A 41533-nucleotide genomic window follows, 5' to 3' on the forward strand; every position below is an offset into this window, starting at 1 on the left:
GAAACTACCCTCCACCAAGGCCGGGGTATTGGCGCCCCCCACCGCCGGCGCCGTGAACTGCAGGCTGCCGGTGGTGGCCGTGGCCAGGCTTTCCCCGGCCACAAAACCTGTCACGCTGCCGCTGAGTTGCCCCACCAACTGCCCGACCAGGCGCTGCGCGGGCGTGGCCACATAGGTCAGCGTGGCGGGGGTGACGACGCCGGTCAGCGCCGGCAGCGCCAGGGTGTAGTTGCCCGCATCGGCACCACCGAGCGTCAGCCCCGAGAGTTGCACCGGCTTGGCCTGACCCACACCCGCCGCATTGCTGCCGCCAAACTGCGCCTGCAGCGTGCCCGCCAGGGCGACCTGATCCCCCGCCACCGGGCTGATGCTGGGCGTGCCGCTCAGCGGGGCGGTGGCGCTGCCGTCGTAGACCTTGCTGCCGACCTGGACGCCCGCCAGGTTCAGCACCCGCGGCGTGATGTCCGCGCTCAGACTGCCGCTCAGCGTGAAGCTGTAGTTGGCGGCATCGGTGCCACCGAAGCTGAGCCCTGAGACCGTCACCGGCTTGGCCGTGCCCACCTGCTTGTTGTTGAAGCGCGCATCGAGGGCACCGGCCAGATTGACCTGATCACCCGCCAGGATGGACAGCACCGGCGTGCCTCCCAGCGCGGCGACATCGCTGCCGTCGTACACCTTGCTTTGCGCCTGCAGGCCGCTCACCGTGGCCGGCCGCGGCGTGATGTCGGCTTTCAGCACTCCCACCGCCACCGGCATGTAGTTGCCGGCATCCGCCCCCGTCAGCGCCAGGCCCTGCAGGGTGACGGTCTTGCCGGTGCCGGCGTGCTTGTCGACGAAGCTGGCCGTAAGGCTGGGCGCGACGCCCACCTCATCGCCCGCGTTGGCCTGGAACGTCGGCGTGCCGGTCAGCTGCGCGTTGACCGTGCCGTCGTAGACCTTGTTGCCAGCCACCAGGCCGGCAATGTTCAGCGGAGCGGGGGTGATGGATGCCGTCAGCGCCGACTCGGGCTTGAGCACGTAATTGCCGGCATCGGCGCCGCTCAGGCTCAGGCCTGTCAGCACCACCGGCTTGTTCGTGCCGACATGGCGGGTATCGAAGCTGGCGCTGGGGCTGCCGCTGACGACGACGCTGTCGCCCGCCAAGGGTGCGGCGACGGCGGTGCCGCTCAGCTGCGCCAGCGTGGTGCCGTCGTAGACCTTGTTCAGCGCCGTGAGTCCGCTCAGCACCAGGGTCGCGGGGGTGATGTCACCGCTCAGCATCAGGCTGCCGGCAAAGCTGTAGTTGCCGGCATCCGGGCCGCTCAGGCTCAGGCCGCTGACTTTCACGGGCTTGCCGGTGCCCACCTGCTTGGTGTCGTAGCTTGCCAGTGGCGTGCCGCTCAGAGTCACGGAGTCGCCGCCCAGCACGGTGGGTACGGCCGTGCCGCCCAGCGTGGCCGTGGTGTTGCCGTCGTAGACCTTGGGTTCGACGATCAGCCCGCCGACCGCCAACGGGGCAGGCGTGATATTGGCGCTGAGGCTGCCGCTGAAGTTCAGCACGTAGTTGCCACCGTCCGCCCCGCCGAAGCTCAGGCCGGACAGAGAAACCGGCTTGGCCGTGCCCACATGACGGTCGCTGAATTCGCCCGTCGGGTTGACCAGGCTGACGCTGTCACCCGGCAGCACGGTGTATGAGGCGGTGCCGACCAGGCCCGCCACGGTGCTGCCGTCGTACACCTTGTCTTGCGCGCTAAGGCCGGAAACCAGCACTGCCAGAGGAGCAATGTTGGCCGTCAGGCCGCTCGCGCCCACGCTATAGCCATAGATGGGACGACCGGACCCGTCCACTGCCGTGAAGGCATCGGAGGAGGTCAAGTCCAGCGGTTTGTCCGTGCCGACGTTCTTGTCGCGGAACACGGCCGTGACGCCCGGCTTGAGCGTCAGCGTGTCCCCCGCAAGCCCCGAGGCCCCCAGGCCGGAGACCGAGGCGGCCGTGGTGCCGTCGTAGACCTTGTCCAGTGCCGTGCCGGTGATGGCGGCGTAGACCGGGCTGCTGAAATGGAAGCCATTGCCCTTGCCGGCAATGAAGGTGGTGTCATACCCCGTTGTGCCGTAGGCCTTGTAGTTGGGGTTGAGTCCGCCGGGGTTGAACTGGTTCTGGCCCGCCGTGAAGGTGGCGCTGTCCAGCGGGTGCTGGCCGACCACGGTCCATTGGCTGATGTTGCCGCCGAACAGCCCCGAACCCGACTGGTTGTCGATGCGCGACGCGCCCACGCTCCCGTCCTGACCGATCAACACCGCCGCCACTGGGCTGCTGTAGGCCGTGATCAGGCTGGAGCTCTGGAAGACTTGCGAATCGGCTTGCAGGCGCATCAGGCCGCCGCCGATCAGCCAGCTGTTGCTCAGATTGAGGCTGGGGCCCTTGATGGAGAAGTTGCGCGGACTGGGCGCGAGGTCATCCTGATTGATCTGCGATCCGCTGATCTGGATCGCACCCTGCAGGGCCTCGATCGAGAGCAGGCCCGTCATGCTGGCGTCGAGTGCCTGGTAGGGCGTGCTGGCGGCCGCACCCGTGATCTGCACGGCGGCCGCGCTGCTGGAGTCGGTGCTGCCCGTCACACGCAGGCTACCCACCTGGCTGCTGGTCAGCACCGTGCCTCCACTGGATGCATCGATGAGCACCCCGATCGCACCGCTGCCCCGGCCGGTGCCTTGCACATCCAAGGTGCCGCTGGCCAGGTAGCCATCGTGGTTCACATGTACCTGCGAGCCGTTGCGGATCTGCACCCCATGCGTCGAACCCTCGCCGCGCAAAACCGCGCTCTCCTCCGACAGGATGGACGTGCCGCCCTCCACCAGAATGCCCCTGCCCGTGCTGGCCTTGCCATCGATGGTGAGGCGGCGCTGCGACAGATCGCTGCCCGTGATCTCAACGCCCGACATGCCGGCGGTATTGGTGGCGCGCAGGATCAGGTCGCCCCCCAAGTTGAAATCCGCGCCGTTCAGGTGAATGCCTGGCAGGCTCGCGCTGCCCGGTGCCGGCGCGCCGGAATAGCCGCCCATGGTGACATTGCCACTCGTGCTGATGTTCAAGCCAGAGGCCAGTACGCTGCCTGTACCGGAGCGTCCGGCCTGCACATCGAGCGAAAGATTGGTTCCAAGCGCATTGATGGTGCTGCCAGAAAAGCTGACATCGCCATCGGCAATCAGCGTGAGCGTGAGCGAGCCGACCACGCTCAGCAACGAAAGGTCGCCCGACCAGGTGATGTGCCCGGCCTCGCTGCCCGCGCCGCTGGTGGTCACAGTGACGTTCTGGCCGCCCGCCAAGGCAGCCTCCAGCGTAGAAATGGCCACGAAGGAGCCACTGGCCGTGGGCGCCACCAGCACCGGTGCCGTGCCGGTCACGCTGACATTGGTGTCCGAACCGACGCCGATGCTGACGTTATAGGGATCGATCAGCCAGGTGCCCGCCGCGCCGCGCGCGGCATCCACCCGCATCGACGCCGGCCGTGCATCCAGCCAACCGCCCGAGGTCTCCACCAGGCCTCCGGCGCCGCCATGTGCACCGCCGCGGGCCGAAAAATGTCCGTAGGCGCGCGTCGCCTCGTCGCTCCACAGCACCACCGTGCCGCCCTGCCCCTGCTGCAGCGCGTCGGCGCGCGCCGTGGCCTCGCTGCCGAAAAAGACGGCGCGGGCATTGGGCACCCGGGCGTCCTTGCCCTGCAGACCACCGCCGACCAGGATCTCGCCGCCACCGGTCGCGCCCGAGGCATCGATCTGCGCCTGACCGTCGACCACCACTTCACGGCCCAGCAGCTGGATCTGCCCGCCAGAGCCCTGCGTGCCCCGTGCGCTCACCTCGCCCAACTGGGTGAGGCGGCCACTGCCGGCTTGCAGCAGCACCTCGCCGCCGCGGGCGCCGTCGGCGTGCACCTGGCCCTGCTGGCGCACGGCGGCCGCATGCACATCGATGCGGCCGTCCTCGGCCTGCAGCCATCCGCTGTTCAGCACCTCGCCGGCTTCGGCCAGCAGGCGCACGCGCACATGGGGTGTGGCGGTGTCCACCAGCTCAATTTGCCGGCCCGCCGCCAACACGGCCTGGCCCTGCGGTGCGGACACTTGCCCCTCGTTGCGGACGTCGGCGGCCAGCAGCACCACTTGGCCCCCCTGGGCGCCGCGCAGCTCACCCTGGTTGACGATGCTGCCGCCGGGCAGGCCAGCGTCCTGCTCGAAGCGCAGGCGGCCGCTCAGCCAGTCCTGGTCGGACAGGTTCAAGGTGGACGCGACCAGGCTGGCCACATCCACGCGCGCCTGGGCGCCAAACAGGATGCCGTTGGGGTTCAGCAGCCAGACTTGGCCATTGCTGGTCAGGCTGCCCAGGATCTGCGAGGGATCCTGCCCGACGACGCGGTTGAGCACCTTGCTGGCCGCATTGGCCTGCTGGAAGTGCACGCCGTAGCCGGTGCCGATGCCGAATTGGTTCCAGTTCAGGATCGCGTTCGGCGAATTGGTCACCGTCATCTGCTGGCCCTGGGTGCTGACCTGGGCCTGGCCGCGCACCACCTGCAGCCCGCTGGGCAGCACCTGGCTCACGGCGGCCAGGGGCAGGCTGAGCAGGGCACTGGCGGCCAAGGCCTGGGCGAGCGGGCGCAGCAGGAAGGCGCGCGACTTGGAAGTGTTCGAAGTCTTCATCGTGATCTCCCCGGGCTCAGTCGAGCCCGTAGCTGGCAGACAGGTGCAGGCGCACATCGCCGCTTTCGGTCAGGGTGCCGGCGCGGCCGGCGCGGGCCAGGTCCATATGCAGGCGCCAGGGGCCGTCGCTGTAACGCAGGCCCAAGCCGACTGCGTGCAGGTCGCAGCTCGCCTGCCCTTGGCGGCATTCGCCGCCGGTCTCGTTCCAGACCTTGCCCCAGTCGGCGAACAGCAGGCCACGCAGCTGGGCGTCGGGCCGACTGGCCAGGGCCCAGGGGGCCGGGCTCCATTCCACGCTGGCCAAGAGGCCGCGGTCGCCGGTGATCTCGCGTTCGCGGTAGCCACGCACGGCATTGGCACCCGCCAGGCCGAACTGCTCGCCCGGCACCAGGGCGTCACGCGTCCACTGCAGGCTCATGCGGGCCGTCAGCGAGGCCTGCTTGCCGCCGCCCTGCTGCAGGTGGCCGCCCAGGCGCAGCGCGGTGTAGCGGTAGCGCGCGCCTTCACGCACGGCCTCGAAGTTCGCAGCCTTCGCATAGCGCCCGCCCAGGCCGAGGTTGTGCGAGAGCCCCACATTGGCACCGAACATCACGCTGCGGCCGCCCTGGATGCTGTAGTCGAGCGTGAGCGGCTGCACGGTGACCGATTCCCCCGGCGCCCCGCAAGCGCCCTCGGGCAGGCCTTCGATGGTGCAGCGGTTTCGGTACTCGCGCTGATCGATGCCGGCGCGCAGGCGTTGGTCCCACTCGCCCTGGCGCAGCAGCAACTGGGTCAGTTGCGCCCCCAGCACATTGCCGCGGCCATTGAACTGCAGGGCGCCGGCGGCGGTGGGGGTGCTGCCACCGTCCACGTTCGAGCGCACGGCATACAGATCGATGCGGCGTGCCGACTCCGGCAGCGGCGCCATGTAGTTCAGCGAAAGGATCGAGACGCGACTGGGTTCTTCCACCGAGGTCTGCCAGTTCACGCTGGCCTGATGACCCCGCCCGCCCACGTCGGCGTGGCGCAGGCCGGCGCTGATGCGGGTGCGGCCGGTCTGCTTGGTGCCGGTGTTGTCGAGCGCGAACTGCGGGCGCAGCACCGGGCCTTCGGTGACGATGACACGGGCGTCCACGGCACCGACCTTCTGGCCCGGCTCCAGCGTGACCGCGAGCTTGCGCGCCGGGTTCTGGTTCGCCAGCTCGACCTGGCGGTTGATCTCGGCGATGCGCGGCGTCTTGTCCTCCTGCAGGGAAGGCACGGCGCGTCGCACGGACTCGGCACTGAATTGCTGCGTGCCGATGACGCTGATCAGGGCCATCTTGCCCTCGAGCACGCGCACCTCGGCGACACCATCCGGCCCCGGCTGGAACACGCTGACCAGCACCGCGCCGTAGCCCGCCTCGCGGTAGAGCGCCTGCAGGGCCAGCGCAGCGGTGCGCAGCTCCTGGTTGTTGCGCGGCCCCAGGTAGCGCGCCAGCACGGCTTGCAGGCGCGCGCTATCGACGAGGCTGTTGCCACTGACCTTGAAGGACTGGATGGCGGTGGGTGTGGCGGAAATTGCGGCCCCTGCCGCTGGTGCGCTCTGCGCCGCCGCCCCAACGCTGGCCGCCAGCAGCGCCACGGCCAGCCAGCGGGAGGTGGGAGTCAAGCTCGTCATGCCCATGGTGTCTCGCTCTGAGTCGGGGCCGGATCCACCGCGCGCTTCCTCGGCACGCGACGCTGGCGGGCCTCCCACGCCAGGCTCCCGGGGAGCTTAGCGTCCGGGGCCGGCGGCGAGTATGGCCGTGAGCAATTTCACACAAGGGCAAGCCCGGGGCCTTGCCCCGCAGCTCGGGGGGCGATCAGAGCCCTTCGAAGGCCTGTGCCAGGTCGGCGATCAAGACTTCAGGCTCTTCGAGCCCAATGGCCAGGCGCAGCACGGTCTCTTCGCTGCGGTTCACGCTGCGCAGCTGCGTCAGGTCGTAGGGCACGGCCAGGCTGACCGGCCCGCCCCAGCTCCAGGCCAGACGGAACAGCCGCAGCGCATCCACCGCCGCCTCGATGCGCGCGCCCGGCGTGCCGGGCTGGAAGCGCAGGGTCAGCAGGCCGGCGGCCGCGCGGCACAGCTGCTTCCAGTGCGCATGGCCCGGCGAGCCGGGCAGCGCCGGGTGCAGCACCTGCGCCACGGCCGGGTGCTGCTGCGCCCAGGCCGCCACCTGGCGGGCGGCGGCGTCCTGGGCGGCGTAGCGCAGCGGCAGGCTGGCCAGGCCGCGCAGCACGAGCTCCACGTCGTTGGCACCCACGCCCAGGCCGCTGCGGCCATGCGTGGCGGCCAGGCGCTCGAACAGGGCGCGGGCGCGCGTGGCCACGGAGCCCATCAGAACGTCCCCGCCGCCGCTCGGGTACTTGGTGAGCGCGTGGATGGTCAGGTCCACCCCGAGCGCAAAGGCGTCGAAGGCCAGGCCCGCACCCCAGGTGTTGTCCAGCGCAATCACCGCCTGCGGCGCGCCCGCACGCACGGCAGCGATCAGCCCGAGCAGATCGGGAAATTCCAGCGTGATCGAGCCCGGCGCCTCCAGCCACACCAGGCGCGTGGCCGGCGTCAGCTTGGCCGCCAGGTCGGCCGGGTCCAGCGGGTCGTACACCGCGTGGGCAACGCCCCAGGCGGCGAGCTCGTGGCGCGCGCTGTTGCGGCTGGGGCCGTAGACGTTGTCCGGGATCAGCAGCTGGTCGCCGCTCTTGAGCAGGCTGTGGTTGACCAGGTTCAGCGCCGCCAGGCCGCTGGGCGCCAGCAGCACATGTTCCGCGCCCTCCAGCGTGGCCAGCCGCGCTTCCAGCGCGAAGGTGCTGGGCGTGCCGTGCAGGCCGTAGGTGTAGGCGTCGCGGTCGGCCCAGCGCACACGCTTGAGCGCGGCGACGTTCTCAAAAAAGATCGAACTGCCCTTGTGCACCGCCACGGCGGGCGAGGCGAAGCCGGCCGGCGGCTGATAGGCGTGGTGGATCAGCTCGGCGGCAGGCTGGCGTTCGCTCATCAGATGGGCATCGCAACGAGGTCGTGGCCCTCGGCGGCCACCACGCGAGCGCGGGTGAACTCGCCCACCTTGAGCTGCTTGCTGGCTTTCTCAGGCGGCAGCAGGCGCACGGTGCCGTCGATCTCCGGGGCATCGGCGTACGAGCGCCCCACCCCGCCCTTGCGGCCCAGCGCCGGCGCGCTGTCGATCAGCACCTGCAGGGTCTGACCGACGCGGCGCTGCAGACGCTCCACTGAGACCTGCTCGGCCACCGCCATGAAGCGCGCGCGGCGCTCCTCGCGCAGGGCGTCCGGCAGCTGGTTCGGCAGTTCGTTGGCGCTGGCACCGTCCACCGGCGAGTAGGCGAAGCAGCCGGCACGGTCGATGCCGGCTTCGCGCACGAAATTCAGCAGGTGCTCGAACTCCTCCTCGGTCTCGCCCGGGAAGCCGGCGATGAAGGTGGAGCGCACCACCAGGTCCGGGCAGGCCTCGCGCCAGCGCAGCAGGCGCTCGAGGTTCTTCTCGCCGCTGGCCGGGCGCTTCATGCGCTTGAGCATGTCGGGGTGGGAATGCTGGAAAGGCACGTCCAGATAAGGCAGCACCAGGCCCTCGTTCATCAGCGGCAGCAGCTCGTCCACATGCGGGTAGGGGTAGACGTAGTGCAGGCGCACCCAGGCGCCATAAGGCTTGGCCAGTTCGCCCAGTTCGCGCACCAGGTCCAGCATGCGGGTCTTGACGGGCTTGCCGTCAAAGAAGCCGGTGCGGTACTTGGTGTCCACACCGTAGGCGCTGGTGTCCTGGCTGACGACCAGCAATTCCTTCAGCCCGCCCTCGAACAGGGCCTTGGCTTCCTTGAGCACGTCGCCGACCGGGCGGCTGACCAGATCGCCGCGCATGCTGGGGATGATGCAGAAGCTGCAGCGGTGGTTGCAGCCCTCGCTGATCTTCAGATAGGCGTAGTGCTTGGGCGTGAGCTTGATACCGGCGGCGGGCACCAGATCCATGAAGGGGTCGTGCGGCTTAGGCAGGTGCTGGTGCACCGCGTCCATCACCTCCTGGGTGGCGTGCGGCCCCGTCACGGCCAGTACCTTGGGGTGGATCTGCTGCACGAGGTTGGCGCCATCGGCCGCCTGCTTCGCGCCCAGGCAGCCGGTGACGATGACCTTGCCGTTCTCGGCCAGGGCCTCGCCGATGGTGTCCAGGCTCTCCTTCACCGCGTCGTCAATGAAGCCGCAGGTGTTGACGATCACAAGGTCGGCACCGGCAAAGGTCTTGCTGGTCTCGTAGCCCTCGGCGCTCAGCTGGGTCAGGATCAATTCGCTGTCCGTCAGCGCCTTGGGGCAGCCGAGCGAAACAAAACCCACCTTGGGGGTGGCGGCAACTTCAGTCGTCATCACTTCGTCTTTCCAAATCCGGGCATGCCGGGGAACAAGGCCCCCTTGGCCATTTGTTCCTGCATCTGCACGAACAGGTTCTTGCTTTGCTCGATGTAGTTGCCCATCAGGCCCTGCATCATGGGCGCTTGGCCCTGCATGAACTGGGCCCAGGCCTCGGGGGTGGCGCCCAGCCCGCCGCTGTGCTCGGCAAAGCGGGCCTGCAGCTCGGTGAAGGTCTGCAGATTGCGCGCCAGATAGTCCTGCAACACGCCCTGCATGGCCTGGCCGTAGAAGCGGATGATCTGCTGCAGCATCGGGGTGGAGAACATCGGCACGCCGCCGGTTTCCTCTTCCAAGATGATCTGCAGCAGGATGGCTCGGGTCAGGTCTTCGCCGGTCTTGGCGTCGCGCACCTCGAAGTCCTCGCCGCCCAGCACCATGGCCTTGACGTCCTGCAGGGTCACATAGGCGCTGGTCTGGGTGTCGTAGAGCCGGCGGTTGGGGTACTTCTTGAGGATGCGCGGCCCGCCCGCACCGGAGCCTTGCGGCGCGGTGTCGTCGGGGGCGGCCGCTCGGCGCCTTGTGGCCATGGGGGATTCCCGGGGTGCAGAAAGGGGCGAATTTTAGGAGGGGCCGGGGACATCCCCTGAACTTCTGCACGGCCCGGCGAATCGGCGTACAAAGCCCGCTTTTCCGCCACCCCACAGGCCCGACATGACCTCCTTGACCCTCAACGGCCAAGCCCAGCGCTGCACGGCCGACCCCAACACGCCCCTGCTCTGGGTGCTGCGCGACGAACTCGGCCTGACCGGCACCAAATTCGGCTGCGGCATGGCGCAATGCGGCGCCTGCACCGTGCACCTGAACGGCAATGCCGTGCGCAGCTGCGTGATGCCGCTGGCCAGCGCCGCCGGCGCACAGCTGAACACCATCGAAGGCCTGGCCAACGACCCGGTAGGCCGCGCGGTCATGGACGCCTGGGTCGAGACCGATGTCGCCCAGTGCGGCTACTGCCAGAGCGGCCAGGTGATGAGTGCCGTGGCCCTGCTCAAGTCCACCAAGAAGCCGAGCGACGCGCAGATCGACGCCGCCATGGCCGGCAATCTTTGCCGCTGTGGCGCCTACATGCGCATCCGCGCCGCCGTCCATGCGGCCGCCGCCAAGCTGGCCTGAAGGGGAACCCACCATGCTGATGGACCGCATCGCCCTGCCCGCCGCCACGCCCTCGCGTCGGCGCTTCCTCACGCTCACGGTCGGTGGCCTCACCGGCCTGGCCCTGGCGCCCGGCCTCGCACCCAGCTTGGCCATGGCCCAAGCCGGTGCGCCCAAGCCCAAGCCTGGCCAAGGCCCCACCGAGCAGCCCCCCGCCTTCGTGCACATCGCACCGGACGGCAAGACCACCATCCTGTGCAACCGCATGGACATGGGCCAGGGCATCGAGACCGCGCTGGCCATGATCTGCGCCGAGGAGCTGGACGCCGACTGGGCCCAGGTCCACACCGGCTTCGGCGATCAGAAGCCCCATTACGTCGACCCGGCCATGGGCATGCACCTGACCGGCGGCTCCAACTCCATCAAGAACAGCTACGCCCAGTACCGCGAGCTGGGTGCCCGCGCCCGCGTCATGCTGTTGGCGGCTGCGGCCCAGCAGTGGCAGCAGCCGGTGGCCAGCCTGCGCACGGAAGCCGGCCGCGTCATCGGCAACGGCCGCAGCGCCGGCTATGGCGAGCTGTTCGCCGCCGCCATGCAGCAGCCGGTGCCCGAGGCCGTGACGCTGAAGGACCCGAAGGACTTCCGTCTGATCGGCAAACCCACCGGGCTCAAGGTTTCCCGCGCCAAGAGCAGCGGTGCGCAGACCTATGGCATGGACATCCGCCTGCCGGGCATGAAGACCGCCGTCATCCAGCGCCCGCCGGTGTTCAACGGCAAGGTGGCCGGCTTCGACCCCGCCCCCGCCCTGGCCGTGCCCGGCGTGCACGCCGTCTTCAAGGTGGCGCTGGACCGCGGTGGCGAAGGCGTGGCCGTGGTGGCCGATGGCTACTGGCCGGCCCAACAAGGCCGCCAAGCGCTGAAGATCGACTGGAACCTCGCCGGCCTGGAGCGCCCCGACACCGAGCGCATGCGCAAGGACTATTTGGCCCTGGCGCAGCGCGAAGGCAATCTGGTACCCGACTCGCACTTCCGCAAGGAGCTGCCGCCGGCCGACAAGTCCGCCAAGCGCATCGTGGCGGAGTTCGTCTTCCCTTACCTGAACCACGCGCAGATGGAGCCCCTGGCCTGCACGGTGGATCTGCAGCCCGAGGCCTGCCAGCTCTACTACGCCTCGCAGATGCCTGGGGTGGATGCCGGTGCGGTGGCCAAGCTCACCGGCCTGCCCTATGACAAGGTGCAGATCCACGTGCAGATGGCCGGCGGCGGCTTTGGTCGCCGCGCCACCCCCACCGCCGAGTTCGTGCGCGAGGCCGTGGCCTTGGCCCAGGGCCTGGCGGCGGCCGGGCAACGCGCGCCGGTGAAGGTGGTGTGGAGCCGTGAGGACGACATGAAGGCCGGCTACTACCGCCCCTTCACCGTGCACCGCGCCGAGATCGGCTTCGACGCGCAGGGCCAGGTGCAGGCCTGGCACCACCGCATCGTCAGCCAGAGCATCGTCAGCGGCTCGCCCTTCGAGCCCTTCATGGTCAAGGACGGCGTGGACGCCACCACGCCCGAGGGCATGGGCGAGCCCTACCAGGTGCCGATGCGGCTCTCGGTGCACCACCCCAAGCAGAACGTGCCGGTGCTGTGGTGGCGCTCGGTCGGCTCCACCCACACGGCTTACGTGATGGAGACCCTGATCGACGAGATCGCCATGGCCACCAAGCAAGACCCGGTGGCCTACCGGCTGAAGATGATGGCGCCGGAGGCCAAGCGCACGCGCGCGGCGCTGGAGCTGGCGGTGGAAAAGAGCGGGTATGGCAAGCGCAAGCTGCCCGCCGGCCAGGCCTGGGGCGTGGCCGTGCACGCCAGCTTCAACTCGGTGGTGGCCTATGTGGTCGTGGCCTCACTCGAAGGCAAGGGCAAGAACCGCCGCCCGCGCCTGCACGAGGTGCACGCCGGCGTGCACTGCAACCTCTGTGTGAACCCGCGCACCGTGGAAGCGCAGGTGCAGGGCGCGGCGCTGATGGCCCTGGGCACCACCATGCCTACGCACCGCATCACGCTGAAGGAGGGCGTGGTCGAGCAGAGCAACTTCCATGAAGTGGCGATGCCGCGCATCACCGACACCCCGAAGGTGCTGGCCGTGCACATCGTCCCCTCGCAGGAAGCGCCCACCGGCATGGGCGAGCCCGGCCTGCCGCCGCTGGCTCCCGCTTTGGCCAATGCGGTAGCGCGCCTCACCGGGCAACGCCAACGCGAGCTGCCCTTCCGCTTCGCTTGACTCAGGTTGCCGGGGCTTCGGCCCCGGCCTTCAAGGGAACCGGTAGTGATCGCGATTCAGCACCGCCGCGATCGCCGTCACTTCCTCGGGGAAGAGACTGAGGTTCAACTCGGTATTGCAGTTCTCCACCATGCCGCGCAGCAGGCCGGGGCCGTTGATGCGGCCCTTGGGGCGGTAGATGGCCGAGCCGTCGCCGCCCATCTTGCGCGCATGGCACTCGGCGCAGCGGTGCTCCTTGATCAAGCGCTCGCCGAGCCCCAGGTCGGCATCGCGAAACAGCTCGGCCGCGGGCGGTGTCTGGGCCAGCGCCGCCCCGGCCAGCAGCAGCGCGGCGAGCGGGATCCAGGCCTTCCAAGTCTTGTTCATCGTGCGCTCCGGTTCAGGCCTTGGCCAAGGCCAGCAGTTCCAGCACATCTTCCTCGAACATCTCGCCAGGCACCACCGCGTGCACCGCGCCGCGGCGGTCGATCGCCACCGTCAGGGGCATCACCGCGCGCGGGCTGAACAGCGGGCGCAGGCTCGGGCCCTGCATCGTCACCGGGAAGCTGTACCCCGCATTGGCCAGGTAGCTGCGCACCACCGCCGGTTCGCGGTCCAGCGCCGCACCCAGCACCTGCAGGCGCAGGCCCTGGCTGGCGCGGTGGAGCTTTTCCACATGCTGGTTATGGCGCCGGCAAAACGGGCAGTGGGTGGCAAAGAACACCAGCACCGCTGCGCGATCCTGCCAATGCGCGGGCGCCAGGCTGCCGCCGTCCAGCAGCTCGATCTGCGGCCAATCGCGCCCGGCGCCCTGCCCTGCCAGGGCGGAGGTACTGAGGGCCTGTAGCAGCAGCAGGCGGCGCGTCTTGTCCATCGATCTGAATATAAGTCTGAACGAATGCATAAGCAGATGGCGAAGCTCCGCTTGTGAGCCCGCGGCCTGCGGTGTAGAACCCGCCCGCCCCCACCTTCTCCAAGGACGCACGATGCAGCTCTTCCCCACGCTCGGCCTGGCGCTGGCCTTGGCCCTGAGCCACGGCCTGGCACAAGCCCAGGGCTTCGACCCGCAATTGCAGGGCCGCAGCCTGGCCGCCACCTGTGCCAACTGCCATGGCACGCATGGCCAGGCGCGCGGCGACATGAAACCCCTGGCCGGCATGCCAGCCGAGAAGATGCTCGCGGCACTGGCCGACTTCAAGAGCGGCGCCCAGCCCGCCACCGTGATGCACCAGATTGCCAAGGGCTACACCGAGGAGCAGCTCAAGCTCGTTGCCGCCTATTTCGCTGCCCAGCCGGCGCGCCGCTGAAGGGGAACGTTGCCATGAAGCATTTGCATCCCTCGCGCCGCCAGCTGCTGGCGGGTGCCGCCGCCCTGCCCCTGCTGAACCTGACTGGCTGCGCCAGCGCACCATCCGGCCCCTCGCTGGGCCGCGTCGTCGTCATCGGCGGCGGCTTTGGCGGCGCCACCGCAGCGCGCTACCTGCGTCTGTGGGGCGGCAACATCGACGTCACCCTGGTCGAGCGCAACCCGGCATTCGTTTCCTGCCCGATTTCAAACCTGGTGCTGGGTGGCTTCAAGCAGATGGCCGACATCACCCAGGGCTACGAAGGCCTGCGCCAGGCCGGCGTGAAGGTGCTGCAGGGCGAGGCCCAGACGATTGACGCCGCGGCGCGCAAGGTGCGCCTGGCCGATGGCCGCGAACTGCCCTACGACCGCCTGGTGGTTTCGCCCGGCATCGATTTCATGCTCGATCAGGTCGGCGGCCTGGCCGCCGCGCTGGACAAGGGCGAGATCCAGCACGCCTGGAAGGCCGGGCCGCAAACGCTGGCGTTGCGCCGCCAGCTCGAGCTGATGCCCGAGGGCGGCGTGTTCGCCATCTCCATCCCCAAAGCGCCCTACCGCTGCCCGCCCGGCCCCTACGAGCGCGCCTGCGTGGTGGCGGCCTATCTGAAGCAGCACAAGCCGCGCGCCAAAGTGCTGGTTCTGGACGCCAACCCCGAGGTGCAGTCCAAGAAGGCCCTGTTCGAGAAGGCCTTCAAGGACTACTACGGCGGCATCCTGGAATACCGCCCGAACGCCGAGCTCAAGGAGGTCAGCGGCACGCTGGCCAAGCTGGAGTTCGAAGACGTGAAGGCCGATGTGCTGAACGTGATCCCGCCCCAGCGCGCCGGCGACATCGCGCGCCAGGCCGGGCTGATCACCGTCAACCAGCGCTGGTGCGGCGTGAACTGGCTGACGATGGAGTCGCTCGCCGTGCCGGGCGTGCATGTGCTGGGCGACTCGGTGATGCCGGGGCCGCTGATGCCGAAGTCCGGCCACATGGCCAACCAACATGCCAAGCTGGCAGCGGCGGCCATCATCCAGTTGCTCAAGGGCGAGCCGGTGAACCCCAGCCCGGTGGTGATGAACACCTGCTACAGCTTCGTGAGCGCCAAGGAGGCCATCCATGTGGCCACCGTGCACCAGTACGACGCGGCCGAGAAGATCGTCAAGACCGTGCCCGGCTCGGGCGGGGTGTCGGCGGCCATCAACCAGATAGAGGGACGCTATGCGCTGGGTTGGGCGCAGAACATCTGGGCGGACGCGCTGAACCTGCCGTGATGCCCACCAGCTCGCGCAGCAGCGGCAGCGGCCGCAGCAGCCGATAGAGCACGGCGCAGGCCAGCGCCGTCAGCCCGATCAGGGCCAGGCCCTCCAGCAGCGGGGGCCAGGCCAGCGGTTTCAGCCACTGGCTGAAGACCACGATCAGGCTCTGGTGCAGCACATAGGCGCAGAGCACACCCTGGCTGGCGGCACGCAGCCAGGGCTTGTTCTCGCGGAACACCCGCTGAGCCCAGCCACAGGCGGCCAGGATGGCCCACCAGGCCATCAGCCTCCAGAGCCCACGCATCAGCGCACGCAGCGCGGCGGGCGGCTCCACCGTCTCATAGGCCTGAAAGTAGACGATCAACAAAGCCCAGGCCGCCAGCGCCAGCCCGAGGCTGAGCGCGCGATACCGCAGCGCGGCCTGCCACAGCCCCGGCCAGATCGAGCGGCTGCCCCAGCCCAGTGCGAACAGGTAGCCGTACTGGGCGTGGTTGTAGAAGTCCGTCCACAGATCGTGCGAACTCGGGAACAGCGGCATCAGCCACTGCCGCGCCAGCACCAGGGGCAAGGCCGGCAGCAGCAGCCAGGCCCAGTCCGGCCAAACCGCCCGGGTCACCGTCTCTGGTCGACGCCAGGCCAGCATCAACGCAGCGAACAGCGCGTACACCCAGAGGTAGGGCAGGAACCACAGATGGTTCCAGGTCGGCACATCCATGCAGTCCTGGCCCCGGCAGTAGCGCCCGCCGCGCAGATAGGCGGCCCAGAAGTCCAGATAGCCGCCATCGCCGGGCAGCAGCTGCGGGGCCTTGGTCAGCACCTCAAAGTAAGCCTGCGGCGTGACGATCACGGCCATGCCGAACAGCAGCGGCAGCAGCAGGCGACGGCTGCGTTCGCGCATGAAGCCCCAGCCCCCGCGCCGCTGCCACAGCCCCTGGCAGGCCGCACCGGCGACCAGGAACAGCAGGCCCAGGCGCCAGGGGCTGCTCAACAGCATCAAGGGTTCGATCGTGGGCCCGGCCAGCGCGCTCTTCACATGCCAGTCCCAACTCACGTAGTACATGCCCACGTGGTACGGAATGAGCAGCGCAAAGGCGGCCAGACGCAGGCCATCCAGGAAGGGCAGTCGGGATTCGGAGTGCATGCCGACAGCTTCGCGGCCCGCCACGGCGGCGGCCATGCCGCTGGGGCGAACCGCAACGACGCCGGGGCGAAGTGCCTGCGACAAGCAGATGAAAGGCGAATCCCTCTCGGGGTGGCGGCAGGCTGGGGCAGTGCATCCACCGGGGGGGGCGGTACAGGCCGTACCGAAATTTCCCGACAGGTGCGCGAGCCGGTGCATGCAACGCAAACGAAAAGCCCCTGACTCCGCGAGAAATCAGGGGCTTTGAATTGGTAGGCGCGATTGGACTCGAACCAACGACCCCCACCATGTCAAGGTGGTGCTCTAACCAGCTGAGCTACGCGCCTGGGGTCTGTCTTGAAGGGGCGCCGAATTACTTCAGCGCTGCACCACAAGAGCCCACGACTATACACGAGATTTTTTGAAGCCGTCAACGTCTGCGCGCACTACGCACGCCGGGCACCTGGGCCACCGAGCGCAGCATCTGCGAGAGCGACTCGGCACCCGCGATCTCCACGGTGAAGGCCATCCACTGCGTGTCCGGGCGGCTGCCTCGCTGGCTCTGCGTCTGCGCATGGCTGACGCGCAGGCGCAGCTTGGCGAAGACTTCGAGCACGTCGCGCATCACGCCCGGGCGGTCCTGGGCTTCGACGACCAGGTCGACCGGATAGAGCTTGCCCTGGGTCTGGCCCCAAGTGACGTCGATCTCGCGCTCGGGGGTGCGGCGCAGGCTGTCGAGCAGATTGCCGCAGTCGGCCCGGTGAATGGCCACGCCCTTGCCGCGCGTCACGAAACCGCGGATCGCATCCGGCGGGGCCGGGCGGCAGCAGCGCGCCAGATTGGTCAGCAGCGAGTCCACACCCACCACCAGCACGCCGCCTCGCGGGGCCTGTGCGGCCGGGCGCACATGGTGGCGCGCGGCCAGCGCGTCCTCGTCTTCGGCCGCCGTGGGCTCGGCCGGGCGCAGCAGCTGCTCGATGGGCTTGAGCGAGAACTCGTCCTTGCCCACCACTTCGAAGAGCTGCTCGGCACTCTTGAAGCCCAGGCGCGCGGCCAGCTCGTCGTGTTTGATGGCCGTCTTGCCCTCGCGGGCGAGCAGCTTTTCCACCAGCTCGCGCCCGCGCGCCACGGTCTCCTCGGTCTGCAGGGCGTTGAACCAAGCGCGCACCTTGGCCTTGGAGCGCGGCGAGGCCAGAAAACCCAGTTCGGGGTTGAGCCAGTCCAGCGAGGGGCCGCGCTCCTTGCCGCCCATGACTTCGACCGTCTGGCCGCTGTGCAGCTTGGTGTTCAGCGGCACCAGCTGACCATCGACTTTGGCGCCGCGGATGCGGTGGCCCAGCTCGGTGTGCAGGTGGTAGGCGAAGTCGATCGGCGTGGCGCCCGTACACAGCTCCACCACCGCGGCCTGCGGCGTGAACACGAAGATGCGCGCCTCCTCGCCCTCGCTGCTGGGCGCGTGCTCGGCGAGGTCGCGCTCCCAGGCCAGCAGCTGACGCAGCACGGCCTTGCGGGCCTCGCGCACGGTGGCCTCCTGGTCGCCCGCGCTGGCCTGGCCACCGTAGCCCTTGGTGCCGGCTTCCTTGTAAGCCCAGTGCGCGGCCACGCCATGCTCGGCGTGCTCGTGCATGGCCTGGGTGCGGATCTGCACCTCCATGGTCTGGCCATCGGGCGCACGCAACACCGTGTGCAGGCTCTGATAGCCATTCGGCTTGGGGCGCGCGATGTAGTCGTCGAACTCACCCTCGACCGGCTCGTAGACCTCGTGCAGGCGCGCGAGCACGGCGTAGCAGTCGTCCACGCTGTCGACGATGACGCGCAGAGCGCGCAGGTCGAATACGCGGTCGAGCGTGAGGCCCTTGCCCTGCATCTTTTTCCAGATGCTGTAGAGGTGCTTGGGGCGCCCCTGCACCTCGCCCGACACCCCCAGGCGCTGAAGCTCCGCACTGAGCTGGGCACGCGCCTGGTGCACGCGCAGCTCGCGCTCCAGGCGCTTTTCGTGCAGGGCACGGGCCAGGCCGTGGTACTGCTCGGGCTCCAGGAAGCGGAAAGCCAGGTCCTCCAGCTCCCACTTGATCTGCCAGATGCCCAGCCGGTTGGCGAGCGGCGCAAAGACCTGGCGGGCTTCCAAGGCCACTTCCACCGGGCAGGGCTTGCGCACCTGCGCGAACCAGCGCAAGGTCTGCAGGCGCGAGGCCAGGCGCAGCAGCACCACGCGCAGATCCTTGCTGAAGGCGAGCAGCATCTTGCGCACGCGTTCCAGCTGCTGGGCGACGGCCTCGGCGTCCTCCAGGCGCGCGGCACGCGCGGCGCGCTGGATGCGCACCAGCTTGCGCGTGTGGTCCACCAGATCGGCAAAACTTTCGCCGAAAGCCTTGGCCGTGACCTCGACCGGATCCGACAGGTGTTCCGCGGCGTAGACCAGATAGGCCGCGGCCTGCACCCCGGGCGAGGCCCCGATGCCGGCCAGGATGGCGGCGACACCGTCGGCATGACCGAGCTGGTCCTCGCCGCTGTCGAGCACGCGCGCGGCCAGCAAGGGCTCGGCGAAGGCACGGGCGCGCGTCAGCACGTCCGGCGCAGCGGCGCTGCGGGCGGGGCTGGGCAGGCGCTCGGGCAGGCCGGGAGGTTCGGCGGGCGGGGCCTCGTCCAGCAGCAGCTGGACGATGGCCGCGCGTTGCGGGTCGGCGGGCGCGGTCTTCATGCGGCGCGCAGGAACTCGATCACGGGGTTCAGATGGCTGTCACGGTCCAGCATCGGCGCGTGGCCCACCTCGGGCAGCTCCAGCACCTGGGCGCGCGGGCCGCAATCGGCCATGCGCTGCGCCGTCTGCGGGCTCAGCAGATCGCTCTCGGCACCGCGCAGCAGCAGCACCGGCAGCTGCAGGCTCTCGTAGGCGGCCCAGAGGAAGAGCTCCGACTCGGCAATGGCCTCCGGCGTCAAGCTGCGAAAGGCCAGGCCGATGCCCGGGTCGTAGTGCAGACGCAGGCCTTGCGGCGTTGGTTTGAACATCGGGCGCGACAGCGCCTCCCAGGCGCCGGGCGGGAACTGCCCGAAGCCGGCCGAGATGCTGCGCAGATAGGCCACGCCCTCCTCGAAGCTGGCGAAGTGCATGCGCTGGCCCACATAGGTGCCGATGCGCTGCAGCGACTCCGCTTCCAGCGTGGGGCCGACATCGTTCAGCACCAGACGCCGCAGCGGGTTGCCCGGCACGGCCGCCAGCACCAGCCCGATCAGGCCGCCCATCGAGGTGCCGACCCAGTCCACCGAGCCGGCGTCCAGGCGCGCCAGCAGGGCCACCATGTCGGACACGTACTGCGGCAGGCCGTAATGTTCGGGCTCGGGCAGCCAGTCGGATTCACCCCGCCCCACCACATCCGGGCAGACCACGCGGTATTCGCCGCTCAGGCGCTGCGCCAGGGTGTCGAAATCGCGCCCCTGGCGCGTCAGGCCGTGGGCGCAGACGAGCACCCGAGGATTGGTCGCGTCACCCCATTCCCAATAGGCCAGGCGGTGCAGGCCGCCGGGGTTCATGGCTTGGTAGTGACACAGGCGCGGGGGGCTCATTGGCTATCCTTGGATCCGGAAACGATCCTAAGGGAACTGCAATGTTGAACGGCAAGACCGCCCTGGTGACGGGCTCGACCAGCGGCATCGGACTGGGTATCGCACTGAGCCTGGCACGCCAGGGCGCCAACGTCATGCTCAATGGCTTTGGCGACGTGGAGGGCGCCCGCGCCCAGTTCGAGGGCCTTGAGGTCGAGGTGGACTACCACGGCGCCGACATGGCGCATGCTGAGGAGGTGGTGGATCTGGTACGTGCCACCGAGGCGCGCTTCGGGGGCTGCGACATCCTGGTCAACAACGCCGGCATCCAGCATGTCGCGCCGATCCAGGACTTCCCGCCCGAGCGCTGGGACGCCATCCTCGCCATCAACCTCAGCTCGGCCTTCCACAGCCTGCGCGCCGCCCTGCCCGGCATGCTGGCGCGCAACTGGGGCCGCGTGATCAACATCGCCTCGGTGCACGGCCAGGTGGCCTCGGTCAACAAGAGCGCCTACGTGGCCGCCAAGCATGGCCTGATCGGCCTGACCAAGACCGCAGCGCTGGAAACCGCCACCACCGGCATCACCGTCAATGCCATCTGCCCCGGCTGGGTGCTGACGCCGCTGGTGCAGAAGCAGGTGGATGCCCGGGCGCTGGCCGACGGCGTGGACAACGCCGAGGCCACGCGCCGGCTGCTCGGCGAGAAGCAACCCTCGCTGACCTTCACCACACCCGAGCAGCTGGGCGCGCTGGCGGTGTTCCTGTGCAGCGAGGCCGCCGCCAATGTGCGCGGCCAGGCCTGGGGCATGGACGGCGGCTGGACGGCGCAGTAAGCACGGTCATCGCCCCGCGTCTGCGGGGGTTTGGGTGAGACTTTGTAACAAGTGCGACAAGGCGTGCGAACCGTCGCCCGAATTTGTAACAAAGCGGGCGGGTGGCGGCCAGAATGGCCGCTCGGCCCGCTTCAAGACCGCGGCGCCTGACAGGAGCTGCCCACCATGACCCACGCCCACAACGCCCGTACGCAACGCATTGCCGTTGTCGACGACGACGCCCGCATCCGCGACCTGCTGCGCCGCTACCTGAGTCAGGAAGGATTCGAAGTGCACCCGGCCGAGGACGGCATGGCGCTGAACCGCCTGATGGCGCGCGAGAGCCTGGACCTGATCGTGCTGGACCTGATGATGCCGGGCGAGGATGGCCTGTCGATCTGCCGCCGCCTGCGCGGCGCCGGCAACACCACGCCCATCGTCATGCTCACCGCCAAGGGCGAGGACGTGGACCGCATCGTTGGCCTGGAAGTCGGTGCCGACGATTACCTGGCCAAACCCTTCAACCCGCGCGAGCTGCTGGCGCGCATCAACGCCGTGCTGCGCCGCGCCCCGGCCCCCGAGGCGCCTGGCGCCCCGGCTCGCGACCCCGAGACCGTGGCCTTCGGCCCTTACCGCTTTGATATCGCCCAGCGCCGCCTCACGCGCGATGGCGAGGAACTCTCGCTCACCACCGGCGAATTCGCGATGCTCAAGGCCCTGGTGCGCCACCCGCGCATGCCGCTGAGCCGCGAGCGCCTGGCCCAGCTGACCCGCGGGCGCGACTTCGAGCCCTATGACCGCAGCCTGGACGTGCAGGTCTCGCGCCTGCGCAAGATGATCGAGCCCGATCTGGCCAACCCGCGCTACATCCAGACCGTCTGGGGCCTGGGCTATGTGTTCGTGCCGGACGGCGACGAAGGCAAGGGCGACAAGCCGGCCGCCAAGCCCGCGGCCGCGCAGGCGGCCTCCTCGGGCGCCTGAAGCCTGTGCCGCGGCGCGTCCTCGGCCTCAACCTCTTCTGGCGCACCTTCGCCTGGCTGGCCCTGCTGCTGGCCGGCGCGGGGCTGACCTGGCAGGCGGCCTTCCGCGCCCTCGAAGCCGAACCGCGTGCGCTGCAAGCCGCACAGCAGCTCGGCGATCTGGTGCTGCTGTCGCGCGCGGCGCTCAGCGATGTCGAGCCGATCCAGCGCCTGGTCATCATCAAGTCCATCGAACGCGACGCCACCATCAAGGTCCAGGTGGCCGAACTGCGCGACGAGTGGAAGGCCTACGAGCACACCCCCTTCGCGCGCCAGGTGGCGCAGGCGCTGATCCAGCGCCTGGGGCCCGACACCTTCGTGGCCGAGAGCGTCAACGGGCAGTCCGGGCTGTGGGTGCGCTTCATGGCCGGGCGCGACGCCTTCTGGCTGCGCGCGGCCCATGAGCCCAGCGCCAGCCTGCCCACGCCGCGCGCCTGGTGGCTGCTGATCGTCGTGGCCGCCACGCTGCTGGGCTCGGCCATCATTGCCGGGCTCATCAACCGGCCGCTGCGGGCGCTCTCGGTCGCCGCCGGGCGCATCCGCGAAGGCGAGTACGACTCGCGCCTGGACGAGCACACGCTGACCAGCGAGATCCGCGAGGTCAACCGCGGCTTCAACCGCATGGCACGCGTGCTGGCCAAGCTGGACCAGGACCGCTCGGTGATGCTGGCCGGCATCTCGCACGACCTGCGCACCCCGCTGGCGCGCCTGCGCCTGGAGGTGGAGATGAGCGTGCACGACCCTGCCGCCCAGCTGGCAATGGCGCAGGACATCGACCAGCTCGACGCCGTCATCGGCAAGTTCATGGACTACGCCCGCCCGGGTGAGGTGAGTCAGCAGATCCTGCTGCTCGCCGACGTGCTGGAACGCGAGACGCAAAGCTTCCGCGACCCCAACCAGATCCGCTTCCGCCTGCGCGTGCCGCCCAATCTGCGCATCAAGGGCGACCGCACCGAGGTCTCGCGCGTGTTCCAGAACCTGTTCGAGAACGCGCGCCGCTACGGCCACCAGCCCGACCAGGCCGCGCTGGTCGACATCCTGGCGCAGATCCAGGGCAATGAGGTGCTCGTGACCCTGCGCGACCACGGCCCCGGCGTGCCGCAGACCGTGCTGAGCGAGCTCACCAAGCCCTTCTACCGCGCCAACAGCGCGCGCACGGCCGCCAGCGGTTCCGGCCTGGGGCTGGCCATCGTCGAGAAATCGCTGTCGCGCATGGGCGCGCACCTGGAAATCGTCAATGCCCAAGATGGCGGGCTGATCACCCGCATCCGCTTCCAGCGCGCCGATTAGGGCTTCAGTGCCCTCAGGCCTTCAATATCAGGCAGACCGCGCGCGCCTCGATCGCCCGCCCCTCGCCCACCGGCCCCATCTTCTCGGCCGTCTTGGCCTTGACGTTGACGGCCTCCGGCGCCAGCTCCAGCGCCGCGGCCAGGCGGCCGCGCATGGCGTCGATGTGTGGGGCCAGCTTGGGCGCCTGAGCGACCACGGTGCTGTCCACATTGCCAAGTTGCCAACCCTCAGCGCGCACGCGGCGGGCCGCCTCGGCCAGCAGGCGCAGCGAATCGGCACCCTTGAAGCGCAGGTCGGTGTCGGGGAAATGGCGGCCGATGTCGCCCAGGCCGGCCGCGCCCAACAGGGCATCGGTGATGGCATGAGCCAGGGCGTCGGCATCCGAGTGGCCGAGCAGGCCATGGCTGTGCGGGATCAGCACGCCGCCCAGGATCAGCGGCCGGCCGGTGACGAGCTGGTGCACATCCCAGCCCTCGCCTATGCGAATGTTCATGCCTGTCGGCTCCTCAGGATCAGCTCGGCCAGCGCGAAGTCCTCGGGCAGGGTGAGCTTGAAGTTGTCCAGCGGCGCGCGCACCAGGCGCGGCGCCAGGCCCAGCTGCTCGATGGCGCTGGCCTCGTCGGTCACGGTCTCACCCGCGGCATCGAGAGCACGCGCCAGCAGGCCCAGGCGAAACATCTGCGGCGTCTGCGCGGCCCAGAGCTCGCGGCGGTCCTGCGTGTGCTGCACGCGGCTTTGCGAGTCGGCGCGCTTCAGGGTGTCGGCCACTGGCTGCGCCAGCAGGCCACCCACCGCATCCGCGCGGCAGGCTTCGATCAGGCCCTGCACCCACTCCGGCCGCAGCAGGCAGCGGGCGGCATCGTGCACCAGCACCCAGTCCTGCTCGCCGGCCCCTCGCTCGCGCAGGGCCTGCAGGCCGGCGCGCACAGACGCCGCGCGCGTGGCGCCGCCGCAGCGCGCGCTCCAGCCGGCGAAGCCCGGCACGGCCGCCGCAAAGCGTGCGTCATCGGGGGCCAGCACCACCAGGGTCTGCGCCAGCTCGGGCACGGCGGCCAGGGCCGCCAGCGTGTGGGCGATCAGGCTGCGGCCGGCCAGCTCCACGTACTGCTTGGGGATGGGCTGGCCCGCCCGGCTGCCGCTGCCCGCCGCCGGCACCAGGGCATAGAAGCGTTCGCTCATAGGTGCCCCTACAGCAGCACGATGTCGTAGTGCTCGGTCTGGTTGCCGGGCTCGGCGGTCAGCGAGATCGGCCGGCCGATGAAGTCCGACAGGCCGGCCAGGTGCTGGCTCTCTTCGTCCAGCAGCATCTCCACCACGGCGGCATTGGCCACCACGCGGAACTCCCGGGCCGAGAACTGGCGGGCCTCGCGCAGGATCTCGCGCAGGATCTCGTAGCAGACCGTGCGCGCGGTCTTGACCTGGCCGCGGCCTTCGCAGGTCGGGCAGGGTTCGCACAGCATGCGGGCGAGCGATTCGCGCGTGCGCTTGCGTGTCAGCTCCAGCAGGCCCAGTTGCGTGAAGCCGCCGACGGCCACCTTGGTCTTGTCCTTGGCCAGGTGCTTGCGCAGCTCGGCCAGTACGGCCTGGCGGTGTTCCTCGCGACCCATGTCGATGAAATCGACGATGACGATGCCACCCAGATTGCGCAGGCGCAGTTGCCGCGCGATGGCGCCGGCCGCTTCCAGATTGGTCTTGAAGATGGTCTCATCGAAGTTCTTCGCCCCGACGAAGGCACCGGTGTTGACGTCGATCGTGGTCATGGCCTCGGTCTGGTCGAACACCAGATAGCCGCCACTCTTCAAGTCGACACGGCGTGAGAGCGCGCGCTGCACCTCGACGTCGATATTGCTGAGGTCGAAGATCGGACGCTCGCCCGCGTAGTGCTCCAGCTTGACCACCGAGCCGGGCATGTACTGCTGACCAAAGGCCTGCAGGGCCTCGAACTGCAGGCGGCTGTCGATGCGGACCTTGGCGGTGCGGTCGCTGCAAAGGTCGCGCAGCACGCGCTGCACCAGGTTCAGGTCTTCGTGCAGCAGGCTGCCGGGCGGCAGCGTGAGCGCACGCTCGCGGATGGTGTTCCAGGTCTTGCGCAGGTACTCGATGTCGGCCGCGAGCTCCTCGTCGCTGGCCTCCTCGGCATTGGTGCGCAGGATGAAGCCGCCGCCCCCGCCGCTGTCGCGCGTGCCCACCAGGGCCAGCATGCGCTCGCGCAGGGCCTCGCGCACCTCAGGCGAGCCGATCTTCTGGCTGATGCCGATGTGCTCGTCCTGCGGCAGGTGCACCAGCATGCGCCCGGCGATCGAGACCTGGCTGGACAGGCGCGCGCCCTTGGTGCCGATCGGGTCCTTGATGACCTGCACCATAAGGGCCTGGCCCTCGAACAGCAGGCGCTCGATCGGCGTGGGCTGCTCGCCGCGCGGCGCCGCCGTGTGCAGATCGGCCACATGCAGGAAGGCGGCGCGTTCCAGGCCGATGTCGATGAAGGCCGACTGCATGCCCGGCAGCACGCGCGCCACCTTGCCCTGGTAGATGTTGCCCACCAGGCCACGCTCCAGCGTGCGCTCGATGTGCAGTTCCTGCACCGCGCCGTTTTCCACCACGGCCACGCGGGTCTCCTGCGGAGACCAATTGATCAAGATGTCTTCCATCACGTCGGGTGCCGGGGGCACCCCCTCGTTGAAGGGTTCACGCAAGCAGTGCTGCTTGCGTCAAACCTCCAGCCCGGCCTCGCGCAGCAATTGCGCGGTCTCGAACAAGGGCAGACCCATGATGCCGGAATAGCTGCCCTCGATGTGTTCGATCCAGCCGGCAATCTGGCTCTGAATCGCATAGGCACCGGCCTTGCCCATGGGCTCGCCGCTGGCCACATAGCGTTGCAGCACGCGCGGCGGCACGGCGGCAAAGCGCACATGCGACACGCTGACGCGCTGTGCCTGCTGCAACACCCCGCCCACCTCCCAGCCCAGGCTCACCGCCGTCAGCACGCGGTGCGTGTGGCCACTCAGGCGCGTGAGCATGTGCAGCGCCTCGGCAGCATCGGCCGGCTTGCCCAGGATGTCGCGACCCAGGGCCACGGTGGTGTCGGAGCACAGCACCGGGCGCACCGGCAGGCCGCGCCGTTCCCGGCGCGCCAGCGCGGCTGCCAGCTTGTTGGCCGTGACACGGCGCACGTAATCGTCCGGCAACTCGCCGTGCAGCTGCAGCTCCAGCGCCTCGGCGTCCTCGTCGGTGTCGGCCAGCAGCAACTCATGGACCTGGCCGAGCTGATCGAGCAGCTGGCGCCGGCGCGGGCTCTGCGAGGCCAGGTAGATCAGGTTCGCGCTCATTGCAGATGCCGGGCCTCGATGCGCTCGATGCTGCCATCCTTGTGCATGGCCTCCAGCGCCAGGCGCAGGCGTTCGGCCAGGGCCTCTTTGTCGGGCAGCTTGCTGGCGCGGGAAAGCACCAGGAAGGTCGGACGGTCGGGCACCAGGGGCGTGGGCAAGGGGCGCACCGAATCGGCGTAGCCGAGTTGGCGCGCCAAATAGCGGGTCACGACGGTCTGGCCCGAGATCGCATCGACCCGACCCAGCATCAGCATGTGCAGGCCCTGCTCGGCCCCAGCCGTCTCGTGCAGCTGGATGCGCTCGGCGGCAACTTCGGCATCGAACTCCGGGCTGATGAAGAAGCCTCGCACCTTGCCGATGCGCTTGCCGTGCAGGCTGGCCAGGCCGTCAAATTCCATCTTGCTGTCGCGCGTGACGAAGAGCGAATAGGTGCTGTTGTGCATCACGCCAGTGAAGAGTGCGAACCCTTCGCGCTCGGCACTGCGCAGCAGCGCCATGCCGCCATCCACGGTGCCCGCCCGCACCGATTCGACCACCCGCTTGAAGGGCACCAGCTCGATCTGGAACTGCACCCCAGTGCGGCGGCCCAGCTCGTGCAGGATGTCGACGTCGATACCGACCGGCTCGGTGCCGCGCAGCGAGGAATAGGGTGGAAAGGCGAAATCGCCCAGCACCTTGAGCTGCACCTGCGCCAGCGCGCCCAGCGCGAGCCAGGGGCCCAGCAGCAGGCCCAGCAGCAGCGAACGCAGATGACGCACCGCCTACTCCCGGTGATAGGGGTGACCGGCCGTTATCGACCAGGCGCGGTACAGCCCCTCGACGAGCAGCACGCGCGCCAGCGCATGCGGCAGGGTCAGGTCAGAGAGGCGCAGGCGTTCGTCGGCCGCGGCACGCAGTTCGGGGTCCAGGCCGTCAGGCCCACCCATGTACAGCACCACGTCGCGGCCATCGAGCTTCCAGCGCTCCAGGCGCTCGGCCAGTTGCAGGCTGCTGAGGCGCTCACCGCGCTCGTCCAGCACCACGCGGCGGGCGCCGCGCGGCGTGGCTTCCTGCAGGCGCTGGGCTTCGGCGGCCATCATTTGCGCGGCCGTCTTGCCGGTGCTGCGGGCCTCGGCCTTCACGGTCTTGAGCTGCAGCGGCAGATCAGGCGGAAAGCGCTTGACGAAGTCGGCGGTGGCCTCGTCGGCCCAGGCAGGCAGGCGCTGCCCGACCGCCAACAACAGGAGCTGCACTTAGCGGGCGGCCTTCTTGACCGCTGGCTTCTTGACCGCCGCCTTCTTGGCCGGAGCGGCCGGCTTCGCCGCTGCAACCTTGCGGGCCGGTGCGGCCTTCTTCGGCGCGGCGGCCGGCTTGGCGGCCGCGGGCCTGGGCGCGGCGGCCTTCTTGGCGGGGGCCGCCTTCTTGGCCGGTGCGGACTTGACCGCAGCCGCCCTCTTGGCCGGTGCCGCCTTCTTGGCCGGTGCCGCCTTCTTGGCCGCCACGGGCTTGCTGGCGGCCGTCTTGCGGGCCGGCGCGGCGGCGCCCTGAGCCGGTGCCGCGGCCTTTCTCGGCGCGGGCTTGCGGGCCGGTGCCTTGCGCGGCGCCGCCTTCTTGGCAGCGGCCTCCGCCGCAGCGGCGGCCTTTTCCTTGCGCGTCTTGGGCAGGGCCACGGGTTCGTTCTTCAGCGCCTCGGCCGCGCTGCCGGAACGGCGCGAGGGCGCGCTGGCCTTGCGCTTGGGGGCCGCTTTTTTGGCGGGCGCGCTGTCTTCGCTGGCCTTGGGCAGGCTCTTGGCCGCACCCAGCTTCATGTTGACCGGCTTCTCGCCCCAGATCTCTTCGAGGTGGTAGTAGTCGCGGATCTGCGGCTGCATCACATGCACCACGGCCGCGCCGCAGTCCACGATGATCCATTCGCCGTTTTCCTCGCCTTCGGTGCGCATGACGTCGAAACCGGCGCCCTTGACGGCTTCACGCACGCTGCTGGCCAGGGCCTTGGTTTGCCGGTTGCTGCTGCCGCTGGCCACGACGACGCGCTCGAACAGCGGCGACAGGTGCTCGGTGTTGAAGACCTGGATGTTCTGTGCCTTGACGTCTTCGAGACCGTCGACGATGGCCCGCTGCAGCTTGCGAATGTCCATGGGTGTTGCGGCTTCAGGCGCCGTAGAGATGGTGATGGGCAATATAGCCGGCCACATCCGGGCCGACCATGGGGGAGATGTCCGCCCCGCGCGCGCAGTCGGCGCGCAAGGCGGTGGCGCTGATGCGGTCGGCCGGCAGGGCCAGCTGCACGCTGCGGTGCGCAGGGAGCGCCGGATCCGGGTGCGGCAGCTGGCCCGCACGGCCGGCCACGGCCAGGGTGCAGCGCTGCAGCAGCTCGGGCCAGCGCTTCCAGCTGCTGAACTTTTCGTACTGGTCCTGACCGATGACCAGGAACCACTCGGCACCGGGATGCTGCGCCTGCAAGTGCTCCAGGGTGGCGATGCTGGTGCTCGGCTCGGCGCGCTCGGCCTCCCAGGCCGACACCTGCACACGCGGCAGGTCCTGCAGCAGCAGGCGGGTCATGGTCAGGCGGTGCTCGGCCGGTGCGAGTGCGCTGCCGGCCTTCTGCCAGGGCTGGCCGGCGGGCATCACGATCAGCTCGTCCAGTGCCAGCTGTTCGATGGCCAGCTGCGCGAGCGCGCGGTGCGCGCGGTGCGGGGGGTTGAAGCTGCCGCCGAACAGCCCGAACTTCATAACCACAGGGCGGTGGGCTTCGCGTTCAGCCAGTCGCGCGGCGGCAGGAAGTCGCTGTACAGGCGCGCCTCCGGCGTGCCGGCCTCGGGCTCCCACTGGTAGCGCCAGTTCGCCACCGGCGGCATGGAAAGCAGGATGGACTCGGTGCGGCCGCCGGACTGCAGCCCAAACAGGGTGCCGCGGTCCCACACCAGGTTGAACTCGACGTAACGGCCGCGCCGGTAGGCCTGGAAGTCGCGCTGGCGCTGCTCGTAGGCATAGCCCTGGCGGCGCTCAACGATCGGGGCGTAGGCCTGCAGGAAGGCGTCGCCGACGCGCTGCATCAGCGCGAAGCCGGCGTCGAAGCCGCCCTCTTCGAAGTCGTCGTAGAAGATGCCGCCGATGCCACGCGCCTCGTTGCGGTGCTTGAGGAAGAAATACTCGTCGCAGGCCGGCTTGAAGCGGGCATACAGCTCGGGGCCGACGGCCTCTTGGCAGACGCGGTGGAAGTGCTGGGCGTCGCGCTCGAAGCCGTAGTAGGGCGTCAGGTCCATGCCGCCGCCGAACCAGCTCGCCGCCTGGCCCTGCTCGGGCTGGGCCGTCAGCATGCGCACGTTCAGGTGCACGGTGGGCACGAAGGGGTTGTGCGGGTGGATCACCAGGCTCACGCCCAGGGCCTCGAAGGGCGCGCCGGCCAGGTGCGGCCGCGCCGCCGTGGCCGAGGGCGGCAGCACGCGGCCCTTCACGTGGCTGAACAGCACCGCCGCGCGCTCGAACACCGGCCCGCCTTCGAGCATGCGCGACAGGCCGTCGCCCTCCAGCCGGCCGCCGGGCTCGCGCTGCCAGGGGTCGGCCGCGAAGGGCGTGCCATCCAGGGCTTCGAGGCCGCTGACGATGCGCTGCTGCAGATCCAGCAGGTAGCTGCGGACCAGGAGGGTGCTGGGGCTCATGATTTCAGTCGGATGGGGCTGGCGAGTTCGGGCTTGAAGCCCTTTTTGTCGCCCAGCACGGCCTGGAAGGCGGAGAAGTCGCGCTCCACCTCACCGCTGGGGAGCAGGAAGGTGGTGATGCCGAAGGTCTTGCTGGGGACGTCGAAGTAGGCCAGGCCCACCGGCAGCTGCGCCTGGACAGCCACCTGATAGGCGCCGCTGCGCCAACCCGGCACGTAGGAGCGCGTGCCCTCAGGGGCCACGGCGAGCCAGAAGTACTCGTCCCGCGCCTTGGCCGCCTGCACCTGCGCCACGGTGGCACCCACCAGACCCTTGGGGTTCTTGCGGTCCACCGGGATGCCGCCGATCCAGCGCGCCCAGGCGCCGATGAGCGGGATCTTGAACAGGCTGTCCTTGCCCCAGTAGCGCACCGGCACCCCGAGCGCCCACTTGACCAGCACGCCGACGATGAAGTCCCAGTTCGAGGTGTGCGGATAGACGAGCACCACGCCCTGCCGGGCCGGAAAGCCCTCAAACAGCACCCGCCAGCCGAACAGGCCCAGCAGGCCGCGCGCCAGCGCGCTGCCGCGCGGCTTCAGGTCCGGGCGCGGCGGCAGGCTGGGGAGCGGGGCATGCAGGCTCACTTGCGTGAAATCGCCCGGTGGCCGATGTCCTTGCGGTACTGCACACCGTCGAAACGGATGGGCTCCAGCAGCTCATAGGCCCGCTGCTGCGCCACGCGCACCGACTCACCCAGCGCCGTGGCGCACAGCACCCGGCCACCGTTGCTGACGAGCTGGCCCTTGTCGTTCGCCGCCGTGCCGGCGTGGAAGACCATCGCGTCGTCCTGGTCGTCAGGCAGACCGCTGATGACGTCGCCCTTGCGCGGGTTCATCGGGTAGCCATGGGCGGCCAGCACCACGCCCAGCGCGGCGCGGCGGTCCCAAGCCAGCTCCTGCTCCATCAAGCGACCGTCGGTGGCAGCGTAGAGCAGCTCGAACAGATCGCTTTTCAGGCGCATCAGGATCGGCTGGGTCTCGGGGTCGCCCAGGCGGGCGTTGAACTCGATCGTGTAGGGGCGGCCCTCGGCGTCGATCATCAGACCGGCGTACAGGAAGCCGGTGAAGGGCACGCCGTCCTTGGCCATGCCGGCAATGGTGGGACCGATGATTTCGTGCATCGCCTTGGCATGCACGTTCGGCGTCACCACCGGCGCCGGCGAGTAGGCGCCCATGCCGCCGGTGTTGGGGCCTTCGTCGCCGTCCAGCAGCCGTTTGTGGTCCTGGCTGGTGGCCAGGGCCTGCACGTTCACGCCGTCGCTGATGACGATGAAACTGGCTTCCTCGCCCTGCAGGAACTGCTCGATGACGACGCGCGCGCCCTCGACGTTGTGCGTCACGCCCAGGCTGTTGTCGCGCAGGATCATGTCGATGGCGGCGTGCGCCTCTTCCAGCGTCATCGCCACCACCACGCCCTTGCCGGCGGCCAGGCCGTCGGCCTTGATGACGATGGGCGCGCCCTGCTCGTTCACATAGGCGTGCGCGGCGTTGGCGTCGCTGAAGGTCTGGTAGCGCGCCGTCGGGATGCCGTGGCGTGCCATGAAGTCCTTGGCAAAGGCCTTGGAGCTTTCCAGCTGCGCGGCCGCCTTGGTGGGGCCAAAGATGCGCAAGCCGCGGCCGCGGAAGATGTCCACCACACCGGCGGCCAGCGGGGCCTCGGGGCCGACCACCGTGAGGGCGATCTTGTTGGCTTCGGCCCAGTCGGCCAGTTCGTGCGGGTTGGTCAGCGCGACGTTCTTCAGCCGCGCATCGCGCAGGGTGCCGCCATTGCCCGGGGCCACGTAGACCTGGCTGACGCGCTGGCCCTGGGCCAGCTTCCAGGCCAGCGCGTGTTCGCGGCCGCCGTTGCCAATGACGAGTACTTTCATGCTCAGCCCAAGTCCAATTCGGCGTTGTGGAAGACGTTCTGCACGTCGTCCAGGTCTTCGATCATGTCCAGCAGCTTCTGCATGCGCTGGGCGTCATCGCCGGCCAGGGCGATGGTGTTCTCGGCACGCATCGTCACCTCGGCCACCTCGGCCTTGAACCCCTTGGCTTCGAGGGCGTTGCGCACGGCCTCGAAGTCGGTCGGGCTGGTCAGCACCTCGATGGCACCGTCGTCATCGGTGATGACGTCCTCGGCGCCGGCATCGAGCGCGGCCTCCATCAGCGCATCCTCCAGGGTGCCGGGGGCGAAGATCAGCTGGCCGCAGTGCTTGAACTGGAAGGCCACCGAGCCCTCGGTACCCAGGTTGCCGCCGTATTTGCTGAAGGCGTGCCGGACCTCGGCCACGGTGCGCACGCGGTTGTCGGTCATCGTGTCCACGATGATGGCCGCGCCGCCGATGCCATAGCCCTCATAGCGGATTTCCTCGTAGGTCACGCCCTCGAGGTTGCCGGTGGCCTTGTCGACATTGCGCTTGATGTTGTCGGCCGGCATGTTGGCAGCCTTGGCCTTCTCAATCGCCAGGCGCAGGCGCGGGTTCATGGCGATGTCGCCACCGCCGCTGCGCGCCGCGACGATGATTTCGCGCGTCAGCCGGGTCCAGACCTTGCCCCGCTTCTCGTCCTGACGACCCTTGCGGTGCTGGATGTTCGCCCATTTGGAATGTCCGGCCATAGACGTGCTCGCTCGCTGCGCTGGTTTCTAGAAAGGGGCGGGATTCTACGGGGCGGGCTCTCGCTAGACTCGGCCGGTCCCCCCATCCAGCTGCCTCCACCATGGCCGACCCCATCCTGCTTGCCCGCCACGGCGACACCGTTTGTGAACTGCTGCCCCAGTTGGCCAACCGCCACGGGCTGATCACCGGCGCCACCGGCACGGGCAAGACCATCACGCTGCAGAAGCTGGCCGAAAGCTTCAGCCAGATCGGCGTGCCCGTCTTCATGGCCGATGTGAAGGGCGACCTGACAGGCATCAGCCAGGCGGGCGCGCCGAGCGAAAAGCTGCTGGCGGTACTGAAGGAGCGTGGCATCGAGCCGCCGGCCCCGCTGCGCTGCCCCACCACGCTTTGGGACGTGTTCGGCAAGGCCGGTCACCCGGTACGCGCCACGGTGAGCGACATGGGCCCGCTGCTGCTGGCCCGCATGCTGGCGCTGAACGAGACCCAGGCCGGCGTGCTGCAGATGGTGTTCAAGATCGCCGACGACGCCGGGCTGCTGCTGCTGGACCTGAAGGACCTGCGCGCCATGCTCCAGCATGTGGGCGACAACGCCAGCCAGTTCACCACCCAGTACGGCAACGTCAGCGCGGCCTCGGTGGGCGCCATCCAGCGCGGCCTGCTGCAGATCGAGGCCCAGGGCGGCGAAGACTTCTTCGGCGAGCCCATGCTCAACATCGCCGACTTCATGCAGACCGAAGGGGGCCAGGGCGTCATCAACATCCTCGCGGCCGATCAGCTGATGACGGCGCCGCGCCTGTACGCCACCTTCCTGCTCTGGCTGCTGAGCGAACTGTTCGAGACCCTGCCCGAGGTGGGCGACCTCGACAAGCCCAAGCTGGTGTTCTTCTTCGACGAGGCGCACCTGCTCTTCAAGGACGCGCCCGAGGCCTTGGTCGAGCGCATCGAATTGGTGGTGCGTCTGGTGCGCAGCAAGGGTGTGGGCGTGTACTTCGTGACGCAGAACCCGCTCGACATCCCCGACACCGTGCTGGGCCAGCTGGGCAACCGCGTGCAGCACGCGCTGCGCGCCTTCACCCCGCGCGACCAGAAGGCCGTGCGCAGCGCCGCCGAAACCATGCGGCCCAAGCCGGGGCTGGACATCGAAGCCGCCATCACCGAACTGGGCGTGGGCGAGGCTCTGGTCAGCCTGCTCGACCCCAAGGGCCGGCCCAGCATCACCGAGCGCGTGTTCGTGCTGCCGCCGGGCAGCCGCATCGGCCCGGTGACGCCGGCCGAGCGTCAGGCGCTGCTGGCCGGCTCGCTGGTGGCCGGCGTGTACGACAAGGCCATCGACCGCGAATCGGCCTACGAGAAGCTGAGCGGCCGCATGCAGCAATCCACCCAGCCCGCCCCGACGCCAACGAACGGTGGCGGCCTGGCCGACGAAGCCAGGCTGCCCCAGCCCGCCCCGGCCGAGGACGAAGGCGGCGGCCTGATGGGCAGCTTGAAGGACATGCTGTTCGGCAGCACCGGTCCGCGCGGCGGCAAGCGCGAGGGCCTGGCCGAGGCGGCCGCCAAGTCGGCACTGCGCTCGATCGGCTCCTCGGTAGGCCGCGAAATCGCCCGCGGCGTGCTGGGCAGCCTGCTGGGCGGCGGCGGCAAGCGCCGCCGTTGATTTCGCCCCTGCCACCACTGGCGCCCGCGTTGCTCCAACCATCGCGCCCGTCTGGCCGGAGGGCAGTGCGCGCGTCAGCATGCCGACCATGAACACCACTTCAATCCCCGTGCGCGGCTGGCGCCAGAACCTGGGCCGCGACCTGACCGCCACCCTGATCGTGTGCCTGCTGGTGGGCTTGCTGATGACGATGATCACCGGCCGCCGCCTGGTCGGCCACCTGATCTATTCCTTCGCCATCGGCACGCAGATTTCGCTGTACATCATGCTGCTGCAGCATGGGGTGTGCGCCTGGCTGCGGCGGCGCCGGCCGGACGACCCCAAGCTACGGGCCGGCTGGCCGGGCATGGCCTGGATGACGCCGGTCGTCATCGTGGGTGCCCTGGCGGGCTACAGCGGAGGCACCTGGCTGGCCGACCAGTTCACCGGCCGGCGCAGCAGCCAGCTGTGGGAAGTGGGCGCCCTGGGCTTTTTGATGACGGCCGGCTTCATCCTGACCATCTCGGCCCTGGTCACGATGTACTACCACTCGGTCGAGAAGGCCCGACAGGCGCAGCTGGAAGCCGAACGCGCCCAGCGCCAGGCCGCCGAGGCCCAGCTGACCCTGCTGCAAAGCCAGCTCGAACCCCACATGCTGTTCAACACGCTGGCGCATCTGCGCGTGCTGATCAAGCTGCGGCCCGACGACGCCCAGCAGATGCTCGATCAGCTGATCGCCTACCTGCGCGCCACCCTGCAAGCCAGCCGCGCCGAATCCCACAGCCTTCGCGCGGAGTTCGAGCGCCTGCGCGACTACCTGGCCCTGATGCAGGTGCGCATGGGCAGCCGCCTGCGCGTGGAGCTGAACCTGCCCGAGGAACTGGCCGAGTTGCAGCTACCTCCGCTGCTCTTGCAGCCCCTGGTGGAAAACGCCATCAAGCATGGCTTGGAGCCGGCACTGGAGGGTGGGCTGCTGCGCGTCAGCGCGCGCCGGCAAGGCCAGAGTCTGGTGCTGCGTGTGGAAGACAGCGGCGTGGGCCTGGGCGCCGCGCCGGCCAGCGAGGGCACCGGCTTTGGCGTCAGCCAGGTGCGCGAGCGCCTGCAGACCCGCTATGGCGCGGCCGCGCAGTTCCGCCTGCAGGCCCTGCCCCCCCACGGCACTCTGGCCGAACTGGAGATTCCCCTATGAGCAACAACCCACGCGCGCTGATTGCCGAAGACGAAACCCTGCTGGGCGAGCACCTGCGTGCCGAGCTGCAGGCCCTGTGGCCCGAGCTGCAGGTGCTGGGCATCGCCCCCCATGGCGCGGCGGCGGTGGAGCAGACCCTGCGCCTGCAGCCGGACATCGTGTTCCTGGACATCCGCATGCCCGGCATGAGCGGCCTGGAGGCGGCCGAGGCTCTGGCCGAGGACTGGAGCTTCGACACCCCGCCGCCGCTGATCGTCTTCGTCACCGCCTACGACGAATACGCGCTGCGCGCCTTCGAGGCCGCCGCGCTCGACTACGTGCTCAAGCCCGTGCAGAGCGCACGCCTGGCCCAGACGGTGGCGCGCCTGCAGACCGCGCTGCAGGGCCGGCAGCCCAGCGGCGACCCGCTGGACGGCCTGCGCCAGCTGCTGCTGCAGGGCGGGCTGGGCGCCCCGGCGGCGACCGCGCCACGCCTGCGCCATCTGCAGGCCGCCGTCGGGCAGAGCATCGAGCTGGTGCCGGTGGAGCGCCTGATCTACCTGGAGGCGGCCGACAAGTACGTGCGCGCCGTCACTGCCGCGCAGGAGTACTGGGTGCGCGTCTCGCTGCGCGAGCTGCTGCCCCAGCTCGACCCCGAGCGCTTCTGGCAGGTGCACCGCAGCACGGTGGTGAATATCGACGCCGTGGCGCGCGTGTTCAAGCAGGAAAACGGCCAGGCCCAGCTGGAACTGCACGAGCGTCCGGAAAAGCTGACCGTGAGCCGCGTGCACGCGCAGCGCTTCAAGGCGCTCTAGGGCCCGGCGCAGCCCCTCCTTAGAATCGGCGCCCCCTATTGCGAACCGGGCCGCTGCGGCGGCCCTCGTTGTTTTCCGCCATGAGCTCCACGCCCGAGACCCCGACCCCCGGCCACAACTTCCTGCGCGCCATCATCGAGCGCGACCTGGAGCAATGGAGCCAGGGCCAGGGCCCCGAGCGCCGCTTTGGCGGCAGCCCGGGCGATGCCGCCCACCACGCGGCCGGTGCGCCGGACCCGGCCAAGATCCGCACGCGCTTCCCGCCCGAACCGAACGGCTATCTGCATATCGGCCACGCCAAGAGCATCTGCCTGAACTTCGGCCTGGCGCGCGACTACGGCGGCGCCGCCCATCTGCGCTTCGACGACACCAACCCCGAGAAGGAAGAGCAGGAATACGTCGACGCCATCAAGGAGATGGTGACCTGGCTGGGCTGGAGCTGGGAGCATGCCGGCCAGACGCACCTCTACCAGGCGAGCGATTACTTCGGCTTCATGTACCGCGCCGCCGAGGCGCTGATCGAGGCCGGCTTGGCCTATGTAGACGAGCAATCGCCCGAAGACATGCGCAAGAACCGCGGCGACTTCACCACGCCCGGTGTCAACAGCCCCTGGCGCGAACGCAGCCCGGCCGACAACCTGGCGCGCTTTCGTGAGATGCGCGACGGCAAGCACCCCGATGGCGCGATGGTGCTGCGGGCCAAGATCGACATGGCCAGCCCCAACATCAATCTGCGCGACCCGGCGCTGTACCGCATCAAGCATGCGGAACACCACGCCACCGGCAACACCTGGTGCATCTACCCGATGTACACCTTCGCGCACCCGATCGAGGACGCGCTGGAGCGCATCACCCACTCCATCTGCACGCTGGAATTCGAAGACCAGCGCCCCTTCTACGACTGGCTGCTGGAGCACCTGGCCGAGCTCGGCCTCCTGGCCCGCCCGCTGCCGCACCAGTACGAGTTCGGCCGCCTGAACCTGAGCTATGTCGTCACCAGCAAGCGCAAGCTCAAGCAACTGGTGGATGACCAGCATGTCTGGGGCTGGGACGACCCGCGCATGCCCACCCTGGTTGGTATGCGCCGCCGCGGCTACACGCCCGAGTCGATCCGCGCCATGGTGGAAGGCAGCGGCACCACCAAGACCAACAACTGGCTGGACTACAGCGTGCTGGAAGGCTGCCTGCGCGCCGACCTGGAAGGCCGCGCGCCGCGCGCCATGGCCGTGCTGGAGCCGCTGAAGCTGGAGCTGGTGAACTACGCCGAGGTATTCGGCTCCACCGACTTCCGTGACCCCTGCAGCGCCCCGGCCCACCCGCACCACCCCGAGCTGGGTGAGCGCCGCTTCTCCTTCGGGCCAGAACTGTGGATCGAGCGCGAGGACTTCGCCGAAGTGCCGCCCAAGGGCTACCACCGCCTCTTCCTCGGCAACAAGGTGCGCCTGAAGGCCGGCCATGTGGTCGAGTGCATCGGCTGCACCAAGAACGAGGCAGGCGAGATCGTCGCCGTGCAGGCCAAGGTCGTGCCCGACACCAAGAGCGGCACGCCGGGGGCCGATGCGATCAAGGTCAAGGGCGTTATCACCTGGGTGGCCGCGCACGAAGCCGTGCCGGCTGAAGTCAGGCTCTTCGACCGCCTGTTCAAGGACCCGCAGCCCGACGCCGGCGGCAAGGACTTCCTCGAAGCCCTGAACCCCGAGTCGCTGCGCGTGGTGCAGGGTTTCGTCGAGCCTGCGCTGGCCCAGGCCGCGGCCGCCAGTCATTGGCAGTTCGAGCGCCACGGCTACTTCGTGGCCGACCGCAAGGACCATCAGGCGGGCAAGGCGGTGTTCAACCGCACCGCCACGCTGAAGGACAGCTGGGGCAAGTAAGGGGGGCCCTGGCACAGCCGGGGCAAAAGCTGGCATCGTTGGGGTCTACACCGCCTCGCACCCCGCCATGCCCTCACTCGCCGCCGACTTCCTCAGTGACGCGCTGCAGCTGGTGGCCCAGCTGCGCGGCCCGGCCCTGCTGCTGGACCTGGAAGGCCGCGTGCGTGCCTGGAACGCGGCGCTGGAAACCCTGAGCGGCGAAAGCGCCTCGGCCGTGCTGGGCCGTCGCGTGGCCGAACTGGCCGACCCCAGCCTGCCAGCCGCCGCCGAGGCCTGGCGCCGGCGCTTGCTGGAAGACGCGCAGGCCGCCCCGCCGGAGGACCTGCGTTGCTGGTTCTTCCTGCCGCGCCGCCGGCTCGAGCGCTTCCTGCTGATCGAGCTCAGCACCCTGCGCGATGGCGCGGGCCGCCCCTGCGCCCTGCTGCAGACGCTGGCGGACATCACCCGCCACGAGCAGGCCAACCAGCGCTTCCAGCGCATCTTCGAGTCCTCGCCCGATCCGGTCTGGATCATCGAGAACAACACCTTCGTCAATTGCAATGACGCCGCGGTGGCCATGCTGGGCTATGCCAGCCGCGACGCGCTGCTGAACACCCACCCCTCCGAGCTCTCACCCAGCCACCAGCCCTGCGGCCTGGACAGCTTCAGCAAGGCCGAGCAGATGATGGCGCTGGCCACCGCGCACGGCCTGCACCGCTTCGAGTGGGTGCACAAGCGCGCCGACGGCTCGCTGTTCGACGCCGAAGTGACGCTCTCGCGCATGGAGATCGGTGGCCGCCACGCCATCTACTGCACCTGGCGCGACATCACCGAGCGCAAGCGCGCCGAGGCCACGGTGCGGCTCTACGCCACCGTGTTCCAGCACAGCGGCGAGGCCATCCTCATTACCGATGCCGACAACCGCATCGTCGCCATCAACGATGCGATGGTGCGCATGACCGGCTACACGATGGATGAGCTGCGCGGCCAGAACCCGCGCCTGCTCTCGGCTGGCCAGACGCCTACCCAGACCTACGAGGCACTGTGGACTGCGCTGCGCGGCCCGGGCTACTGGCAGGGCGAGCTCTGGGACCGGCGCAAGGACGGCACGGTGTTCGCGAAATGGGCCGCCATCAGCGCCTGCACCGATCGCGACGGCCGCGTGCAGAACTACGTCGCCAGCTACACCGACATCAGCGAGCGCAAGGAGGCCGAGGCGCGCATCCACTACCAGGCCAGCCACGACGCGCTGACCGGCCTGCTGAACCGCCACAGCCTGGAGCTGCGCCTGGAACAGGCGCTGGCCAGCGCGAACCGCCAGGGCCATGAGCTGGCCGTGGTCTTCCTGGACCTGGACCGCTTCAAGACCATCAACGACAGCCTCGGCCACCATGCCGGCGATCAGGTGCTGGTGGAGGTGGCCCGGCGCCTGCGCGGGCTGCTGCGCGAGGCCGACATCGTGGCCCGGCTGGGTGGCGACGAGTTCATCGCCGTGCTCAGCGAGATCGAGCACCGTGACGCCACCACCCTGGTGTGCGAGAAGCTGCGCGAGACCCTTAGCGAGCCCTACGAGGCCGGCGGCCGCACGCTGACGCTCACGCCCAGCATTGGCGTCAGCCGCTACCCGCACGATGCCGGCACCCCCGAGGGCCTGATGCGCCAGGCCGATGCGGCCATGTACCACGCCAAGGCCAGCGGTCGCAACAACACCCAGTTCTACCGGCCCGAGCTGACCGACAGCGGCACCGAGCGCCTGGAGCTGGAGCGCGACCTGCGCCGGGCGCTGGCGGCACGCCAGTTCGAGCTGCACTACCAGCCCCTGGTCCAGGCCGACGACGGCCGGCTGCAGGGCATGGAGGCCTTGCTGCGCTGGCACCACCCGCAGCGCGGGCTGGTGTCGCCGCTGGACTTCATCCCGCTGGCCGAGGAACTGGGCTGCATCGAAAGCATCGGCGCCTGGGTGCTGGACGAAGCCTGCCGCCAGCTGGCCGGCTGGCGCCAGGCGGGCGTCGGGCCGCAGCGCATCGGCGTCAATGTCTCGGTGCACCAGCTGCGTTCGACCGGCCTGCCCGGCCATGTGCAGCTGTGCCTGCAGCGCCACGGCCTGCCGGCCGATGGCCTGGTGCTGGAGATCACCGAATCCGCCGCCATGGCGCAGCCCGAGCAGTCGATCCGCTGCCTGCAGGCCCTGCGTGTCCTGGGCGTCAATCTGTCGATCGACGACTTCGGCACCGGCTACTCCTCACTCGCCTATCTGAAGCTGCTGCCCATCCAGAGCCTGAAGCTGGACCGCAGCTTCGTGCGCGACCTGGAGCGCGACGACAACGACGCCGCCATCTGCGCCGCCACGCTGGCGCTGGCCCGCACGCTGGGCTTGCGCTCGGTGGCCGAGGGTGTCGAGACCGAGGGGCAGCGCCGCTTCCTGGTGGCGCAGGGCTGCACGCTGCTGCAGGGCTATCTGTTCGGCCGCCCCGAGCCGGCCGCGCACTGGACCGCGCGGTGGCGCGCCGCGCCGGACGCCGCCTGAGACTCAGCAGGCGCAGGCGATGCCGATGGCCTGACCCTGCATCGAACCCGGCTCCAGCCCGCTGGCCAGCGGGTGGCCGTCGCGCTTCCAGAAGTCCAGCCCGCCCAGCATCTCCTTGACCTGGAAGCCCAGGCTGGCCAGCTTGAACGCGCCCTTGGTGGAGCCGTTGCAGCCGATGCCGTCGCAGTAGGTGATGTAGACCTTGCGCCGGTCCAGGCCCGCGGTGCTGGCCGGGTTCATGTCGCGGTGGCGCAGGTTCAGGGCGCCGGGCACATGGCCGGTGGCGTACTGCTCGGGGCTGCGGGTGTCGATGACGACGATCTGCCCGAGCCCGGCGCTCAGGTCCTCGGCCACGTCCCAGGCGTCGGCGTGGAAGCGCAGCTTGGCCTGCAGGTAGGCGGCGGTCTCGGCGGGGTCGGCGGGGGGAAAGCTCAGGACGCTGCTCATGGGGCGCTCCGGGTTGCGATGCGCTCACTGTAGGCAGCGCGGAAGCGATCGGGCAGACCACTTTGGCATACGCTGGGCAGACCACTTTGCGACACTCGCGCGCATGCCCGCCTCGCGCCTGTGGATCCAACGCTTCGACCGCGCCGCTCGCCCCGACCTGAACCTGCGCGAGCAGCTGTGCCAGATGCTGCGGCGCGCGGCCCGCAGCGCCCGCGCCCCCGAGCGCCTGCCCTCCACGCGTGCGCTGGCGGCCGACCTCGGGCTGGCGCGCGACACCGTCGAGCAGGCCTACCAGCAGCTCGCCGCCGAGGGCCTGCTGCAGCGCCGCCAGGGCAGCGGCAGCCAGCTGCTGCCGGCGGCCCGGCCTGCGCCGGCCCGCGCCGGGCTCAGCCGCCCCGCCCTGCTCTCGGCGCGCGGCCAGCAGGTGCTGCAGATCGGTGCCTGCCAGGACCCGCTCGCCCCGCTGCCCTTCGCCGCCGGCAGCCCGGACCTGCGCGACTTCCCCTGGCCCCTCTGGCAGCGCCTGGCGCGGCGGCGCGAGCGTGACGCCATCAGTCTGGGCCGCTACCAGCCCCCCCAGGGGAGGCCCGCGCTGCGCCAGCTGCTGGCCGCCCACCTGGCCGTGGGGGGGGGCCCGGGCGCCCCCCCCCCCCACGGGCGGGGGGGCCCCCCCCCCCCCCCCGCCCCGCAGAGGCGGG

Annotated in this window: 36 protein-coding genes and 1 tRNA gene (1 of these 37 only partly in view); 13 read left to right on the forward strand and 24 right to left on the reverse strand. The window is 69.6% G+C overall.

Features of this window, described 5'->3' with window-relative positions:
* The 5 genes from ACE3QP_RS12190 to phaR all read right to left on the reverse strand — a co-directional run.
* Window positions 1–4671, reverse strand: partial view of a YDG domain-containing protein gene (locus ACE3QP_RS12190; RefSeq protein WP_374436400.1) — the 5' portion only. It extends 1641 nt beyond the left edge of the window; 4671 of the gene's 6312 nt are visible here — the first part of the coding sequence; its start codon is at window positions 4669–4671; its stop codon lies beyond the left edge, outside the window.
* Between the two features lie 16 nt (window positions 4672–4687).
* Window positions 4688–6310 carry a ShlB/FhaC/HecB family hemolysin secretion/activation protein gene (locus ACE3QP_RS12195; RefSeq protein WP_374436402.1) on the reverse strand — a complete coding sequence of 541 codons (1623 nt, stop codon included), beginning with the start codon at window positions 6308–6310 and terminating at the stop codon, window positions 4688–4690.
* Between the two features lie 184 nt (window positions 6311–6494).
* Complete coding sequence (locus tag ACE3QP_RS12200) at window positions 6495–7664, reverse strand: PLP-dependent transferase (protein WP_374436404.1); 1170 nt, start codon at window positions 7662–7664, stop codon at window positions 6495–6497.
* Window positions 7664–9037, reverse strand: a complete 1374-nt coding sequence (gene rimO / locus ACE3QP_RS12205; RefSeq protein ID WP_374436406.1) for a 30S ribosomal protein S12 methylthiotransferase RimO — start codon at window positions 9035–9037, stop codon at window positions 7664–7666. The genes ACE3QP_RS12200 and rimO overlap by 1 nt, the downstream gene beginning before the upstream one ends.
* A complete protein-coding gene (gene phaR, locus ACE3QP_RS12210) occupies window positions 9037–9609 on the reverse strand; it encodes a polyhydroxyalkanoate synthesis repressor PhaR (RefSeq protein WP_374436408.1) in 573 nt (190 codons plus the stop codon). The genes rimO and phaR overlap by 1 nt, the downstream gene beginning before the upstream one ends.
* A gap of 124 nt (window positions 9610–9733) precedes the next feature.
* Between phaR and ACE3QP_RS12215 the strand changes: the two genes are divergently transcribed.
* Together ACE3QP_RS12215 and ACE3QP_RS12220 are read left to right on the forward strand one after the other, a co-directional pair.
* Window positions 9734–10192, forward strand: a complete 459-nt coding sequence (locus ACE3QP_RS12215) for a (2Fe-2S)-binding protein (protein ID WP_374436410.1) — start codon at window positions 9734–9736, stop codon at window positions 10190–10192.
* Between the two features lie 13 nt (window positions 10193–10205).
* On the forward strand, window positions 10206–12437 hold the full coding sequence (locus ACE3QP_RS12220; RefSeq protein WP_374436412.1) for a molybdopterin cofactor-binding domain-containing protein: 2232 nt from the start codon (window positions 10206–10208) through the stop codon (window positions 12435–12437).
* Window positions 12438–12467: 30 nt separating this feature from the next.
* Here ACE3QP_RS12220 and ACE3QP_RS12225 read toward each other — a convergent pair whose 3' ends face one another.
* Both ACE3QP_RS12225 and ACE3QP_RS12230 read right to left on the reverse strand, forming a co-directional pair.
* Entirely contained in the window at window positions 12468–12803 is a 336-nt protein-coding gene (locus tag ACE3QP_RS12225) for a hypothetical protein (RefSeq protein WP_374436414.1), read from the reverse strand.
* 13 nt (window positions 12804–12816) lie between these two features.
* Window positions 12817–13290 (reverse strand): TlpA family protein disulfide reductase, encoded by a 474-nt coding sequence (locus tag ACE3QP_RS12230; protein WP_374436416.1) that lies wholly within the window; start codon window positions 13288–13290, stop codon window positions 12817–12819.
* 112 nt (window positions 13291–13402) lie between these two features.
* On the opposite strand from ACE3QP_RS12230, the gene ACE3QP_RS12235 reads away from it, so the two are divergent.
* Window positions 13403–13723 carry a cytochrome c gene (locus ACE3QP_RS12235; protein WP_374436418.1) on the forward strand — a complete coding sequence of 107 codons (321 nt, stop codon included), beginning with the start codon at window positions 13403–13405 and terminating at the stop codon, window positions 13721–13723.
* A 14-nt stretch (window positions 13724–13737) separates the two neighbouring features.
* Window positions 13738–15018 carry an FCSD flavin-binding domain-containing protein gene (locus tag ACE3QP_RS12240; protein WP_374436420.1) on the forward strand — a complete coding sequence of 427 codons (1281 nt, stop codon included), beginning with the start codon at window positions 13738–13740 and terminating at the stop codon, window positions 15016–15018.
* On the opposite strand, the gene ACE3QP_RS12245 is transcribed toward ACE3QP_RS12240, so the two are convergent.
* From ACE3QP_RS12245 to ACE3QP_RS12260, 4 genes are all read right to left on the reverse strand, one after another.
* Entirely contained in the window at window positions 14945–16144 is a 1200-nt protein-coding gene (locus ACE3QP_RS12245) for an acyltransferase family protein (protein ID WP_374436422.1), read from the reverse strand. The genes ACE3QP_RS12240 and ACE3QP_RS12245 overlap by 74 nt on opposite strands.
* A gap of 249 nt (window positions 16145–16393) precedes the next feature.
* Window positions 16394–16470: transfer RNA gene (locus ACE3QP_RS12250), tRNA-Val, on the reverse strand.
* A gap of 83 nt (window positions 16471–16553) precedes the next feature.
* Complete coding sequence (locus tag ACE3QP_RS12255) at window positions 16554–18824, reverse strand: bifunctional (p)ppGpp synthetase/guanosine-3',5'-bis(diphosphate) 3'-pyrophosphohydrolase (RefSeq protein WP_374436424.1); 2271 nt, start codon at window positions 18822–18824, stop codon at window positions 16554–16556.
* A complete protein-coding gene (locus ACE3QP_RS12260; protein WP_374436426.1) occupies window positions 18821–19687 on the reverse strand; it encodes an alpha/beta fold hydrolase in 867 nt (288 codons plus the stop codon). Before ACE3QP_RS12260 ends, ACE3QP_RS12255 begins: the two co-directional genes overlap by 4 nt.
* A 41-nt stretch (window positions 19688–19728) precedes the next feature.
* Here ACE3QP_RS12260 and ACE3QP_RS12265 point away from each other — a divergent pair, with 41 nt between their 5' ends.
* The 3 genes from ACE3QP_RS12265 to ACE3QP_RS12275 all read left to right on the forward strand — a co-directional run bounded on the left by ACE3QP_RS12265 (window position 19729) and on the right by ACE3QP_RS12275 (window position 22787).
* Window positions 19729–20499 (forward strand): 3-hydroxybutyrate dehydrogenase, encoded by a 771-nt coding sequence (locus ACE3QP_RS12265; RefSeq protein ID WP_374436427.1) that lies wholly within the window; start codon window positions 19729–19731, stop codon window positions 20497–20499.
* Between the two features lie 165 nt (window positions 20500–20664).
* Window positions 20665–21459, forward strand: a complete 795-nt coding sequence (gene ompR / locus ACE3QP_RS12270; RefSeq protein WP_374436428.1) for a two-component system response regulator OmpR — start codon at window positions 20665–20667, stop codon at window positions 21457–21459.
* A 5-nt stretch (window positions 21460–21464) separates the two neighbouring features.
* Complete coding sequence (locus ACE3QP_RS12275) at window positions 21465–22787, forward strand: ATP-binding protein (protein WP_374436429.1); 1323 nt, start codon at window positions 21465–21467, stop codon at window positions 22785–22787.
* Between the two features lie 13 nt (window positions 22788–22800).
* Here the strand turns inward: ACE3QP_RS12275 and ispF are convergent, their stop codons facing one another.
* The 12 genes from ispF to ACE3QP_RS12335 are packed head-to-tail and all read right to left on the reverse strand — an operon-like array spanning window position 22801 to window position 32391.
* Complete coding sequence (gene ispF, locus ACE3QP_RS12280) at window positions 22801–23280, reverse strand: 2-C-methyl-D-erythritol 2,4-cyclodiphosphate synthase (RefSeq protein WP_374436430.1); 480 nt, start codon at window positions 23278–23280, stop codon at window positions 22801–22803.
* Window positions 23277–23966 carry a 2-C-methyl-D-erythritol 4-phosphate cytidylyltransferase gene (gene ispD / locus ACE3QP_RS12285; RefSeq protein WP_374436431.1) on the reverse strand — a complete coding sequence of 230 codons (690 nt, stop codon included), beginning with the start codon at window positions 23964–23966 and terminating at the stop codon, window positions 23277–23279. The genes ispF and ispD overlap by 4 nt, the downstream gene beginning before the upstream one ends.
* Window positions 23967–23974: 8 nt before the next feature.
* On the reverse strand, window positions 23975–25438 hold the full coding sequence (gene rng, locus ACE3QP_RS12290; RefSeq protein WP_374436464.1) for a ribonuclease G: 1464 nt from the start codon (window positions 25436–25438) through the stop codon (window positions 23975–23977).
* Window positions 25439–25495: 57 nt separating this feature from the next.
* Window positions 25496–26113 (reverse strand): nucleoside triphosphate pyrophosphatase, encoded by a 618-nt coding sequence (locus ACE3QP_RS12295; RefSeq protein ID WP_374436433.1) that lies wholly within the window; start codon window positions 26111–26113, stop codon window positions 25496–25498.
* Entirely contained in the window at window positions 26110–26871 is a 762-nt protein-coding gene (locus ACE3QP_RS12300) for a substrate-binding periplasmic protein (RefSeq protein ID WP_374436434.1), read from the reverse strand. Before ACE3QP_RS12300 ends, ACE3QP_RS12295 begins: the two co-directional genes overlap by 4 nt.
* Window positions 26872–26874: 3 nt before the next feature.
* Window positions 26875–27345, reverse strand: a complete 471-nt coding sequence (gene rlmH, locus ACE3QP_RS12305; protein WP_374436436.1) for a 23S rRNA (pseudouridine(1915)-N(3))-methyltransferase RlmH — start codon at window positions 27343–27345, stop codon at window positions 26875–26877.
* Window positions 27346–28266, reverse strand: coding sequence for a ribosome silencing factor (rsfS, locus tag ACE3QP_RS12310; RefSeq protein WP_374436465.1), 921 nt, complete (start codon window positions 28264–28266; stop codon window positions 27346–27348).
* The gene (nadD, locus tag ACE3QP_RS12315) at window positions 28244–28825 is read right to left on the reverse strand and encodes a nicotinate (nicotinamide) nucleotide adenylyltransferase (protein WP_374436437.1); all 582 of its coding nucleotides are present in this window, start codon (window positions 28823–28825) and stop codon (window positions 28244–28246) included. Before nadD ends, rsfS begins: the two co-directional genes overlap by 23 nt.
* Window positions 28822–29754 (reverse strand): oxygen-dependent coproporphyrinogen oxidase, encoded by a 933-nt coding sequence (hemF, locus tag ACE3QP_RS12320; RefSeq protein WP_374436439.1) that lies wholly within the window; start codon window positions 29752–29754, stop codon window positions 28822–28824. The genes nadD and hemF overlap by 4 nt, the downstream gene beginning before the upstream one ends.
* Window positions 29751–30377: a 1-acyl-sn-glycerol-3-phosphate acyltransferase gene (locus ACE3QP_RS12325; protein WP_374436441.1), complete on the reverse strand. Its 627-nt coding sequence runs from the start codon at window positions 30375–30377 to the stop codon at window positions 29751–29753. Before ACE3QP_RS12325 ends, hemF begins: the two co-directional genes overlap by 4 nt.
* Entirely contained in the window at window positions 30374–31660 is a 1287-nt protein-coding gene (gene purD / locus ACE3QP_RS12330; RefSeq protein ID WP_374436443.1) for a phosphoribosylamine--glycine ligase, read from the reverse strand. Before purD ends, ACE3QP_RS12325 begins: the two co-directional genes overlap by 4 nt.
* Before the next feature lie 2 nt (window positions 31661–31662).
* The gene (locus ACE3QP_RS12335) at window positions 31663–32391 is read right to left on the reverse strand and encodes a YebC/PmpR family DNA-binding transcriptional regulator (RefSeq protein WP_374436445.1); all 729 of its coding nucleotides are present in this window, start codon (window positions 32389–32391) and stop codon (window positions 31663–31665) included.
* Between the two features lie 101 nt (window positions 32392–32492).
* Here ACE3QP_RS12335 and ACE3QP_RS12340 point away from each other — a divergent pair, with 101 nt between their 5' ends.
* From ACE3QP_RS12340 to ACE3QP_RS12360, 5 genes are all read left to right on the forward strand, one after another.
* On the forward strand, window positions 32493–34049 hold the full coding sequence (locus ACE3QP_RS12340) for a helicase HerA-like domain-containing protein (protein WP_374436447.1): 1557 nt from the start codon (window positions 32493–32495) through the stop codon (window positions 34047–34049).
* An 88-nt stretch (window positions 34050–34137) separates the two neighbouring features.
* Window positions 34138–35217 (forward strand): sensor histidine kinase, encoded by a 1080-nt coding sequence (locus tag ACE3QP_RS12345; protein ID WP_374436449.1) that lies wholly within the window; start codon window positions 34138–34140, stop codon window positions 35215–35217.
* Complete coding sequence (locus tag ACE3QP_RS12350) at window positions 35214–36011, forward strand: LytR/AlgR family response regulator transcription factor (protein WP_374436451.1); 798 nt, start codon at window positions 35214–35216, stop codon at window positions 36009–36011. Before ACE3QP_RS12345 ends, ACE3QP_RS12350 begins: the two co-directional genes overlap by 4 nt.
* Window positions 36012–36091: 80 nt before the next feature.
* Window positions 36092–37882 (forward strand): glutamine--tRNA ligase/YqeY domain fusion protein, encoded by a 1791-nt coding sequence (locus ACE3QP_RS12355; RefSeq protein ID WP_374436452.1) that lies wholly within the window; start codon window positions 36092–36094, stop codon window positions 37880–37882.
* A 67-nt stretch (window positions 37883–37949) separates the two neighbouring features.
* Window positions 37950–40388, forward strand: coding sequence for an EAL domain-containing protein (locus ACE3QP_RS12360; RefSeq protein WP_374436454.1), 2439 nt, complete (start codon window positions 37950–37952; stop codon window positions 40386–40388).
* A 3-nt stretch (window positions 40389–40391) separates the two neighbouring features.
* Here ACE3QP_RS12360 and ACE3QP_RS12365 read toward each other — a convergent pair whose 3' ends face one another.
* Window positions 40392–40835 carry a rhodanese-like domain-containing protein gene (locus ACE3QP_RS12365; RefSeq protein ID WP_374436456.1) on the reverse strand — a complete coding sequence of 148 codons (444 nt, stop codon included), beginning with the start codon at window positions 40833–40835 and terminating at the stop codon, window positions 40392–40394.
* Window positions 40836–40938: 103 nt separating this feature from the next.
* Here ACE3QP_RS12365 and ACE3QP_RS12370 point away from each other — a divergent pair.
* The coding region (locus ACE3QP_RS12370) for a GntR family transcriptional regulator (RefSeq protein WP_374436458.1) at window positions 40939–41533 on the forward strand (595 nt) is incomplete at its 3' end.

Source organism: Inhella sp. (assembly GCF_041912635.1).
Taxonomy (GTDB): domain Bacteria; phylum Pseudomonadota; class Gammaproteobacteria; order Burkholderiales; family Burkholderiaceae_C; genus Inhella.

Excerpts from the sequence above, each read along its gene's own strand:
- ACE3QP_RS12195 (WP_374436402.1), bottom strand. The coding sequence starts at position 6,310 with ATGACGAGCTTGACTCCCACCTCCCGCTGGCTGGCCGTGGCGCTGCTG.
- ACE3QP_RS12200 (WP_374436404.1), bottom strand. The coding sequence starts at position 7,664 with ATGAGCGAACGCCAGCCTGCCGCCGAGCTGATCCACCACGCCTATCAG.
- rimO (WP_374436406.1), bottom strand. The coding sequence starts at position 9,037 with ATGACGACTGAAGTTGCCGCCACCCCCAAGGTGGGTTTTGTTTCGCTC.
- phaR (WP_374436408.1), bottom strand. The coding sequence starts at position 9,609 with ATGGCCACAAGGCGCCGAGCGGCCGCCCCCGACGACACCGCGCCGCAA.
- ACE3QP_RS12215 (WP_374436410.1), top strand. The coding sequence starts at position 9,734 with ATGACCTCCTTGACCCTCAACGGCCAAGCCCAGCGCTGCACGGCCGAC.
- ACE3QP_RS12220 (WP_374436412.1), top strand. The coding sequence starts at position 10,206 with ATGCTGATGGACCGCATCGCCCTGCCCGCCGCCACGCCCTCGCGTCGG.
- ACE3QP_RS12225 (WP_374436414.1), bottom strand. The coding sequence starts at position 12,803 with ATGAACAAGACTTGGAAGGCCTGGATCCCGCTCGCCGCGCTGCTGCTG.
- ACE3QP_RS12230 (WP_374436416.1), bottom strand. The coding sequence starts at position 13,290 with ATGGACAAGACGCGCCGCCTGCTGCTGCTACAGGCCCTCAGTACCTCC.
- ACE3QP_RS12235 (WP_374436418.1), top strand. The coding sequence starts at position 13,403 with ATGCAGCTCTTCCCCACGCTCGGCCTGGCGCTGGCCTTGGCCCTGAGC.
- ACE3QP_RS12240 (WP_374436420.1), top strand. The coding sequence starts at position 13,738 with ATGAAGCATTTGCATCCCTCGCGCCGCCAGCTGCTGGCGGGTGCCGCC.
- ACE3QP_RS12245 (WP_374436422.1), bottom strand. The coding sequence starts at position 16,144 with ATGCACTCCGAATCCCGACTGCCCTTCCTGGATGGCCTGCGTCTGGCC.
- ACE3QP_RS12255 (WP_374436424.1), bottom strand. The coding sequence starts at position 18,824 with ATGAAGACCGCGCCCGCCGACCCGCAACGCGCGGCCATCGTCCAGCTG.
- ACE3QP_RS12260 (WP_374436426.1), bottom strand. The coding sequence starts at position 19,687 with ATGAGCCCCCCGCGCCTGTGTCACTACCAAGCCATGAACCCCGGCGGC.
- ACE3QP_RS12265 (WP_374436427.1), top strand. The coding sequence starts at position 19,729 with ATGTTGAACGGCAAGACCGCCCTGGTGACGGGCTCGACCAGCGGCATC.
- ompR (WP_374436428.1), top strand. The coding sequence starts at position 20,665 with ATGACCCACGCCCACAACGCCCGTACGCAACGCATTGCCGTTGTCGAC.
- ispF (WP_374436430.1), bottom strand. The coding sequence starts at position 23,280 with ATGAACATTCGCATAGGCGAGGGCTGGGATGTGCACCAGCTCGTCACC.
- ispD (WP_374436431.1), bottom strand. The coding sequence starts at position 23,966 with ATGAGCGAACGCTTCTATGCCCTGGTGCCGGCGGCGGGCAGCGGCAGC.
- ACE3QP_RS12295 (WP_374436433.1), bottom strand. The coding sequence starts at position 26,113 with ATGAGCGCGAACCTGATCTACCTGGCCTCGCAGAGCCCGCGCCGGCGC.
- nadD (WP_374436437.1), bottom strand. The coding sequence starts at position 28,825 with ATGAAGTTCGGGCTGTTCGGCGGCAGCTTCAACCCCCCGCACCGCGCG.
- hemF (WP_374436439.1), bottom strand. The coding sequence starts at position 29,754 with ATGAGCCCCAGCACCCTCCTGGTCCGCAGCTACCTGCTGGATCTGCAG.
- purD (WP_374436443.1), bottom strand. The coding sequence starts at position 31,660 with ATGAAAGTACTCGTCATTGGCAACGGCGGCCGCGAACACGCGCTGGCC.
- ACE3QP_RS12335 (WP_374436445.1), bottom strand. The coding sequence starts at position 32,391 with ATGGCCGGACATTCCAAATGGGCGAACATCCAGCACCGCAAGGGTCGT.
- ACE3QP_RS12340 (WP_374436447.1), top strand. The coding sequence starts at position 32,493 with ATGGCCGACCCCATCCTGCTTGCCCGCCACGGCGACACCGTTTGTGAA.
- ACE3QP_RS12345 (WP_374436449.1), top strand. The coding sequence starts at position 34,138 with ATGAACACCACTTCAATCCCCGTGCGCGGCTGGCGCCAGAACCTGGGC.
- ACE3QP_RS12350 (WP_374436451.1), top strand. The coding sequence starts at position 35,214 with ATGAGCAACAACCCACGCGCGCTGATTGCCGAAGACGAAACCCTGCTG.
- ACE3QP_RS12355 (WP_374436452.1), top strand. The coding sequence starts at position 36,092 with ATGAGCTCCACGCCCGAGACCCCGACCCCCGGCCACAACTTCCTGCGC.
- ACE3QP_RS12360 (WP_374436454.1), top strand. The coding sequence starts at position 37,950 with ATGCCCTCACTCGCCGCCGACTTCCTCAGTGACGCGCTGCAGCTGGTG.
- ACE3QP_RS12365 (WP_374436456.1), bottom strand. The coding sequence starts at position 40,835 with ATGAGCAGCGTCCTGAGCTTTCCCCCCGCCGACCCCGCCGAGACCGCC.